Origin of the sequence: uncultured Fibrobacter sp., from assembly GCF_946062555.1 — a bacterium.
GTDB lineage: Bacteria > Fibrobacterota > Fibrobacteria > Fibrobacterales > Fibrobacteraceae > Fibrobacter.
Window position 1 is genome coordinate 1 of record NZ_CAMGVQ010000024.1, and the last position, 50,060, is coordinate 50,060.

Annotated in this window: 43 protein-coding genes and 1 pseudogene; 20 read left to right on the forward strand and 24 right to left on the reverse strand. The window is 52.3% G+C overall.

Annotation, left to right across the window (positions count from 1 at the left end):
- The coding region (locus tag Q0P86_RS08745; RefSeq protein ID WP_295038857.1) for an FISUMP domain-containing protein at positions 1–271 on the reverse strand (271 nt) is incomplete at its 3' end.
- 557 nt (positions 272–828) lie between these two features.
- Between Q0P86_RS08745 and Q0P86_RS08750 the strand changes: the two genes are divergently transcribed.
- The 15 genes from Q0P86_RS08750 to Q0P86_RS08820 all read left to right on the forward strand — a co-directional run bounded on the left by Q0P86_RS08750 (position 829) and on the right by Q0P86_RS08820 (position 16,421).
- Positions 829–1,416, forward strand: a complete 588-nt coding sequence (locus tag Q0P86_RS08750) for a hypothetical protein (RefSeq protein ID WP_291022856.1) — start codon at positions 829–831, stop codon at positions 1,414–1,416.
- Positions 1,417–1,436: 20 nt separating this feature from the next.
- Complete coding sequence (locus Q0P86_RS08755) at positions 1,437–1,877, forward strand: hypothetical protein (RefSeq protein ID WP_295038860.1); 441 nt, start codon at positions 1,437–1,439, stop codon at positions 1,875–1,877.
- A gap of 17 nt (positions 1,878–1,894) precedes the next feature.
- On the forward strand, positions 1,895–2,971 hold the full coding sequence (locus tag Q0P86_RS08760; RefSeq protein ID WP_294983104.1) for a TIGR04133 family radical SAM/SPASM protein: 1,077 nt from the start codon (positions 1,895–1,897) through the stop codon (positions 2,969–2,971).
- A 373-nt stretch (positions 2,972–3,344) separates the two neighbouring features.
- A complete protein-coding gene (locus tag Q0P86_RS08765) occupies positions 3,345–5,489 on the forward strand; it encodes a bifunctional (p)ppGpp synthetase/guanosine-3',5'-bis(diphosphate) 3'-pyrophosphohydrolase (protein ID WP_295038862.1) in 2,145 nt (714 codons plus the stop codon).
- Entirely contained in the window at positions 5,486–6,079 is a 594-nt protein-coding gene (locus tag Q0P86_RS08770; protein ID WP_295038864.1) for a hypothetical protein, read from the forward strand. Before Q0P86_RS08765 ends, Q0P86_RS08770 begins: the two co-directional genes overlap by 4 nt.
- A gap of 76 nt (positions 6,080–6,155) precedes the next feature.
- A complete protein-coding gene (locus Q0P86_RS08775) occupies positions 6,156–6,536 on the forward strand; it encodes an NADH-quinone oxidoreductase subunit A (protein WP_295038866.1) in 381 nt (126 codons plus the stop codon).
- Between the two features lie 4 nt (positions 6,537–6,540).
- Positions 6,541–7,800 (forward strand): NADH-quinone oxidoreductase subunit NuoB, encoded by a 1,260-nt coding sequence (nuoB, locus tag Q0P86_RS08780; RefSeq protein ID WP_295038868.1) that lies wholly within the window; start codon positions 6,541–6,543, stop codon positions 7,798–7,800.
- The gene (locus tag Q0P86_RS08785; RefSeq protein ID WP_290993336.1) at positions 7,797–8,939 is read left to right on the forward strand and encodes an NADH-quinone oxidoreductase subunit D; all 1,143 of its coding nucleotides are present in this window, start codon (positions 7,797–7,799) and stop codon (positions 8,937–8,939) included. Before nuoB ends, Q0P86_RS08785 begins: the two co-directional genes overlap by 4 nt.
- 3 nt (positions 8,940–8,942) lie before the next feature.
- A complete protein-coding gene (locus Q0P86_RS08790) occupies positions 8,943–10,064 on the forward strand; it encodes a complex I subunit 1 family protein (RefSeq protein WP_290993340.1) in 1,122 nt (373 codons plus the stop codon).
- Position 10,065: 1 nt separating this feature from the next.
- The gene (locus Q0P86_RS08795) at positions 10,066–10,539 is read left to right on the forward strand and encodes a 4Fe-4S binding protein (RefSeq protein ID WP_290993343.1); all 474 of its coding nucleotides are present in this window, start codon (positions 10,066–10,068) and stop codon (positions 10,537–10,539) included.
- Positions 10,539–11,120: an NADH-quinone oxidoreductase subunit J gene (locus tag Q0P86_RS08800; RefSeq protein WP_291024551.1), complete on the forward strand. Its 582-nt coding sequence runs from the start codon at positions 10,539–10,541 to the stop codon at positions 11,118–11,120. The genes Q0P86_RS08795 and Q0P86_RS08800 overlap by 1 nt, the downstream gene beginning before the upstream one ends.
- On the forward strand, positions 11,117–11,422 hold the full coding sequence (gene nuoK / locus Q0P86_RS08805) for an NADH-quinone oxidoreductase subunit NuoK (protein WP_290993347.1): 306 nt from the start codon (positions 11,117–11,119) through the stop codon (positions 11,420–11,422). The genes Q0P86_RS08800 and nuoK overlap by 4 nt, the downstream gene beginning before the upstream one ends.
- Positions 11,415–13,370 (forward strand): NADH-quinone oxidoreductase subunit L, encoded by a 1,956-nt coding sequence (gene nuoL / locus Q0P86_RS08810; protein ID WP_290993349.1) that lies wholly within the window; start codon positions 11,415–11,417, stop codon positions 13,368–13,370. The genes nuoK and nuoL overlap by 8 nt, the downstream gene beginning before the upstream one ends.
- A 15-nt stretch (positions 13,371–13,385) precedes the next feature.
- Positions 13,386–14,882, forward strand: coding sequence for a NuoM family protein (locus Q0P86_RS08815; RefSeq protein WP_290993351.1), 1,497 nt, complete (start codon positions 13,386–13,388; stop codon positions 14,880–14,882).
- A gap of 6 nt (positions 14,883–14,888) precedes the next feature.
- Complete coding sequence (locus Q0P86_RS08820) at positions 14,889–16,421, forward strand: NADH-quinone oxidoreductase subunit N (RefSeq protein WP_294986050.1); 1,533 nt, start codon at positions 14,889–14,891, stop codon at positions 16,419–16,421.
- A 155-nt stretch (positions 16,422–16,576) separates the two neighbouring features.
- Here the strand turns inward: Q0P86_RS08820 and Q0P86_RS08825 are convergent, their stop codons facing one another.
- Complete coding sequence (locus tag Q0P86_RS08825; protein WP_291024553.1) at positions 16,577–17,476, reverse strand: hypothetical protein; 900 nt, start codon at positions 17,474–17,476, stop codon at positions 16,577–16,579.
- A gap of 3 nt (positions 17,477–17,479) precedes the next feature.
- Positions 17,480–18,235 carry a hypothetical protein gene (locus tag Q0P86_RS08830; RefSeq protein WP_295038872.1) on the reverse strand — a complete coding sequence of 252 codons (756 nt, stop codon included), beginning with the start codon at positions 18,233–18,235 and terminating at the stop codon, positions 17,480–17,482.
- A 288-nt stretch (positions 18,236–18,523) separates the two neighbouring features.
- Here Q0P86_RS08830 and Q0P86_RS08835 point away from each other — a divergent pair, with 288 nt between their 5' ends.
- Positions 18,524–21,661 carry a GH116 family glycosyl hydrolase gene (locus Q0P86_RS08835; protein ID WP_295038874.1) on the forward strand — a complete coding sequence of 1,046 codons (3,138 nt, stop codon included), beginning with the start codon at positions 18,524–18,526 and terminating at the stop codon, positions 21,659–21,661.
- A 199-nt stretch (positions 21,662–21,860) separates the two neighbouring features.
- On the opposite strand, the pseudogene Q0P86_RS16895 reads toward Q0P86_RS08835, so the two are convergent.
- The 4 genes and pseudogenes from Q0P86_RS16895 to Q0P86_RS08850 form a co-directional block, all read right to left on the reverse strand.
- A pseudogene (locus Q0P86_RS16895) lies at positions 21,861–22,241 on the reverse strand (GNAT family N-acetyltransferase); the annotation flags it as partial.
- A 127-nt stretch (positions 22,242–22,368) separates the two neighbouring features.
- Positions 22,369–23,469: a hypothetical protein gene (locus tag Q0P86_RS08840; protein ID WP_295038876.1), complete on the reverse strand. Its 1,101-nt coding sequence runs from the start codon at positions 23,467–23,469 to the stop codon at positions 22,369–22,371.
- A complete protein-coding gene (locus Q0P86_RS08845) occupies positions 23,462–24,295 on the reverse strand; it encodes a TIGR02147 family protein (protein ID WP_290996520.1) in 834 nt (277 codons plus the stop codon). Before Q0P86_RS08845 ends, Q0P86_RS08840 begins: the two co-directional genes overlap by 8 nt.
- Positions 24,296–24,458: 163 nt before the next feature.
- Complete coding sequence (locus Q0P86_RS08850) at positions 24,459–24,992, reverse strand: hypothetical protein (protein ID WP_072978253.1); 534 nt, start codon at positions 24,990–24,992, stop codon at positions 24,459–24,461.
- Between the two features lie 32 nt (positions 24,993–25,024).
- On the opposite strand from Q0P86_RS08850, the gene Q0P86_RS08855 reads away from it, so the two are divergent.
- Positions 25,025–25,381 (forward strand): hypothetical protein, encoded by a 357-nt coding sequence (locus Q0P86_RS08855; protein WP_072978595.1) that lies wholly within the window; start codon positions 25,025–25,027, stop codon positions 25,379–25,381.
- A gap of 3 nt (positions 25,382–25,384) precedes the next feature.
- Here Q0P86_RS08855 and Q0P86_RS08860 read toward each other — a convergent pair whose 3' ends face one another.
- Both Q0P86_RS08860 and Q0P86_RS08865 read right to left on the reverse strand, forming a co-directional pair.
- Positions 25,385–26,152, reverse strand: a complete 768-nt coding sequence (locus tag Q0P86_RS08860) for a thioredoxin-like domain-containing protein (RefSeq protein ID WP_295038879.1) — start codon at positions 26,150–26,152, stop codon at positions 25,385–25,387.
- A gap of 11 nt (positions 26,153–26,163) precedes the next feature.
- Positions 26,164–27,351 (reverse strand): dihydroorotate oxidase, encoded by a 1,188-nt coding sequence (locus Q0P86_RS08865; RefSeq protein WP_290996523.1) that lies wholly within the window; start codon positions 27,349–27,351, stop codon positions 26,164–26,166.
- 134 nt (positions 27,352–27,485) lie between these two features.
- Here Q0P86_RS08865 and Q0P86_RS08870 point away from each other — a divergent pair, with 134 nt between their 5' ends.
- Together Q0P86_RS08870 and Q0P86_RS08875 are read left to right on the forward strand one after the other, a co-directional pair.
- Positions 27,486–28,871, forward strand: coding sequence for a M20/M25/M40 family metallo-hydrolase (locus tag Q0P86_RS08870; RefSeq protein ID WP_294111235.1), 1,386 nt, complete (start codon positions 27,486–27,488; stop codon positions 28,869–28,871).
- On the forward strand, positions 28,871–29,572 hold the full coding sequence (locus Q0P86_RS08875) for an NAD-dependent deacylase (RefSeq protein WP_295038881.1): 702 nt from the start codon (positions 28,871–28,873) through the stop codon (positions 29,570–29,572). The genes Q0P86_RS08870 and Q0P86_RS08875 overlap by 1 nt, the downstream gene beginning before the upstream one ends.
- 49 nt (positions 29,573–29,621) lie before the next feature.
- Here Q0P86_RS08875 and Q0P86_RS08880 read toward each other — a convergent pair whose 3' ends face one another.
- From Q0P86_RS08880 to Q0P86_RS08890, 3 genes are all read right to left on the reverse strand, one after another.
- Complete coding sequence (locus Q0P86_RS08880) at positions 29,622–30,650, reverse strand: ABC transporter ATP-binding protein (RefSeq protein WP_290996526.1); 1,029 nt, start codon at positions 30,648–30,650, stop codon at positions 29,622–29,624.
- Positions 30,647–31,498, reverse strand: coding sequence for a patatin family protein (locus Q0P86_RS08885; protein ID WP_295038883.1), 852 nt, complete (start codon positions 31,496–31,498; stop codon positions 30,647–30,649). Before Q0P86_RS08885 ends, Q0P86_RS08880 begins: the two co-directional genes overlap by 4 nt.
- 248 nt (positions 31,499–31,746) lie before the next feature.
- Positions 31,747–32,826: an ABC transporter permease gene (locus tag Q0P86_RS08890; protein ID WP_291025305.1), complete on the reverse strand. Its 1,080-nt coding sequence runs from the start codon at positions 32,824–32,826 to the stop codon at positions 31,747–31,749.
- Between the two features lie 202 nt (positions 32,827–33,028).
- Between Q0P86_RS08890 and Q0P86_RS08895 the strand changes: the two genes are divergently transcribed.
- A complete protein-coding gene (locus Q0P86_RS08895; protein WP_295038885.1) occupies positions 33,029–35,209 on the forward strand; it encodes a carbohydrate-binding domain-containing protein in 2,181 nt (726 codons plus the stop codon).
- 116 nt (positions 35,210–35,325) lie between these two features.
- Here Q0P86_RS08895 and Q0P86_RS08900 read toward each other — a convergent pair whose 3' ends face one another.
- The 12 genes from Q0P86_RS08900 to Q0P86_RS08955 form a co-directional block, all read right to left on the reverse strand.
- Positions 35,326–36,438, reverse strand: coding sequence for a type IV pilus twitching motility protein PilT (locus tag Q0P86_RS08900; RefSeq protein WP_291025308.1), 1,113 nt, complete (start codon positions 36,436–36,438; stop codon positions 35,326–35,328).
- Positions 36,438–39,113, reverse strand: a complete 2,676-nt coding sequence (locus Q0P86_RS08905) for a hypothetical protein (RefSeq protein WP_295038888.1) — start codon at positions 39,111–39,113, stop codon at positions 36,438–36,440. Before Q0P86_RS08905 ends, Q0P86_RS08900 begins: the two co-directional genes overlap by 1 nt.
- 9 nt (positions 39,114–39,122) lie before the next feature.
- Positions 39,123–39,368, reverse strand: a complete 246-nt coding sequence (locus Q0P86_RS08910) for a Trm112 family protein (protein WP_072978242.1) — start codon at positions 39,366–39,368, stop codon at positions 39,123–39,125.
- Positions 39,369–39,450: 82 nt separating this feature from the next.
- Positions 39,451–41,097 carry a glycosyltransferase family 2 protein gene (locus Q0P86_RS08915; RefSeq protein WP_295038890.1) on the reverse strand — a complete coding sequence of 549 codons (1,647 nt, stop codon included), beginning with the start codon at positions 41,095–41,097 and terminating at the stop codon, positions 39,451–39,453.
- A gap of 59 nt (positions 41,098–41,156) precedes the next feature.
- Complete coding sequence (locus tag Q0P86_RS08920) at positions 41,157–41,870, reverse strand: polyprenol monophosphomannose synthase (protein WP_290996536.1); 714 nt, start codon at positions 41,868–41,870, stop codon at positions 41,157–41,159.
- Positions 41,871–41,883: 13 nt separating this feature from the next.
- Positions 41,884–42,819, reverse strand: coding sequence for a glycosyltransferase family 2 protein (locus Q0P86_RS08925; RefSeq protein WP_295038892.1), 936 nt, complete (start codon positions 42,817–42,819; stop codon positions 41,884–41,886).
- A gap of 30 nt (positions 42,820–42,849) precedes the next feature.
- Positions 42,850–45,936, reverse strand: a complete 3,087-nt coding sequence (locus tag Q0P86_RS08930) for a DUF2723 domain-containing protein (protein WP_295038894.1) — start codon at positions 45,934–45,936, stop codon at positions 42,850–42,852.
- Position 45,937: 1 nt separating this feature from the next.
- Positions 45,938–46,372 carry a transcription antitermination factor NusB gene (gene nusB, locus Q0P86_RS08935; protein ID WP_290996539.1) on the reverse strand — a complete coding sequence of 145 codons (435 nt, stop codon included), beginning with the start codon at positions 46,370–46,372 and terminating at the stop codon, positions 45,938–45,940.
- A 93-nt stretch (positions 46,373–46,465) separates the two neighbouring features.
- Complete coding sequence (gene ribH, locus Q0P86_RS08940) at positions 46,466–46,927, reverse strand: 6,7-dimethyl-8-ribityllumazine synthase (RefSeq protein ID WP_366513367.1); 462 nt, start codon at positions 46,925–46,927, stop codon at positions 46,466–46,468.
- Between the two features lie 3 nt (positions 46,928–46,930).
- On the reverse strand, positions 46,931–48,172 hold the full coding sequence (locus Q0P86_RS08945; RefSeq protein WP_294111253.1) for a bifunctional 3,4-dihydroxy-2-butanone-4-phosphate synthase/GTP cyclohydrolase II: 1,242 nt from the start codon (positions 48,170–48,172) through the stop codon (positions 46,931–46,933).
- A complete protein-coding gene (locus Q0P86_RS08950) occupies positions 48,159–48,758 on the reverse strand; it encodes a riboflavin synthase (RefSeq protein WP_295038898.1) in 600 nt (199 codons plus the stop codon). Before Q0P86_RS08950 ends, Q0P86_RS08945 begins: the two co-directional genes overlap by 14 nt.
- Before the next feature lie 71 nt (positions 48,759–48,829).
- Entirely contained in the window at positions 48,830–49,756 is a 927-nt protein-coding gene (locus Q0P86_RS08955; RefSeq protein ID WP_295038900.1) for a hypothetical protein, read from the reverse strand.
- Positions 49,757–50,060 lie beyond the last annotated feature (304 nt).

The window sequence follows — 50,060 nt, forward strand, 5'->3', positions numbered from 1 at the left end:
GCTCTCTAGGTCTGGAATGGTGGCTCCCATTTTTCCGGACTGGCGGCTCCGCCGCTCCGGAATAATCATCTCCGCAGATGCTGTTGGCCGTTTCATAATCAAGGTTTTCGGCCATCCAAACTCGATTGCCAATTTTCACGGTCTTGTAAGTCTTGCCGTCGCGAGAGTCTTTGAGGGTATTCGAGGAAGCATCGAATTCGCTGCCGGCACCGTTTGAATTTTCGTTTGCAGCAGTCGAGGAACCGTCGCCGCAGCAGGCAACAAGAAACACAACAACAAATAATGCTGCAATAAACCCATATCCTTTCGTAATTCAGCCTTTTTCTCCAAAAAAAATACATGATTTTGGCATCTTGTACCTATAAATCTCTCGTCAGCAGCATTTTTATATGTACATTTCAGATAAATTACCTCATAATTTATTCTTTTTCGATGCCAACAGTACCTATAAAACAGCAATAATAAGCTTCTTTATATGTAAATAGAAGCTAAAAAAATTCCGCAACAGTACATACAAATTAAAAATACACCTATAAAACAAGCATCAATCCCATTTTTATAGGTACAAGCCTCCAAAATACCCCTTTAAAAAAGTCTAACATACATCGCCCATTCCACTTTATATATTTACACACAATACAAACGAAGGAGAACTTATGAAGTTCTATACAACAGACTTTATCACCGCTAAGGAATAGCAGGGTTTCACATCATAAATCACACAATTTTGTCCATCAGCAACAACTAGACTCCCTATAGTTGCTGAAGAGTCTTATTTTGTATATATTTATGTCTAAATGGAGGCCCAACAGGCCAAACGGAGGAAACATGTTCTACAAGCATTGGAAAAAATTTGCACTTGCGCTGACCGCCCTGTTCTGGGCTGGTTGCGATGATTCAGCATCTTCATCGGAAGTCGTTCTTTATGGCTGTCCCGACGATATTTGTGCGCCTGCACCCGAAAGCAGCAGCGACGCAAATGATGCACAGTCCAGTTCCAGCGACCCTTCGACGGTATTTTGCACCCCCATGGATTCCAGTGTATCGTATTTCCCCAACGATTACAGCGCAGACAAAGCCAAATTCTGGAAAGAGGAAGCGGCCAAGCACGATGCTGCAGCAAAGATTGACTCCATCAAGGCCACCTTGGCAGAAACGCCCATGTGTCTTGAACACCTGCGCATGGAACTCGAGCGTTTCGTGGCGCTTTACGGGGCCCCAACGGTTATACAAAATGCCGTAGAATCCTGCAGCGACGGTACCACCAGGCCCAGCGATGAATACGCCCAGTTCCTGAAGATGAAGGAAGAGTGGGTAGCAAACAAGCCCGCCCTGGACGAAGAACTCCAGAAGGTCTATGAAGACAAGATGAAGGAAATCCAGGAACGGATTAACAAGTGCTTGAATGGCGATTGATAATTGATGACTGATAATGGATGATGAGTAAAGTGTTCTATAAATTTTTAAAATTCATATTCTTGTCAAGCCTCACTCTTATTTGGGGCGGATGCGAAAACAAGGATGATGCCGTAGCAGGTTACGGATGTTTTTCAACTCATTGTTATAACGCAACAGCTGTCACAAAGAATGGCAAAGAATTCGACATTATCGAATGCGACAACGACATAAGATATCTTCGGCATCCAAAAATTTATTATGAGGATGCAGATATTCGTAGCGAAATTTCTCACAATAATCTGAATATACAAGCTCCGTATCTTGCAGATTCTGAATATGGAAACGGCTGCGGCATCGAGAACTGTAAATATATAGGGCCAGACATTTGCTATGAAGAAACCCTAACAGATTTGGCAACCGGAACCGAAAGAAAAGAAACAATCTGCCACCCCATCATCGACTGCCCGGAGAACCCCTAATCACACTCCACATTTTTATGCAACTTTCTCTTAAAAAGAAACTCGCTTTCGAAGCATACCGCCTTTACCGCCACAACGAAATCAAGGCGCATCCGCTCACGTACTTTTTCTGGGAATGCACGCTCCGCTGCAACCTGCACTGCCTGCATTGCGGTAGCGACTGCGTGAAAGACGCCATCCCCGACATGCCCCGCGAAGACTTCATGGGCGTGCTGGATAAACTCGCCCCGCACATCGACCCGAAGCACTTTATCGTAGTGATTACCGGCGGCGAACCCTTGATGCGCCAGGACCTTGAAGAATGCGGCATGGAAATCAAAAAACGCGGCTACCCCTGGGGAATGGTCAGCAACGGCCTTGCGATGACCCCCGAACGCTACACCAAGCTGCTGAACGCAGGGCTCCGCTCGCTCACCATCAGCCTCGACGGCTTGCAAGAGAGTCACAACCATTTCCGCGGCGACCCGCATAGCTTTGAGCGAGCGTTGCGCGCCATCGACATGGCCGCTCACACCGAAGGCCTCACCTTCGATGTGATGACCTGCGTGAACCGAGAGAACCTCAAGGAACTCCCGAAGATTCTCGATATGCTTTTAAAAATCGGCGTGAAACGCTGGAGAATCGCGACGGTGTTCCCGAAGGGCCGCGCGAAAGACAATCCGCTGTTCCAGCTCACGAACCAGGAATTCCGCCAGGTGTTCGACTTCATCCGCGAAGTGAAGATGCTGAACGTCATCAACGTGAACTACGGCTGCGAAGGGTTCCTCGGGAGCTACGAGAAGGACGCCCGCAACTACCCGTTCTTCTGCCGTGCCGGCGTGAACGTTTCTTCAGTGCTTTGCGACGGCAGCATCTCGGCATGCCCGAGCCTGCGCGGCGACTACATACAAGGCAACATCTACAAGGACGACCTCTGGGACGTATGGCAGAACCGCTACCAGGTGATGCGCGACCGCAGCTGGGCAAAAATTGGCGACTGCAAGACCTGCAAGTACTGGCGCTACTGCGAAGGCTCCAGCCTGCATCTCCGTGATGAAAAAACCAAAGAGCTTGCATACTGCCATGTAAAACGTCTTGAAGACGCCGGGGCATAAAACAACTCGTTTGCAGCTCGTGCGGTCATTATACAAAAAAAGCCGTGTGCCGCAAGTCGGACACGGCTTTTCCCGACAGGATTTCCTGCTGGGGCTAGGGCATGACCGCAGCATTGTTCTTAACCCCCAAACAATCCCCAACGGTCATCTATTTTCCAAACCACTCCCTAGCTATTGGGCGTTATGGCCTGTAAACAAAATAGGTTTTTAGCTTCCTATATCAAATATTTCGTAAAGACAAAGTGTTGTTCGCCATTACAACAGTTTATTCATTCGCAAAAGAAAGAGTCGATACTCAAAAAACCCTTATTTTTCGCTTATTTCGAAAATTTGCATACATCAATGCACCAATTTTTAGATATTATTTAGGGTGATGGATCAAACGAGCCTGACATCAAATCAAACGCACATTATCGATGTGCTTCTAAAGAAGAATCCTAACCTGGATCGTGGGATTCTAGAAAAAGCTGTTGCCTTTATTGCAGAGGCTCACGAGGGGCAGTACCGCAAGAGCGGAATGCCCTACACCGAGCATCCCTACGAAGTAGCCAAAATTCTTGCAGACCTAAAACAAGACCAGTCAACGGTTCTCGCAGGGCTACTCCACGACGTGGTTGAAGATACCAACCACTCCCTTGAAGAAATTGCCGAAAAATTCGGAAACGACACCGCCTTTATGGTCGATGCCGTTACCAAGATTACGGCCGCCCAGGAATCGAGCAAGACCGCCCAGAAAGCGGAAACCTACCGTAAGCTGATCATCGCCATGGCGAAAGACCCCCGGGTTATCATGATCAAGATCGCAGACCGCATCCACAACATGCGCACCATGCGATACATGAAGCCCGAAAAAAGGCAGATCATCGCACAGGAAACTCTCGACATCTACATTCCGCTCACCCACCGTTTCGGCCTCTACAAGCTGAAAAACGAGCTGGAAGACCTAAGTTTCAAATATGTCAATCCCGACGAATACCAGAAACTGGTAGACTTGCTCATCGAGAACAAGGAATCCCGCGAAAAGTATATCCAGTCGGTCATCGGCCCGTTGCAGATCAAGATGGCTCTCGAAGACTTCGACTGCACCATCCAGGGGCGCACCAAGAACATTTACAGCATCTACAACAAGATGCTTAGCCGCGGATGCCAGTTCGAGGACATTTTTGACATCTTCGCCATCCGCATTATTGTAGAGACGATTCCCGAATGCTACCTGGCCTTGGGCTACGTCCACAACCTGTGGACCCCGCTGCAGAGTCGCTTCAAGGACTACATCGCGACCCCGAAACCGAATCTTTACCAGAGCATCCACACCACCGTAATCGGCCCCGAAAACAAGATGGTCGAAGTCCAGATCCGTACCAAGGACATGGACCTGACCGCCGAAAAGGGATTCGCCGCCCACTGGGCCTACAAAATGGAAACCCAGCACGAGGGAGAAGAACTGGAATGGCTGAACCACATGGTAAAGCTCCAGTCCGAAATTTCGGACTCCAAGGAATACCTCGACTTCTTGAAGGTGGACTTGAAGCCCACCGGCATGACCGTGTTTACCCCCAAGGGCACCTCGATTGAACTCCCGCAGGGATCCATCGTTTTGGACTTCGCCTTTGCAGTCCATACCGAACTCGGCCTGCACTGCATCGGTGCCAAGATCAACGATGAGGTGGTGAACCTCGATACAGTCGTCGAACACGGCGCCACCATCCAGGTTCTCAAGAGCCCTAACCAGGAACCGAGCCCCGAATGGCTCGACATGGTGAAAACCGTAAAGGCCAAGCAGGAACTGCGCCGCTGGATGAAAAGCAGCATTATGAAACAGGCGCGCGACCTCGGCAAGGAAATCTGGGACCGCGAGCTCCGCCTACAAAAGATCGAAAAGGTCAAGCGTCCTTCCGAAGAAAGCATCTGCAAGTATTTTGGAACGCCCACGATCGACGACTTCTACGAAAGACTCGGCCAGGGCGAACTTCCGCTGGCGGACATCCAACGATTCTTAAACGATGGCGAAACCACGACCAAGGAATCGAACTCGCTTAGGTTCTTCCCCATGTTCAACAAGGACATAAAGGCCGACCGCAAAGATGAAATGCCCCTGCAAATTGGCCAGGAAACCAGCTTGGTGGTGCATTTTGCCAAATGCTGCAGTCCCGTGCCCGGCGACCCGATTGTCGGCGTATTGCGCCCGAAAATCGGTATCGAAGTCCACAATACGGACTGCCCGCAACTCAAGAACCTGCCCATGGAACAGCGCATCGCCGTCGAATGGAGCGAAGACATCAAGCATTCTTTCGAGGCGCACCTGACCATCGAGACCGAGAACCGCAAGAACATCACCTTCGACGTGCTGCAAGAACTCAAGCGCGCGAATGTGTTCCTCGAAAGGGTCACCTCGGCAAGCAAGCATTATTCAGGCCGCATTAGGCTCGTGTTCAAGGCTTTCCGCAAGGAACAGGTCGATTCCATTATCACCGCTATCAAGAACATAAACGGCGTAAAACAGGTGGTCAAATCATGATAAGTAAACTCCACCATAGCGACTATACCTTAAAGAACCGCGCCTTCAACTGTCGTATGCGCAACCGCTATTACGAAGAAGTCTATTACGCGTTTAGGGCAATTTTTCCGAACGAAATCTCAGACCACAAGGAACCGAATCCGGTGGCTGACACCATCTGGTTCCAGAGCCTGAGCAAGGAAATCAAGCGCTACGAAAGGCTGATCATGACCTGCCTCGAATATGCCCAGGCGGCAATCTTTTACGGCAAGAACGAAAACAAGGCAATGTATTCCAAGGACAAGCGTTGGGGTATATTGCAAGAAGAAATCTTCCTGGTCCATTTTTTGCAGGAGATGCTTTCGACCACACACTATGTTATCGCCCGTATTGACACCGACCAGATGCTGCAACAGTGGGCCGGCGAAATGCAGGACCTCAAAACCAAGCCTGTTGCCTCAGGCTATGTGAACGCCATTCAGGAAAAGCTGAACGAAATGAACGCAGCGACCTTGGATGAATTCAAAGATTTGCTTAAACACGTACTAGACCGATTCCAGATTGGCAATACGATCTTCGGAACCGTACAGGAGCTGCAGAATTTCTATTAGAAAAAAAAATTAGAGCTTAGAAGACAAATCATTTTTTCTAAGTTCTACCAACTGCGGCGAAGCCGCGAGAAATAATATGTCAGAATATATCATCCTATCCATTTTCCTTTTTCTGGGCGCGTTTATCGCGGCGGCGGCCACCATTACGGGGGTACTGCTCGGTTACCGCACCAAGAATACCAAGAACAAGATGGCGCCCTACGAATGCGGTATGGAAACCATCGGAAACGCCCGAATCCAGTTCAAGGTGGGTTACTACCTGTTTGCGCTGCTGTTCCTCGTTTTCGACATCGAAGCGCTGTTCCTGTTCCCCGTCATGGCGAACTTCAAGGAGATTATGGCTGGAGGCACGATTCTCACCCCTTCCATTGTCATTATCGACTTAGTCATTTTCATGGCAATTCTCGTTTCGGGACTTGCCTACGCCTGGAAGAAAGGAATCCTTAAGTGGGAATAACCCTATGGGAATTATAAACCTAGCTCCTAAGATTTTAGATCCGATACCCGGTGGAAAGTACCTCGTCAACGCGGTTGACTACGTTGTCAACTGGGCTCGTGCAAACTCCATTTGGCCGCTCACCTACGGCACCAGCTGCTGCGCCATCGAAATGATGAGTAGCTCCATGGCTCGCTACGATATCGCCCGATTTGGTTCCGAAGTGTTCCGAGCTTCGCCCCGCCAGGCGGACCTTTTCATTATCGCAGGAACCATTACCCGCCGTATGGCGCCCGCTCTCCAGATGCTCTGGGAACAGATGCCGGGTCCCAAGTACGTGCTCGCGATGGGCGCCTGCACCATCAGCGGTGGCCCCTTCATTTACGACAACTACGCTGTGGTGCGCGGGGCGCAGAACCTGATTCCGGTGGACGTATTCGTTCCCGGCTGCCCGCCTCGCCCAGAAGCTCTGTTCCACGGTCTACTCACGCTCCGCGAAAAGATTTTGAAAGAAACCTGCCGCGCCCCCTGGCACGAAGGCGAACCGAAGGACGTTTCGACCATGGACCGCTACCGCGAAGCCGCGAAGACCTGGGCCGCCCTTGAACGCATCAAGGACGAAGAAATGGCCGAAGCCCGCGCGAAGTTCAAGGAAGAAAATCCGGATTACAAGAGCAGCTTCAAGCCCGTGCGCGTGAAAAAGGAAGACTTCCCCGAAGTCGAGCGTGTCGCCTGCAAGCGCTTTGGTTTAAGCCAGCTCGACATTTACAAGAAACTCAAGGCGAAGTTCCCGGACATCACCGTGCATACACACAGCGAAGACCCCATCGAAGATGTGGTGGCCGCCATGCCCGCTGACCGTCCGCTCGAAGTGATGATCAGCGTCGAAGACTACTTGCCCGCCGTGGAATACGTAAAAAACGATCCCGAATTCAAGATGAATTACCTGATCGACGTCACGGCAATCGACTACGACGACCACTTTGACATGGTGACGCAGCTCCGCAGTATCGAAAAGGGCCACAAGGTCTTCTTCTGCGTGCAAATCAAGAAGAACTTCGACATTCCCGAAGAAGAACGCCCCACAGCGCTGCTCGGAAGCGTTCCGACCATCAGCCACCTGTACCCGGGTGCCGAAGTCAAGGAACGCGAAGTCTACGACATGTTCGGCATCAACTTTGAAGGGCACCCCGACCTGCGCCGCATTTTCCTGGACAAGGACTTTGTAGGTTACCCCTTGCGCAAGGACTTTACCCACCCGCAAATGATCAAGAGGCCCGTATGAGTATGACAAGACTCCCGCCGGGATTCAAGATTACCCGCGATACCAATACCGAAGAATTTTTCATCAACATGGGTCCGCAGCACCCGAGTACCCACGGTGCACTCCGCCTAGCCCTGCGTATGGACGGTGAAACGATTGTAGAAATCGTACCGCATTTCGGCTACATCCACCGTGGCATGGAAAAGCAGGCGGAATCCATGAGCTACCTGCAGTACATAGCGATGTCCGACCGCCAGGATTACCTGACGGCCATCCAGAACAACCTGGGGGTCGTGATTGCACTTGAAAAAGGCATGAACATAGGCGTTACCGAAAAGGCCGAATACATCCGCGTGATGCTTTCGGAGCTGGGACGTATCGCGAGCCACCTGGTGTTCTTCGGCTGCTTCGGCGGCGACTTGGGCGGCCAGACCTGCTTGCTGTTCGGTTTCAAGGAACGCGAAATGATCCACGACATCCTCGAAGAAGTCACCGGGTCGCGCCTCACCACCAACTTCTTTAGACCGGGTGGCAGCCGCTTTGACGTTCCCGAAAACTTTATTGACCGCGTGAAGGCGTTCCTCAAGCACCTCGAAGGCGCCATGAAGGACTACGAAAGGTTCCTTTCGAAGAACATCATCGTACTCGAACGAAGCAAGGGCATCGGCATCCTTTCCGCCGAAGACGCCATCGCTTACGGATGCTCCGGCCCAGTGCTCCGCGCAAGCGGCGTCGACTTCGACGTCCGCAAGGCGAACCCCTACAGCATTTACGACCAGCTGCAGTTCGACGTGCCCGTGACCTACACCGGCGACTGCTACGACCGTTATACGGTACGTATCGCCGAAATCCACGAGTCCATGCGCATTCTGTACCAGTGCATCGAAAAGTTCCCTAAAGAAGGACCGTGGAGAGCCAAGGAAAAGCCGGTACGACTTCCGGTCGGTCGCTACTACAGCGAAATTGAAACAGCAAAGGGACTGTACGCCACTTACGTGGTTGCAGCCACGATCGGCGAAAAGCCATACCGTATTCACACGCGAGGGCCCAGTTTTCCGCATATTGCCGCCCTCAACAAGATGGCGCAGGGTCACAAGATTTCGGACCTTGTGACCATTATGGCAACGCTTGACCCGGTGATTCCCGAAATTGACAGGTAATATATGTTTGTACCTTCCATTACACATCCTGTAGGCGACTTTATTCGCGAATGGGTTCCGAAGCTTACCGCTTATTTGCCGGACGCTTTGCACAACGCAACCCTCGACAGCATTGCCGCCTTCTTGATTAATGCGCTCCTCTGCATTATCGCAGTCTGCGCCGTGAATATCGGTTCTGCCCCGATCTTGATTTACATGGAACGTAAGGTTTGCGCCCACGTGCAATGCCGCTTAGGACCCATGCGCCTCGGCTGGCACGGCACCATCCAGACGATCGCCGACGTGATCAAGATGCTCTTCAAGGAAGTCTATTCCCCAAGCGGCGCCGACAAACTGATGTTCTATGTGGCTCCGCTAATTGTGCTGATTGCCCCGTTCATTATCGCAGCCCTGATTCCGTTCGACCACAACCTGATTGTCGCCGACATCGATATGGGCATTCCGATGATTATCGCAGTGAACGGTTTTGGCGTGCTGGGCATTTTGCTTGGCGGCTGGAGCAGCAACAACAAGTATTCCTTGCTTGGAGCTTTGCGTAGTGGCGCCCAGATGATCAGCTACGAAATTTCATTCGCGATGATTCTTTTGTTCGTCGTGATGATTTCGGGATCTACGAACCTGATGGATATCGCCCAGGCCCAGGACGGCACGGTTCTCGACTGGTTTATCTTCAAGATTCCGGTACTCGGCTTTATCGCCTTTATTCTCTTCTTTATTTCGAGTACCGCCGAAATGAACCGCGCTCCCTTCGACATCGCCGAAGCGGAACAGGAACTCACCGGCGGTTACCACACGGAATACAACGGCACCCCGTTTGCCATGTTCTACCTGGCCGAATACATCGCACTGGTGACGAACTCGGCACTCGCCGCCACCTGCTTCCTGGGTGGATTCCATGCGCCCTGCATCGGCGTTGCCGCTATCGATGGCATTCTGCAGATGGTGCCCGGAGTCGTGTGGCTCTTCGCGAAGATTTACTTTATGATTTGGTGCTACATGATGGTGCGCTGGACATTTGTGCGCCCGCGTGTGGACCAGCTTATGGACTTTGAATGGAAATTCCTTTTGCCGGTGAACCTGGTGCTCCTCGCCGCCGGCGCCGTGTGGATGATTTTTGTAGGATAATATGCAAGAAAGACTTTCAACACGCAAGTACATCAAGCGTTACCTGAAGCGCTGCATCACGGGCCCGTGGAGCCTGATTTGCGGTCTGTCCGTTTCGCTCAAGTATTTCTTTGACCCCAGACGCATCGTGACCGAGCAGTATCCTGAAAACAGGAAGACGCTCAAGATGCACGAACGTTACCGCGGCCGCCTCGAAATGATCGAAGACGCCGAAGGCAACAACCACTGCACCGCTTGCGGCATGTGCGAACGCGCCTGCCCGAACGCCTCGATCAACGTGCTTTCGACCAAGAACATCGCAGGCAAGAAGGTACTCGGTCGCTACGTCTATCACTTCGCGAGCTGCACCCAATGCGGGCTCTGCGTCGAAGCCTGCCCGTTTGGCGCTATCCGCATGAGCCAGGCATTCGAAGTCGCCACGACCGACCCGAATACGCTCGAAATGATTCTTAACAAAAAGGAGGGTCAAGGCTAATGATCCAGAATCTATTGGCAGGGCTTATCCCGCAGAACGTCGCCTTCCCGATGGGTGGAATGGATTTGGCGTTCTATCTGGTAGCCTTTATCATCCTTGGGACCGCCGTCTGCACGGTCGCCGTCAAGAACATCTTGCAAAGTGCCGTGTTCCTGATTTTCTCTTTCGTTGCAACAGCGATTCTTTACCTGCTCCTGCATGCGGAATTTACCGCACTCGCCCAGGTGATGGTCTATGTGGGCGGCGTCGTGATTTTCATGGTGTTCACGATTCTCTTGACAAGCCGCCTCGGCGAAGACGCGTTCTCGGTGAAGATTCCGAGAATCTTTGCCGCATTCGCGCTCTCGATTATCTTTGTGCTCGTGATGGTCGAGTGCCTGCTTCCCATCGAAGGACTTTCAAACGGCGTCGTTGCCGCACCCGAAGGTTACGCTTCGCTCAAGGCATTCGCTCTTAGACTGCTGGGCTACGGCGAAGACGGATTCGTGATTCCGTTCGAAGTCGTGAGTATCCTTCTCCTGATGACGCTGATTTGCGCCATCACCATCGCCCGCAAAGGCAAGGAGGAAGAAGAAAAATGACCCTGATGAATTGCCTTATTCTCGCATTCCTGCTTTTCGGCATTGGCGTGTGGGGCCTGATGCGCCGCCGTCACCTGATCGGTATGCTGATTTCGATTGAACTCATGCTGAATGCAGCGAACATCAACTTTATTTCTTTTGCCTACTTCGGCGCAAGCGACTCCACGGCGGGTGCACTCTTCAGCATCTTCGTGATTGCGGTAACCGCCTGCGAGATGGCCATTGCCCTTGCAATCATCGTGTCGATGTACCGCCGCTACAAGAGCCTGGACGTAGAACAGTTGAGGGACCTCCATGATTAACGACGTTTCCATCAGCTATCTCATTTTCTTGATGCCGCTTATCGTCTTTGCGGTCAACGGACTTTTCCTCGGACGTAAATCCGACAAGGCTGCCGCCGCATTCGCCGTTGCCGGAAACGGCATCGCCATGGTTTCCGCGCTGATTGTCGCGGTACACTACTTCAGTTCCACTTTCGCCCCGCAGAAAGCGGTCCTGTTCGACTTCCCGTTCCTGAGTTTTGCGGAAAATTTCGCCGCAAAGATTGGTCTGCTCATCGATCCGCTTTCGGTGATGATGCTCGTGGTGGTCACGGTGATTTCGTTCCTCGTGAACATTTACAGCATCGGTTACATGAGGGGTGACCGCAGCGCCGGCCGATTCTTCTCGATTCTTTCGCTGTTCAGCTTCAGCATGCTCGGCCTCGTGGCCGCCACCAACCTTTTCCAGATGTTCATCTTCTGGGAACTGGTGGGCGTTTCCAGTTACCTTCTCATCGGTTTCTGGTATCACAAGCCCTCGGCTGTGAGCGCATCAAAACAGGCCTTTATTCTTACCCGTTTTGCGGACAGTTTCTTCCTGCTCGGAATCGTGATCGTGAGCTACGTGGTGCAGAGTTTCGACTTCTTCGCCCTCAATGGCCTTACGCTCGCCGCCTTCAAGAAAGAAACGATAGACCTCGGCCTGATGGTGGTCAGCAAAGCAGACGCACTCATCCTCGGTTCCATCCTCATCTTTACGGGAGGCTGGGGCAAGTCCGCCATGTTCCCCATGCATATCTGGCTTCCGAACGCGATGGAAGGTCCGACTCCGGTGTCTTCGATCATCCATAGTGCCACCATGGTGGTCGCAGGCGTTTATCTGGTCGCAAGACTCTTCCCGTTCTTCGCCGTGTGCGGCAACTCGCTCACGCTGATTATGTGGGTCGGCGCCTTCACGATGGTCTTTGCAGCCGTTATCGCCTGCACGCAGAAGGACATCAAGCGCATTCTCGCCTACTCGACGCTTTCGCAGCTCGGCTACATGATGTTTGCTCTTGGCGCCTGCAAAACCGGCGATGCCGTCATTGCTACTGGCTGGACAGCCTCCACCTTCCACATCTTTACGCACGCCTTCTTCAAGTGCGCCTTGTTCCTCATCGCAGGTTCCCTGATTCACCAGGTGCATACGAACGATCTGGACGCCATGGGCGGACTCCGCAAGAAGATGCCGCTCACCTACTGGAGCAGCCTTATCTGCGTGCTCGCCATCGCAGGCATTCCGCCGTTCTCCGGATTCTTCTCCAAGGACGAAATCATTTTGGCAGCCTTCCAGGGGCATCATTATGTGGTTTTCGGCCTCGCGATTCTCACAAGCGGCCTCACCACCTTCTACATGTTCCGTCTGTTCTTCCTCGCGTTCCACGGCGCTCCGCGTTCCGAATCGGTGAAGCAAGGGCATGTGCACGAAGACTTCTTCATGACGCTCCCGATCGTGATTCTTGCCGTACCGGCCCTGTTGAGCGGCCTTCTGGGCAAGGGCATCTTCGAACACTACTTTGTGCCGGGTAGACTCCGCGTGCCGCAACTGGTGTTGCTCCCCCACGCCGAATGGATCCCGTACGTGGCTGTAGCCGTTGCCGCCGTCGCTCTTTTAATCGCCTGGTTCTTCTACGCAAGCCCGAAGGCAAAAGTGGAACGCGCCCTCGACGAATCCAACCGCAGCGCACTCTACAAGGTCGTTTACCACAAGTTCTACTTCGACGAGATGTACTACGCCGTGGTGCGTCAATTCGTGATTGGCGGCATCGCCCGCGTGGCCCGTTTCATCCAGGACTACATTATCGAAGGGATCCTCGCATTCTGCATCTGGTTCATCCACAAGTTGGGCGACCTCGTGCGTTACGCGCAGGGCGGCAACCTGAGTTTTTATCTGGGTACGCTGATCGTAGGCGTATTGCTGTGGCGTTTCTTGGGACAACTCCCCTTCTAGGCGAAAGGTTTAACTATGGATACTTTGCTTTTTAACCTTATCTGGATCCTCCCGCTGATTACGGTTTTGGCCTGCGCTCCGATTTCCGCTCAAAAGGAAACGCTCCTCAAGACCATCCACGCTACATCGGGAACGATTGGCCTTCTGCTTGTCGGTTATCTTACTTACAGGCTCTACACGCTTGGTGTGGACAGCGCAGCCAAGGAATCGGCCCCGCTCCTGTTGCACTACTACATGGACATCCCCTGGCTTCACATGTTCAACGCCCACTACATTGTCGGTGCGGACGGACTCAACATGTTCCTACTGTTCCTTACGGCGGTCATCGTCTGGGCGGGCATTCTCGTCAGCTGGAACATCAAGGGCAACCAGAAAGTTTTCTTCGCGCTCATTCAGCTCCTGGCAACAAGCGTCTACGGCGTGTTCATGAGCATGGACCTGGTGCTGTTCTTCGTGTTCTACGAAATGGAAGCGCTCTGCATGTACCTGATGATCGCGGGCTACGGCTCGGGCAGCAAGGACTACGGCGGTAAAAAGCTGACCTTGACCCTTGCATTCGGTTCCTCGATGATTTTGGCGACACTCTTCGGACTCTACTTCGAAAGCGGGATCTACAGTTTCAGCCTTGTCGAACTTTCCAAGGTGACGCTCCCGATGGATTTTCAGATGTGGGCGTTCCCGCTCATGTTCATGGGATTTGCCGTTTCGAGTTCCCTGTTTCCGTTCCACTTCTGGAGTCCGGACGGTCACTCCGCCGCTCCGACGGCAGTCTCGATGCTTGCCGCCGGCGTGATGATGAAGATGGGCGCTTACGGTTGTCTTCGCGTCGCAATGTTCCTGATGCCAGAAGCCGCCAAGATTTGGCTCCCGTACGTTGTCGCGCTCCTGATTTTCAACGTGGTTCTCGGCCCCTTCATTGCACTGCGCCACAAGGACCTCAAGTACATTACCGCTTACAGTTCCATTAGCCACTTGGGCCTGATTTTCCTCGGTCTCGCGGCGCTTACTCCGGTGGGACTTCGCGGAGCATCTCTCCAGATGATTTCGCACGGATTCCTGACGGGACTTTTCTTCGCGACCATCGGCATGATCTACGAGCGCACGCATACCCGTGACATCACCGAGATGGGTGGCATTATGCGCAAGCTCCCTTTCCTCGGCGTAGGTTTTGTTATCGCAGGCTTTGCAGGCCTTGGTCTGCCGGGTTTCAGCGGGTTCATCGCCGAAAGCAACATCTTTATCGGCGCATTCCAGCAGGATTCTACGCTTACGCGCATCGTGACCGTGCTTGCAATTCTCTCGATTACGACGACCGCCGTTTACATTCTGCAGACGGCCAACCGCATGCTGCACGGCAATATGCCAGCCAAGTACGAATCGCTTACCGACGCGACCTTCCGCGAGAAACTCGTGGTCGTGGTTCTGGTGCTCTGTCTCCTTTTGATAGGCGTGTTCCCCGGATGGATCGCCGACATGCTCGACCAAAGTATCGCACCTATGATGAGGTGGTAATTTAATATGTATATTCCCAATTTTATCATCCCCGACTTACTGCTTCTGCTTTTTCCGTTCATCGTGATCGGAAGCAGGCTCTTCTGCACCGACCGTTCCAAGGTGCCCTGGCGCATTGCGAACATCGGTTTCATCGCCATCTTTGTCCTGTTGAACTTCATTCCGCTTTCGGGCGGAGTGGGCCGGTTCTTCATCACTAACTGGCACATCGACGATTTCGGCGTTCTGATGCGCGAAGTACTGATGGTTTCGGCCATTCTCGGCATCTGGCTTGCGAAGGACTACTTTGAGCACGGCGGAGACGGCAAGCCCGCCATGCACCAGATTGCAGAATTTATCGGCACCGTGGCATTCGCCACCTTCGGCGGATTCACTGTCGTTTCGGCCTGCGATTTGCTCACGTTCTTCCTGGGCCTCGAAATAGCAACCATTCCGATGTACGCCCTTGCCGCATGGAACAAGCGCGACCAATACGGTTCAGAAGCAGCCACCAAGTATATCCTGATGGGCTCCGTCGCGACCGCCTTTGAGCTGTTCGGATTCAGCTACCTTTACGGTTTTTCAGGTTCTATCCACTTTGATTCCATCCAGCAGGCCGTTGCAAGCGGAAGTTCTCCATTGCTGTGGATTGCCGTGCTGTTCCTGTTTGCAGGAATCGGTTTCAAGCTGACCCTGTTCCCGTTCTATACTTGGGCACCCGACGTCTACGAAGGCGCTCCTACGCCCGTAACCGCCATTCTTTCGGTAACCTCCAAGGCGACCGCAATCGCATTCCTCGTCGTTCTGGTCTATGGGCCGCTCTCCCCCATCAAGGAACAGATTGCCCCGTTCATCGCCCTTCTTGCCGGCACAACCTTGTTCGTCGGAAACCTCGGAGCCCTCAAGCAGAGCAGGCTGCGCCGTTTCATGGCCTACAGCTCCATCGCACAAGCGGGCTACATCATGGTGGCGCTCCTCGGTGATGCCGTCATGGGAAAGACAGCCATTATCTATTACTTGTTCGTGTACGCCGTTTCGAACTACCTCGCGTTCTTCATCTTCGGCATCATCGGTCACCACCGCGAAGAAACATTCGATTCCCTGCGCGGACTTTCGAAGCAGAAACCGACACTTGCGATTGCACTTGCCGTCGCCATGTTCAGCCTCGCAGGTATCCCGCCGCTTGCAGGATTCTTCGGAAAGTTCCACCTGTTCTTCAGTGGCGCTTCGACAGGTCATTACGGCATCGTGGCATTCGCCGTGCTGAACAACGTGCTTGCGCTGTTCTACTACCTGCAGCTGATTAAGAGCGCTTGGATTGATCCTACAGACCGCTCGACTCTATCGCAGCAAGAACTTACGACATCGTCTCGCTCTCACCTACACCATCAGCTTACGCTTGAAGGCTCCGGCTCACAGGACACCGCCGAAATGCACCTGAATCCGTTGCGTATGACCAAGCGTCAGCGCGGCGTCATCATTCTCCTGACCGCAGCGGTAATTGTGCTTGGAGTGCTGCCGTTCCTGAGCGACAACATTTTCGCCGGTTTTACTTTCTAAAGACCGCTCGCGCCCAATTATATAAGTACGGCCCCAGAGCACTCGCTCTCACCACCGCCCCAGCTTAACGCCTGGGGCTTTGTGGTTCACGGCAAGACCGAATCGGCTAAATTCAATAAAATCCTTACTCTGAAGCCGATTCTCTCGCGAATCAACTATCCGTGAGTCAGCCTTATAAAGAAGCTAATGGAATTGCGCTCATGTTCTTCCTTGTCGTTACCGTCTTCAAAGACGGTGACATTGATATATGCAATGCCCACGCCGAGCGACCAGGTATCACTCACCCACCAATCCTTGCCCAATTCAAAGCGCGTATAGACACCGCCATTCGAAATGAGAGAAAAGGAATCATCCAGATGAGAGTCAAAACCCTCGAAGCCCCCGGAAGCACCGATATACAACCCATTCAAAATCGATTCCGGATCACGGAACGGATAAACGGAAAGGCCCAGGCCAAAGGATTCAAAAAAAGCTAAAGCGCCGTCCTTCTTCTTTTTGGTTCCATTGGGAATCGTATCAATTGATGTCAGGGTGCCAGAGCGGTCGTAACGATACGAAAGCTCCCTGTTCATTTTTTTATGAGAACCTTCCCCCTGGTAGATACCCGTCGAGAAGATGGAATACAATGCCACTAAATTTCCGATAGACTTTCCAAAGCGAAATTCGATAATCGGCGTGGCCCAACCGGAAAATTCCTCATGGAGTATCCTTTCACGTTCATACTTGCTTTGAGGAATAAAGTTTCCATCCAAGTCCGTATACCCCCCACTCGAACTGTTCTCCACATTTGATTCGTCTACGGATGTCGTCACATACGAGACACCCATGCCCATACTGAAAAAGAATCCGCGATGTTCATGGGGCGGGCGCACCTTCTTCACACGAGTCTTTTTCGCCGGAGCGACAGGTTCTGCCGCAAGAGCCGGGTTCGGATTTTGCGGAGCGCTCATCATCGGCATTTCCACCGCGGGACTTTCAACCGGTCCCATCTCGTCCTGAGCCCACGCAGCGACAGCCACCGCCATCGCCACGAATAGACTTTTACACATCTTCATAGTCTATCCTCGAGTGAGCCTGAACGAAAGTGAAATTACGTTATCTGTATCGTAGGACTTGACCGTGTTCCAGACCAAACCACTACGCGCATAACCGAGACCCACGCCGATAGACAGGTGATCGTTCACCCACCAGTCCTTTCCGAGTTCCACCTGAAAAGCCGCCCCCGCATTCGCCGATGCATTTTCAAGGCCGTCATTAATCATTGTCGCAAAGAGAGTATAACCGACGGATCCTCCGACAAAGAGGCCATTCATTATGGACTGTTTGTCCTGAATCGGGTAAATGGTCGTACCGAAACCAATATATGACCTGAAACTGTAAGCGTCCGAAGACTTATCCCTAACCCTTTTCTTTTCCAGTTCTTCCTCTATACAGATTTTATTTTCGCCACATTCCTTACGGTACTCTGAAAAACCTTCCTCTATCGTACCCGAGAAGAGACCCATATTAAAAACAGTATGGAACGCCAGCAAATTGGCGAGTGCCACACCGAACTTGAATTCAACCATCGGGAACGTGCCGCCGCTATACTCGAAGGTATTGATTTCGCGATTAACGACATTTGTGCGTCCACTGTAGTATTCGTCTTTTTCATTCTTGCTGTTTTCATACCAGTTGTAGGCAGCTCCGAAAGAAACGCTGTTATAGAAACCACGGTGTTCCATGGGCGCAGGCGAACTAAGCTTTGGAGCAGTTTGGGCACTAACGAGCGCAACCAAGGATAACAGCACGACGAAAAAAATTCTTTTGTTCATATTCCTAATCACTTGTTAAAAATTCAGCCCAAATATATAAAAATACAGCAAAGGGGGAAGTCTCCCCCTGCCTTCAGCCCCGGCTCCACTCAATCTCAAGTCAACATTCCCGCCGGGTCTTCCGTCACCCCTTCGAACGGGGCCTCAGGCGCCGGCCCCGTAACACCCCGCTTCGATTTACAAAAGCTTCATTTTGTAAACACTTTTCGCAAGGTTTCGCTATTCGTAAGCCCCCAGAATTTGTAACTTTATACTCGTAAAAATTTAACCCTATTCATGGAAATAACTATGAGCATCAAAGATTACCTCGCCGGCGCCAAACAGGCCGGTTCCGTCCAGAAGCTGATGACCCCGGGCCTCGCCGTGGAATTTATCCAGCCCTGGTATACCCCGCTTTCTACGACCCCTTCTACCACGGGTATTGCTGTCGGCGGTATCGGCTCGACATTCACCGCAACGCCTGCGGGCACCACTCCCGTGATGAACGTGATGCCGGGCGTACAGGTCCGCACCGAAAAGCCCGCTGACCTCCGCTTCAACAACTTCTTCTTCCGCGAATCCGTAATCGACGCGAAGGCCGCCCTCGAAATCGTCGACTTCGCAGGCTTTACGCAGATGCTCGCCAAGTACCCGCTGGTGGACGCGAAGGGCGAAGCACTCTTCAGCGCCGCTGAACTTGCGAACCAGAAGAAGGCCGAGGCCAAGCTCAACAAGGCCATCGCCGAGAAGGAGTTCTTCAAGAACAACCAGGCAGACTTTGAACGCTGGCACATCGAATGGAGCGACCGCACCGCCGCCCTCCTGAACAAGGCCGGTGCAGAACTCAACCGCAGCGCCGTCATCGACTTCTTCAACGGTGTCGTGGGCGAAAAGGCCGTGCGTCAGGGCTCCCTCACCGCCGCCTGGGCAAACGACACTGAATTCCTGGGCCAGGCCGGTTACGATGCCGCCAAGATGCAGTATGCCGCCCTCTACCCGGTGAGTGAAACCAAGTACGAAGGCAAGGGCGTGCAGATTACCAAAACCCAGTCCAGCTACGTGACCCCGGGTGACGAACGCCTCTCCAGCCTCCCGGTGAACGCGACCGTTTTCACCCTCGAAAATACCACCAAGGAAACCCGCGAAATTACGATCGTGCAGGTACAGGACTGCATCGCCGGTTACATGGCTAAGAAGGACCGCCAGGGCGTTCAGGATTCCAGCTTCGTGCTCGTGCCGTCCGCACGTTTCCCGAAGGGCGTGAAGTTCAGCAAGCAGGTCCAGGACGGTCGCGAAGTCCGCGGTCTCGAATTCTACAACGAAAAGCCGCTCGCCGAAAGCGACTTCAACGGCTGCATGGGCGTGTCCGTCGCCTGGAACAAGAAGGATAACCTGAACGTTTCCGTGAAGCCGATGTTCTACCAGGATGACGCCGCCTCTGTTTTGAAGGGCGCTCTCCGCAGCGGTCGCGTTTGCGAAGCCTGGGTCAAGAACGTTTACAGCGGCCGCGAGACGATGGCCGGTGCCGTCGCCGTGACTGCCGTCTTGAAGCCGAAGCAGAAGGTTTCTTTCCAGTTCAACCTGGTGCTGGACTTCCCGGAAATCAAGCTGAACAAGCTTACTTCCGCCAAGAAGTACACCGCATTCTTCCCCGAAGCATACGGCCGCGTGGGCGTCATCCTGGTCGAAGCCCTCGCCGCCGACAAGAACTTTGACGCACGCCTCAAGGCATTCGAAGCCCTCGTCCCGAAGAAGGCCGTGGCCAAGCTCTACAAGACTGCAGCCAAGCAGGCCGAATTCAAGAGCCTCGCTATCAACACCCTCAGCTTCCTCGCCGAAGCCACCGTGTGGGACAAGGACGACCGTTTCTTGGTTCGCGAATGTGCCGACTATCCGTTCTTCAACTCCCTGGACGTTTACTTCTACGGCAGCTTCAGCCTGATGGCCCTGATGCCGCGCCTCGACGGTGTGGTGATGAAGCGCTTCGGCGATGCTATTCTCGCCGTGAACGACAACCGTCGCCGCCACCACGAATACGTGAACCACCCGTTCGCCGACCTCCCGGACCCGAAGCTGGAAGGCCCGCGCGCCGTCCGTGGCGCCGTGATTCACGACCTCGGAAGCCCCTTCGATGCAGAACCCGATGCCTACGACTGGCACAACGTGAAGGAATGGAAGGATCTCGCTCCGAAGTATGTGCTGATGGTTCTCCGCCACTACGTGAAGACGCAGGATATCGAAAACCTGAAGGACTGCAAGGAAGCCGTCTACGCCGCCATGCAGTACCTGGAAAAGATGGTGAACGAAGGCGAAAACTTCCCGCTCACCCACGGTACCGACGACACGTTCGACAACCTCTCCAGCCACGGCATTTCCGTGTACTGCGGTAGCCTCTGGATTGCAGGTCTCCGCGCTGCGGCAAAGATTGCCGAAATCCTCGGCGACAAGGCACAGGCCGACACCTGGAACGCGAAGGCTGACTCCGCCAACAAGGAATTCGAGGTCGCCTTGTGGGACGAAGCCGAAGGCTACTACCACTTCTTCGTGACTCCGATGGAAGCGAAGGATGTGGTTGCAGACAAGCTCCCGCAACTGGCTGACGCCATCAAGGACACGCTCGTTATCGATGGTAACGATGTGAAGGCATCTCTCAAGACCATCAACGAATGGCTGAACTCCGGCGCAATCCCCAGCGATGTGGAACTTTCCAAGAACGAACTCCGCGGCCTCAAGAAGGCTTGGCTCACCGCCCAGTGCAAGGAAGCTTTCACTGCCAGCTGGAACGCAAAGATTGCCAACGACTGCGACGACGTATTCGCCGACACGATGCTCGCCGACACTTACCTCCGCCTGCTCGGCCTCAAGCCCATCAGCGACGAGAAGAAGGCCAAGGCCAACCTTCTCCGCGTTTTCAACACGAACTACAAGGCCAACAGCCCGCTCATCGGCGCCGCAAACCTTGTGCGTAAGGACGGCAGCCCGCTGGATGAATTCAACTTCCAGGCACACGACGTGTGGATTGGCATCCAGTACAGCATCATGTGCGCCATGATGCACCACGGCCTCGAAAAGCAGGCTGCCGACATGGGCGATTCCATGATCCGCAACCTCTACGAAGAAGCCCGCATCCCGTTTGCCGCACCGGAAGGATTCAACGGTTCTTGCCGCCTGCACCCGGAAGCGCTCGTGAAGGCATTCGGCCTGAGCGCCACCGCCGCCGACAAGATGCATAAGGAACTCCTGAAGAAGGGCGCCCTCCTTGCAGACTCCCGCATCAGCCCGAAGCTCCCCCGCAACCTACCCGCCTTCACCAAGGCATTCGGCAGCATCGCGAAGTCGAACAAGGTTGAAGCAAGCGCACTGTTCATGCTGCTCCACAGCACGGCACTCAAGTACACCGCCGGTAAGTACTTCCGTCCCGGCATGGTGTTCGCTCTGTTATACTAATGAGACAAGTTGTCATTCTGGAGCGTCCGCAAGGACGCGATAGAATAGTGAGCAAGGCGAATCCAGCAAAAATATGCTAGCATATTTTTATTGGTGAGCCGCAGCCACGGACGGCAAAGCCGTCAATCCAAAACTTAAAACAGGTGTCCCAAGCGGGGCACCTGTTTTTTTTAGCACAAATCTTTGGCATTATGCGTATTTACGATTTCAACTCCATTAAGTCGTAATACATAAGTCGCGTATGCGGGTCGCTGTCTTCAGCATTCATGAAATTGAATTCGTTCTTAACATAAAACGGAACAGCATCCAAATATGCATCAACCGTCAAGAATCGACATCCCGTCTTATTTTCAATGACAAACATAGACTTGATGTAATCTACTACAGCCGTACCAATTTGCCGACCTTTTGCCGTATTGTCAACCCCAAGTCGGCATAACTTGACTGCTGGATAACTTTTAAGACGTTTCGAATTCGGAAAGCCCTGTTCTTTACGAAAGCGGTTGAATTCTGTCTTATCCTTAAAATCAGTAATCGCGACCTTATCGTTTGCAAGGCTACAATAGGCATAAACCTTGCTTGCGTGAATTCGTAATTTATTTTTATTTGCAAAAGTTCAAGCTTTTTACAACCCCAAAATATCAAAAACAGGTGTCCCTGTGGGGCACCCGATTTGGGATAAATATAATCCAAAGCAATCTGCCGTTCTAATAGCCCCATTCAGGATCAACCTCATACATAATCACATCGATCCAGTACACGACATCCTTGAACATGACATACTTGGCAGCCGTATTTTCCGGCTCAAGCAGGAAATCAATTTTTTCCAAATTGCAGATGCACTTGGTCACGCCAGTTTGGTCATAATAGTCCAACATCAAGGTGTCACCGACCATCTTTTGAGAAACCTTCGCTTCTATTCCGCAATAGTCTATCACATTTTCCAAAGTCAGAACAGTTTTGCCGTTCAAATAAGTAATCTGCTTTGCTTCGGGAAGTTCAGAGGCTGCATTCTTTGCGACTGGCTTGGCGGCCAAGCCATCTTTCAGGCATTGACCTCTTTCATAGCCGTTCAGTTCCAGTGCCGTCAGGTCTGGCCCCAGACTAATCTCCTGCGACGAAGAACTTTGCTCGAGGCTAGATGAAGATTGCTCGCCCACGCCTTTTTCCTTCGCTAGCGGCAAAGTAGCCCAGACTTCAAACGAAACCCACGATACATTTTCAAAAGCGGGATCATTCTGCACCCTGAAAGACATCTCCGTCGGGCATATACAATCGAAAAATGAATCCACAAAGTCACCCGTAACATAGAGAGTATCGCCAGAGACTACGGCCTTGAGATTTTCATAATAAGACCCACAAGGCATCTCCGCTACATACCCCATGTCAACGAACGAAAATCCTTCTTCATCCGGTTCGTAAATAGTCGCTACCGGACGCAATGCATTAATGTCATCCGTTTCAGGCAATTCGACATATTCGTGATTACACACAAAGTGCGAATTCTTCACCAAAAGTGACGGTTCCTGCACGGCAGAAGATGACCCTGGAATCGGATTTATATCGTGACCGCCGACCGAGCTACTGCTCATGTTCTTCGGGATGTCATTCGACGAAGAACTCATTTCAGACGAACTGGATCCACCCACATCAGGATCAACCGACGAGGAACTCATTTCAGATGAGCTGCTCGCATCGGCAATGGAATTCGGGTCAATCGTTCCACCGGCAGTCGTACCGGCGTCACCACAGGCCATCAGCGACAGAAGTGCGATGCTCCCCGAGATAAAAGTAAATTTCTTAAGCATGATGTCCCCCTATGATTTTGTCCGTTACCGGGAAAAACTGGAAATTGATTCTGCAGACCTGATCTTGGTCGCTGTATTCGTTCGCAATCGCAAGTACCTTTCTGCAGCAGGCGTCCAGTTCTTTAGCAATCCGTTCGCTCGCCTCTTGATTTACGCTGAGCGTGACGCCTGTAAAATGGCGCTCGCTTGCGGAATAGCGATCTACGGCACGCGCCGCCATGTTCGCCATTTCTTTATGCATGGCACGAATAGCAATAGGAAGCGCTTCCTTGGAACCTATTACGATTTGTTCCGTCTGCGAATAGACCTTTTCGCCATCCTTTTTCAGGAAACCGGCCTTCACCAAGAAATTCAACACGTCGCGCACTTCCTCGGCAGACACATGTTCCTTGCACGTATCGGCCAAATCGCGGGGAGAGGCCCCCGGCATCATCGGGGCGAGTTCACGAAGCACTGGGTACTTCCAGGATTCATAATACTGGAACGCATCGCTATCGACCACGCGCACCTTGTGCTCCAACGCAATCCTCTGCATTTCGAGGAGGGCCGCCTTCTTGGCCTCATCCTTTTCGGCATTGCAGAACGTAACCATTTCGCGGAAGTAATCCGCGTCGTCGCCCACAAGACCCATCGCCTTCGCGACATCGCCCACCTTGACTTTGCTGAGCTTGCTTTGGCCCATGCACACAAGCTTCAAGAAGTTCGGCGAAGTAAATCCGGCACTTTTGCAGAATTCGCGCCACGAAAACGCACCCAGACGCTTGCGTTCGTCGTAGTAATCCTGCATAAAGAGGTGATAGTCTTTATATTCAAACACCGATTTCATACTAAGGAATATATCTAATTTGAGTCACCTAGTCAACACGCAAATTATACATAATTTAGAATTTTAATGCAAAATTGCAAATTTCGCACTTTATTTAAAAACATTTTTCATTAAATTATACAAATTGTATAATACAAGATTTTGGGTATCCTCAAAAGGCAAATCAGTCGTTCATTTCGACATGAAGGTGCTCCATCTCGCCCTTTTCCCAAAGCACCCTGAAGCGTTCGCCCAATCGATCCTGAATCATCTCGACAATTTCGCGACGCTTCGTCACAGGAACGTCGTTGATGCGGAAATCCATCGCCGCGTTCTTGTAATGCTTCGAATTCGGCTTATGGTACGGATAGTCGTTACCACTCGTAATCACGGGAACATAGTCATCGCCCATTACCTTATGGAAGCAATGGACAACCTCGATACCCGCCGTATCCATGGCTGGAAGCAGGCTTTCCAGATAAACGCCTTCTTTCTGGCGGGTTCGCTTGAGGAGCAACCGATGGACCTCACGCTGGTTAAAGGGCTTAAGGTTCAAATGGCGCATATATTCTTCGGCAGACCAGGTTTCCACAAACTGCTGCGGCTCGTACTTCGGAATCGGGCGGCTATTCGCCTGAATTAACTTGTAAACACCGAAAAGAGCGGACAGGGCAAGAATCGGGGCCAACAAATACAAATGTTTAACAAAAAATTGCATTTTCTCGCATTCAAAAATACTATTTTATGGACATGAAGAAAGCAATTCTTATTTCCGCAACACTTATTTCCTCAATGTTCCTTTTCGGCTGCGGCAACAATAGTGCCAACTATACCGGTTGCTGGAAAGGCGAAGCCAATATGATTTTTGAAGTCCTGACCGACAACAACCAGGACTACACCATCCGCAATGTGAACGGCGACCTGAGCGCCACCATCCAAGACGGCAAGCTTTGTGGAAAGAACTCGCTCGACATGCCTTACTGCATGAGCGTCAAGGGCGACTCCGCCTACTACGAATTCGGTGGCATCACCACCGGTTACGCACGCATCAGCAAGGAAGAATACGAAGATATCTTCGCCTCGCAGAAAAAAGCGGCCGTACAGTAGCTTCTACTCGATTACGTCCTTCAGGATTTGCTCTATCATGTACTCGCTGGGGGCACCGCTCCATACGCGTTTGATGTAGCCATCCTTATCCAACAGCATCAGTGTCGGAACAGCGTGGATGCCATAGCGCATCCACATTTCTTTTTTAGCATCGCGATAGAGCGGATACGGAGATGCGTGCTGGTGTGCGTAGAAATCGTTCAGGACATCCACGGACTCGTCGGCGATCCCAATAACCTCGAGCCCCTTGGAACTGTACTTATTATAAATGTTCGCAAGCACCGGGAGCGTCTTGCGGCAAGGGCCGCACCAGGTCGCCCAGAAATCGAGCAATGTCGCTTTCGGCTTTTCCTTGCGTTTTTCACCATTCTTGTAAAAGTTTTCGCCGAACTTGGCGATCTTACTGCCGATGGCGGATCCCGTCAAGTTGCTGATATCGTCGGGGCGTTCGGTCAGGGCAACCGTCAGAGTTTTCTTCTTGTCCTCGCGCGAAATTTCAATCTTGATTTTCTGCCCCGCCTTGTGCCCTGCGACAGCCGACTGGATTTGCGACATATCCGAGAGCGGGCTCCCCTGCACCCCGACAATCAAATCACCAGCCACCATACCCGCTGCAAAGCAGCCGGACTCCGGGTGAACACCGATTACGTTGAGAGCAAGATGGTTCTCGAAGGAAGTCTTCTTGAAAGTGACTCCGAGCCAGGGAACCGCATAGGAAAATCCCGTTGCAAGAAGCAAAGCGAAAAGAATATTACGAAATAACGGTTTCATTTTATGAGAAATCAAACGGACTTGGTCTGCTTCGGATTGTGGTCATCGTAATCTGTGAGCGTCGAGTACCCCGATTCCAGCAGGGCAGCTTCGAGTTCCTTGCGCATCGCATGTGCGGCCATCCAGCGGAAGGCAACCACCGAGTAACATTCTACAGCATCGACCCCAAGCTTGATGAGATCGAAAATCTTGAACCCATGGTCAATTCCACCACAGGCAATCACGCTGATTTCCGGATAATGCGTGCGGATGTAGGTCACGTTCCACATCATGTTCTCGTAAAGAGGACGGCCAGACATTCCTCCACAGTCTCCGTCGGCGCGGAGCGGTGTCAGGTCCTCGTACTTCGCCTCTACAGGAAGTTCGCTAATTTTCTTGGTCGGGTAAGTATTGCCCACCACAACGCCGTTTACGCCCGTACGCACGAGCATATCCATGATGTTCACCAAGTGGCGTTCAGAAAGGTCGGGGCTGATCTTGGCATACACGGCCTTACGGATAGCCTGAGCATTCCTGTACTTCATGATTTCGCCGAAGATTCGTTCGGTAAGCGACAAATCCATATCGACTCGGGCCTCGCCGGTATTGGGGCAGCTCACGTTGATTTCGATGTAGTCGCCGGCCTTGTAGGCAATCGCAAAACTTTCAAGCAGGTCCTTCAGTTTATCTTCGTCATTGGTAAGCCCCGGAGTTTCCGCCACGGACACCCCCACGCAAAGCCCGACCTTGTGCGCCTTGGTCAGCTGTTCATCGGTGCGGCGAGCGATGACTTCGACGCCCTCGTTATTGAGGCCCATGCTGTTGTGGATGGCACGGTCGTTTTCCAGAAAACCGATACGTGGACGGTGCGTATTGCCTTCGCGGAACTTGCGGGTAGCCGTACCTACGGTAATACCACCGAAACCCATATTCGCATAATCGCAAATTCGTTTCGCCGTCTTGTTCGCCCCTGCCGCCAAAATGATAGGGCAACCGAGATACAGGGAATTGCTGTGATCGGGAAAAGTGATGACGCGTTTGAGAGTCTTGCTCAGGTCAGGGCGGCCGCCCATAAACGGAATAAAGGGAGCTAATCGCGCGGCATGCTTCAACGAATCGTGACGAAATTCCGGATTGTTATGGAAAATACGGCGAATGAGCGCTAGGACACGGTCGCCAAAGTTCAGGTAATACTCGTGATTCACGCAGTTGAAAGACATGGGTAATCCTTTTTGCCAAAACTTACTCCTCAAAAATAGAAAATATCTATCACCAGTGACCAATTTTTACAAGGTTTACTATTTTATTGAGTAGAAAAGGATATGTCCGCTTTTATCATCTGTTGAGTTGAATTATGGAACAGAGTACTATTGATTCAGTCGTCGCCGCCATCCACCAGAAGATGCCTGTCTATATCAAGACCCTGAGTGACTTGGTCAGCATTCCCTCGATTAGTTTTGACAATTTTGACCAGAAATTCGTACTGGACTCCGCCGAAAAAGTCAAGGAACTTTTCTTGCAGGCAGGGCTCAGCAACGTGCAATTCCTGTTGCCCCCCAGCGGGCGCCCTTCCGTGTACGGAGAAAGCCTCACTAGCCCCGACAAGCCGACGGTTCTACTGTATGCGCACCATGACGTACAGCCGCCCATGCGCGAAACCCTCTGGAATACCAAGCCGTTCGAAGCCAACCTGCAAGGGGACCGCCTTTACGGCCGCGGCACCGCCGACGACAAGGCGGGAATCGTAACACACCTCGCCGCACTCGAACAAGTGCGAGCCCTGAAGAAAAATGACGGACCGAACCTCAAGTTTTTGATCGAAGGCGAAGAGGAATCCGGCAGCGCAGGCTTCGCCGAAATCCTTAAAAAGCACGCCGAACTTTTAAAGTGCGACGCCGTCATCGTGGCAGACCTAGGCAACTTCGCCAAGGGAACGCCCTCGATTACCACGACCCTCCGTGGTATGAGCGCCGTAAGCGTGGAACTCAAGGCCACCAAGGCTCCGCTCCATTCCGGAAGTTGGTCAGGCCCTATTCCTGACCCGGGCCAGGTGCTCTGCCACATGATTGCAAGCCTGAGTGACGGTAAGGGAAACATCCTCATTCCGAATTTCGAGGACACGCTCATTCCTCCGACCGAAGCGGAACTCGAAAGTTACAAGAGCCTCGGCATGACCGAGAAGATTTTCCGCAACGACGGTGGCGTTCTGGAAAGCGTTCAGCTGAAGGTTCCCGAAGACGAAATCCTCTTGTCGCTATGGCGCAGGCCATCGATCGTGGTAACCGCGATGGAAGTCGGCAGCCGCACTAACGCAGGAAACGTTCTACAGGACTCCGCCTACGCCCGCATCGGCATTCGACTCGCCCCTGGCATGGAAGCCGATATTGCGACTCAACAGCTGGTAGAATTCCTGCAGGCGCAAGTGCCCTACGGCCTTGAATGCAGCATCGTAACCGAAGACGGAGCCAACCCCTTCGTTACCGACACGACGCACCCGTTCTTCCAGAAGATGAGCAAATCAATGGCTCGCGCCTACAATGCCGAGACCAAGTTCATCGGCTGTGGCGCAAGCATCCCCGGTGCGGAACTTTTCCGCAACACCTTCGGCGAAATTCCTATCCTCTTGACCGGTCTCGAGGACCCCGAATGCAATGCCCACGGCGAAAACGAAAGCCTTTACCTGCCCGACTTTGAACACGGCATCGTGGCAGAAACCCTGTTCTTTGGAGAAATTTGCTAATGAGTACGAATAAGTTTCCTAGACTCGTTGTTCTGACCGGTGCCGGCATCAGTGCCGAATCAGGCCTTCGCACCTTCCGTGGCAACGACGGCATGTGGGAACATGAGAACATCGACGACGTGTGCACGCCCGAAGGCTACTACCGCGACAAGAAACGCGTGAAGGATTTCTACAACTTCCTGCGCAAGGGGCTCAAAGAACACGAACCGAACGCAGCGCATTTCGCTCTCGCCGAACTTGAAAAACGCCTTGGCGATGATTTTTTGCTCGTCACGCAGAACGTGGACAACCTGCATGAACGCGCCGGATCCAAGCGCATCCTGCATATGCACGGCGACCTGATGCGCCTGACCTGCGAACACAATCCCAAGCATGAATTCATGTTCGACGGCGAAGAAACTCTCGAAACCCGTTGTCCGTTCTGCGGTGCGATGACCCGTCCGGACATCGTGTTCTTCGGCGAACAGCCGCTTTACATGGAAGAAATCCAGGACGCCCTGCAGCACTGCAAGGAATTCGTCTACATCGGCACAAGCAGCGTCGTCTACCCCGCCGCCGGCTTCAAGAGTTTCGCCAAGAGCTTTGGCGCCAAGGTCACCTGCCTGAACCTTGAAGTTCCGACCAGCGATCCCTACACCGACGTTTTCGTACAAGGTAAAGCGACTGAAATCGTTCCCAAGTGGTGCGAAGAATTTGTGTAATGTGGAATGTAAAATATGGGATGAACAATGTCACATTGCTCATTTCACATTATAAAAAACAATTCGCTTCGTGATTCGCAGAATCCGGAGCTTTTTGTTTGGGCGGAACTTGTGCTGACTTACATTTTTCACGCATTTCAGCAGAAGCGTTCACGCATTTTTCGCAGCGGTCGGCAAAGCGACACCCCTTTGCAAAGTCGCGTGGATGCGGCACGGAGCCTGGAATAGACTTCATGGAACGCATGTCACTGTGATTTTCAGGAATAGCGGCCAAAAGCCCCTGCGTATACGGGTGCATCGGGTTATCAATCACATCGCGGACACGGCCGATTTCTACGATGCGGCCCGCATACATCACTGCCACACGATCCGCATACTGCGACACGATTCCCATATTATGCGTAATCAGAAGAACCGCCGTTCCGGTGCGGCTCGCCATATCCTTGAGAACGGCAAGGACCTGCGCCTGCACCGTCACGTCCAGGGCAGTCGTCGGCTCATCAGCAATAATCAGCTTGGGCTTGGACAGCAGTGCCATTACAATGCATACGCGCTGGAGCATTCCACCCGAAAGTTCGTGCGGATAAGAATTTAAGACTCGTTCGACATCCTTGAATCCCGCAAGAGCCAGTTGTTCGCAGATGACGGACAGAAATTCTCCCTTCGGACGCCTGCAAAACTTGAACACTTCCATCAGCTGTTTCCGAATGGTCACCACCGGATTCAGAGCCTGCATCGGTTCCTGGAAGATACATGAAATTTCCGAACCGCGAACTTTCTGCAAGTCCGCAATCGGTAACTTTGCAAGGTCAACGGGAGCGGCATTTTCATCTGCATTGTAAAGGACAGAGCCTTCCACAATTTTTGCACTCGGCTGCGGCAACAGACGCAATATGCTCATTGCCGTCACGCTCTTTCCGCAACCGGACTCGCCCACCAACGCAAAGAATTCTCCCGCCGCAATTTCGAAACAGACCTTGTCGGTCACCTGCAGCGGAGTCTTTCCATCGCGGGGCTTACCGTTCTTGTCGAAACCGAAAGCGACCGAGAGATCCTTTACTTGCAAGACAGAATTCATCGTCCCAGGAACTCCCTGATTTCATCCAATCGCGCTTCCGCAATCCGCCGGCCGATATCGTAGACTCGCTGCAGTTCGTTCACATTTCTTTCGATGCGGCTGATGTTGAGAGATTCCTCGGGGCAAAACACCAGTACATTCCCCGCCTTTTCCTGTTCGAATACATAGCGGGTCTCTTCATTGTACATTTCGTGGCGGTGTGCCGTCGCCTCAATAAACTTCGGGTACTTGCGATAGACCAGTCGAATCAATGGCATCAGGCTATTCGGCTTTTTCACATAATCACGCGGTTGGGTCAAGATGACCACATTACGGTCGTACCCCTGCGACTGCATGAATGCAAGCGGAATCGAATCGGCAATGCCGCCGTCCATATACTTGCCCCCGTCAATTTCTACGATTCTTGCGGCAAGCGGCATCGAGGCCGAAGCCAGCATCCAGGCGAGTTCCTTGTCGTTACCGTCGATAAACTTCGGGAAAAGGGCCTTGCCGGTTTCCATATCCGTGACGCCCATATAGAATTCCATCGGGTTCGCCTTGAGTGTTTCAAAGTCGAACGGATCCAGTTCCTGCGGAATCGTCTTGTAGCAAAATTCGGCATTGTAGATATCGCCGGTCATGATCCACGAACGGAAACTACAAAAACGCTTGTCCCCCGCAAAGCGCCGATTGTAGCGCAGGGCGCGTCCCGGCTGTCTGGACTTGAGATTGCATCCGAAGCAGGCCCCGGCGGAAATACCGACGGCACCGTCAAAGTCGATTCCCTTTTCCATAAAAGTATCGAGGATACCGCAGGTATACAACCCACGCATACCGCCACCTTCAAGAACAAGACCGTTTTTACTCATACTAGATCCTTCGACTTCAATACGTCCCTTCGGCAGGCTCAGGGAACTTACAAGGCTGGTGAGCTTGTCGAACCACACTCAGGAAGACAAACGCGAATTTAAACATACCTATCCCCGACTTCGGATCTTCACACGACTCCGCAATCGATCTACACTGACTTAAAATGTCTAAATCGATTGCTCCGCGCTCCCACGACTCGTCAATACGAGTCGTTCTCGCTTGGCATGGATCCTTCAGTCGATGGCTACTAAACATAGCGATCTCCCGACTTCGGATCCATTGCATCCCGCACGCCTTCTCCCACGAAGGTGGTCAAGAGGAGCGTGACAAACAGCGCGGCGACCGTGCTCACCGAAATCCATGGTGCATACAAATTGTTGAGCCCCTGGCTCATGAGTTCACCCCAGCTAGGAGTGGGCGGTTGCAGGCCGAAACCCAAGAAATCCAACGAGGTAAGGCTTCCGATACCGCCGATTAGCGTGAACGGGAAAAGCGTCACCACGGGGGTCATCGCATTCGGCAAAATTTCCTTGAAGAAAATGTGGCGGTGTCCCATGCCCAAAACTTTCGCGGACTGCACGTAGGTCATGCCACGGAGCTTCAGGAACTCCGCACGCATATAGTAACTGAGCGAAATCCAGTTGAATGCCGCCATAATCAGAATCAAGAGCCAGAAACTGCGCCCGTAGACGCTCCCAATCAAAATCACCACGTAGAGCATCGGAAGCGAGGACCAAATTTCGATAAAACGCTGCATACCCGTGTCCCAGAACTTACCGAGGTACCCCTGGATTCCGCCGATGACAATCCCGAGAAAAGTCCCGAGCACCGTCAAGAGCAGGCTGAAGCTAATACAGATACGAAAGCCATGAATCAGGCGGGAAAGAACATCGCGACCGTTGCTATCTGTCCCGAGCCAGTGCCTTGCACTCGGAGCAAAAGGCGGGGCACCGTCTTCGCTCAAGTCCGCCTTCAATGGGTCATGCGCAATCGGAGGCATCAGCGCCCAAAAATCAGGACAGCCCCCAGCACGCGTAAAGCCCTCGGCGGCATCTTCTTCGCACTCCCGGACCGTTGCAAAAAGTTTTGCATAATCCTGTTCCGTCCGGTATTCCCCACCAAAATCTTTTTCGCTGTAACGCACGAATGCCGGGAAATACGTCTTGCCCTCGTAACGCAACACGAGCGGTTCATCATTGACAGTCCATGGACTCGTGAGCGAAAGTAGATACGCCAATACAAGTACCACTAACGACCAGAACGCCCGCTTGTTCTTGCGGAAACGCTTCAGGCGATTCAAAGTCTCTTGGGTCAAACGGATTTTCATTTAGGCTAATAATAGAAAAAAATGAAGACAAATAAGAACATGTTCCTTTTTGGAGCCTTTTGTTCCGAACGGGATGATTCGTCCCAATTTTTATTCCTAATTTTTTCAGGAAGGGCATTTTTCATAGTGAAACGCCGTAGTCCGCAAAGTATCTTTAAAAAAAGAAACCAGCGGCTATACCGCGCAAAAAAAGGACGACAAAATGCTATCAAGGAATTGTTTGGGAATTTCTTCGCACCTTTCGCTAGGGCTCCTGGCCCTCCTCGCGGGATGCTCCAGCGACTCTTCTACCACCTCCGCCACTAACGACCTCAAATCGAGTATCGAAGGGGCAATCGATAATACCAACATCTGTCTCTATGACGGCTACTCCGCCATGCAGGGTGCCACGGGCGAAATCCTTTGCATGGACGCGGCAGGCAATCTTGCCTTCTGGATAAACTCTGACGGAAGCTACGGCTTTCCGGAAGCCGCCCAGGAATCCGTCACCGTTCCCGCCACGGATTCAAGCGCCAACGAACCTGACGTAGAGACACCCGCCTCCTCCGACAGTGTTTCTACAGGCAATGTCGAATCGAGCTCCTCCGAAACAAGCGACAATGAAACTCCTGCAAGCTGCACCGACAACAAGGCCCTCTATACCATCAACGGAGTTTCGTACTACCAGAGCGCCCAAGGCTACATCTACTACTTCGACGAATCCTGCAACCAGATCAAGGTGGAAACAGCAACTTCCAGCAGCTCCGCAACGCCGCCAATTGAAAGCAGCAACGATATGCAACCGACTGTAAGCAGTTCCTCTGTCACTCCGGATGTCAACAGTTCCTCCGCAACAACCGTGACAAGCAACGCCTCCACTTCTAACGGCAACACGCCCACCATCAAGTACGCAAGCGCAACCGCAACCCTTGAAAACGACAACGGATGCGTCAGTATCGATGGCGGAACAGTCACCATCACCTGCGCTGGCGATTATTACTTCAACGGCAACGGCAACGGACAAATTCAGGTGAACGCCGCAAGCACCGACAAGGTGGAACTCTACTTGAACAACCTAACGCTTTCCAACTCAAGCGATGCACCGCTCTACGTCCGCAACGCAGACAAGGTCATCATCAACCTCGAAAGCGGCACCACGAACACATTTACCGACGGTTCTAGCAGAACGACATCCTACGCCAAGGCCGACGGCAGCCTCGATACCACGGGAGCGGCAATCTACGCCAAGGATGACCTCACCATCAAGGGTAGCGGTACACTCAAGGTAACAGGAAACTACAATAACGGCATCCATTCCAGCAACGACCTGCGAGTCCGCGGCAATCCGACCATCAACGTGACCGCCAAGAACAACGGCCTCAAGGGCAAGGGACTTGTGGACATTGAAGGCGGCAACATCACTATCTCGGCGACAAACGGCGATGGTATCAAGAGTGACGAATGCACCGTGAACGGCTCCGATACCACCATCACCGAAGGCAAGGGAATCGTTGACATCAAGGGAGGCAACATTACCATCACCAATGTCGGCGACGACGGAATCCAGGCTTACAACTACATCTTTGTCCGCGACTCCATTTCTGCACCGACCATCAACATTACCTCTACCGGCAAGGGAATCGTCTCGGATAACAGGGTCTACATCAACGCTGGTAAGATCGACATTTCTTCTGGCGATGATGGCGTCCACTCCAATATGAACATCTACTTCAACGGAGGCTACACGACTATCGCCGCACCCAAGAACGACGGTGTACACGCCGACTCCACGCTCATGATCAACGATGGTACCATCTACGTGACCAATTCCTACGAAGGCCTCGAAGCCTGGTACATCAAGGCAAACGGAGGTGTCACCGATGTCTACGGAACCGATGACGCCTGGAATGCAGCCGGCGGCAACGACGGCTCGGGCAACACCAATCAAAGCGGCCAGCCCAACTGGGGATTCGGCCCCGGAGGCGGCATGGGTAGCAGCAGCGGATTCTTGACCATTACGGGCGGCGTACACCACGCAAAGACTGGCTCCGGTGACACCGACGGTATCGACAGTAACGGAGAACTCACGATTTCCGGCGGCGTCGTCATCGTAGAATGCCAGATCAGCGGCGGAATGGGCGGCTCCTTCGATTCCGACGGCTCTGCAAGCCTTACGAGCAAGACCGTTCTCGGTTTCAGCAGCGGATCTTCGGAAAAGGGCACCAATTACAGCGTTTCCTTCAGCACCAGCGGCTACTATGGAACTTCCAATGTGGCCTTCAAGCCCACCATTTCCGGCAGGTACATGGTGACCACCACGGGTCAGCCCTCACAGATTAGCAACGTCTCCAGCTACAGCAAGAGCGTCACGTTCCCGTCGGGCAGTACGGTCTACTACAACTAAAAATCCTACTCCAACCCAACCACATAAAAGTCCCCCGCGGATGCGGGGGACTTTTATCACTTATATTCAAGATGCTTCGACGCAAGGCCCTTCGGGACTCGCGTCTTCCGCCTAGGCTACATCCAGCTGCGTTCAGAAGTACCCGAAATACCGCGGATCTTAAGATCGAAGTCATCGGGGTTCGTAGCAGCGTTCATCGCCGTTTCGAGGGAAATCTTTTCATCTTCGTAAAGTTTCAGGAGCGCCTGGTCGAAGGTCTGGCTGCGGTACTGCATGTGACCCTCGGCAATAGCCTGTTCGATCAAGTCGTTCTTGTCCTTGTCTTCGATGTATTCCTTGATAGCGGCCGTATTCACCAGGATTTCGGCAGCAGGCACTCGCCCGTTACCATCCTTGGTCGGCAGCAAGCGGAGCGAAATAATGCCCGCCAGCACTTCGGAAAGCAGCAAGCGGATTTCGTCGTGCTGGTGCGGCGGATACATCGAAAGCACACGGTGAATCGTTTCCGTCGCGTTCGTGGTATGGATCGTCGCAAACACCATGTGGCCCGTATCGGCAGCGGTCAAGGCAATCTGCATCGTTTCCAGGTCACGAATTTCGCCCACCAGAAGCACATCCGGGTCCTGACGGAGCGCCGCACGCAAGGCGTTCGCATACGAAAGCGTATCCACGCCAATTTCACGCTGCGAAATAATGGCCTTGTCATCGCGGTAAAGGTATTCAATCGGGTCTTCGACCGTAATGATATTCACCGCTTCGTTCTGATTGATGTAATTGAGCATGGAGGCCAATGTCGTCGACTTACCCGAACCAGTAGTACCTGTAACCAGCACGAGACCGCGCTTGGTCAGAGACATGTCGCGAATCACATCGGGCAAATGCAGGTCTTCGAAAGCAGGAATCTTCGCCTTGATATGACGAATCACGACTGCAATCGTTCCACGCTGGCGGAACACGTTCACACGGAAACGACCCATGTCGCGGGCACCCACGGCAAAGTCACATTCCTTGTTCGCTTCAAAGCGCTGTTTCTGGTCGCGGTTCATGATATCATCCAAGAAGGAATCCATCATCATGGAATCGACTCGGATATCAAACGGACGCTGCAACGCACCGTTGATACGATAGACAGGAGGAACCCCTACGCGCAAATGCAAGTCAGACGCATTGCGGTTCACCATTTCACGAAGCAGCTTTTCAATACGAAGTTGCGGTTGCTGATCAGCCATTAGGCATTGCCTCCGAACTTGTCGTTATAGAGTTTTTCAATTTCGTCCTTGCGCTTTGCAATTTCCTCGTTTTCGGGTTCCTTCTGGGCGAGGTCCTTGTAAATTTCGAGAGCCTTGCCGTACTTGCCCTGATCAAAATAGATTTCGGCCAAGGTCGGTGTATTCAGGCTTTCGTCCAGGTCATAGGCTCCACGATCCAACGGAGCATCAGGATTGTTGATCAGTCCCGCAGAAATTTCGTCGTCTGAATCACCGGACATCAGAAAATCGACACCCTTGTTAGAAGGCTTGTCTTCTTCGGTCAAGGAATCATCATCCATATCGAACAGTCCCTTGAAAGCACCGGAAACCTCCGATTCAAGGGAATCCAAGTCTTTAGGAGCATCCGCCGGAGCAGCGGCAAAAGTGTCTTCGGCATGGGCAGCCTCGATGGTCGGCATCGTCAGGGATTCATCCAATGTCTCGGCGTCCTCCGCAACTTCATCCTTTCCGAACAAACTATCAAACGAATCGTCCAGGTCCTTGGAAATCGATTCTTCAGACAGATTGCCGAAAGATTCTTCGATAGCGGCACCAGTCGCTTCCTGGTCATTAGACACAGATTCAGGAACAGCTTCCGTCTTTGCAGCCGGAAGGTCCAAGTCATCGTCTTCGTTACCGAACATCGATGCAAAGGCGCCACCCATTTCCTTGGCAAGGTCCGTATCTTCAGACTTGACTTCGGGCATTTCAAGTTCAGTCTCGGCCTGGTCCACTTGTTCCGCAAGACTTACGGTTTCATCTTCCGTCGCCGGAGCTTCGGCGATGGTTTCAGGTTCGGATGCCTGCGGTTTTTCTTCGGGCAGGTCATCGTCGCTACCGAACAGAGAATCAAAAGCGTTGTCTACACTGAAGCTCGCATCAGATGCAGGTGCCGGAGCAATTTCTTCAGCAACGCTCGGACGTCCCTCTTCGACAGGAGCAGGTTCGTCAAGAGCAGGTACAGCCTCTTCGGTGAGCGGCGCCATTTCATCAGCCGTAAAGTTCAGGCCTTCATCTGCAGCCGGTTCTTCAGGAAGAGACAGTTCCTCTTCGACAGGATCGGGTTCATCAAAAACAGAAGCATTTCCTTCGATGGCAAGGGTTTCCTCGGCGAAAGCATCTTCTATGGCGGGAGTTTCTTCCACCGAAGCTCCATCAGGAGTCCAGTTACCCGTCAGGTTCATATCGGCATCGGCAGACTTCTCGAACAGGCCTCCTTCTTCAGACGGCAGTTCAAGGTCATCGGAAAGATCCGCAGCAACATCGGCGGAAGATTCGGCAGTCTGCGGCTTTTCTTCGGGCAATTCATCTTCGCCGAATATCGAATCGAAGGCGTTGTCGATCGTGGTCGGTTCATCGGCCTTGGGTTCATCTGCCGAACCTGCCGTCAGATTCATATCGGCGTCAGCGGACTTCTCAAAAAGGCCTCCGTCCTCGGACGGCAGTTCAAGGTCATCGGCAATGGGTTCTGCAGCGGATTCAGCGGCAATATCGGCGATCGGTTCAGAAGCCTGCGGCTTTTCTTCAGGGAGTTCATCTTCACCGAAGATATCACCGAACGCGTCGTCAATGCTCTGCGGCTTGTCTTCCGCGGGAGCCGATTCATCAGCCGGAGCGTCAATCGAAGCCTGCTGCGGCTTTTCTTCAGGGAGTTCGTCTTCGCCAAAAATGTCGCCGAACGCATCGTCGATGCTCTGTGGCTTGTCTTCCGCGGGAGCTTCGGGAGCTGCGGCACCGAAGATGCTCGCCGCATTCGCTTCGGCATTGTCATCAATGCTTGCAGGAATATCAGAAGAAGCCTCGGCGGCAGGAGCGGAAGCTTCTTCCGGTTCAAGGTCATCTTCAAGACCGAACATATCGGACAGGGCGGAACCAACATCGCTACTGGAGATATTCTCGTCTTCGCTCAATTCTTCAAGCGGCTTATCGGCAGCAGATTCGTTATTGATGGCATCCATCGCCGAATCCAGCGAAGCGGAGAGATCTTCCATCGCCGAGTCATCGGCATCGTCATTGCCCGGAAGCATGGAGGCGAGGGCTGCAAACGGATCGTCACCAGCAGGTTCAACCACATCGGTTGCAGAAACATCGGCTTCCTCCGCCTGCGGTTCGTTCAGCGTGAATTCATCGGCAGGAGCGGCACCGACGGATTCCGCAGGTTCTGTGGTAAATTCATCACTCAGGTCCACATTACCGTCATCGGGCATGCTGAAGTCGATATCGGAAATTTCACCGGCCATCGCGGCGGCAGCGGCGGCGCCCACCACGACATCGTATTCTTCTTTCCAGAAGGTGTTCAGCGGGTCCATATCGTGCAAGCGACGATAACAGACGTTGCGTTCCCCAATGTTTTCCAATTTATCGTAGGCATCACCCATAATCCGCTGGGCAGCCAAGTTAAAAGGATCAGCAACAAGGACCTTCTCGCATTCCTGGATACAGGCATCGTAGCTTTCCTTCTGGAACAGGATCTTGGAACGGACAAGCATTGCCGACACATCGTTCGGATAGAGCGTCAAGCCGCCATCGACCCTCTGCAGAGCCTGGTCCAAGTTGCCCGCCTCTCGTTCAAGGTCAGCAATCCATGCGAACGCCCTAGAGTTCACATTCTTCTTGCCAATCTTCTTTTTAAGGGAATCCAACGTCACCGCCATAATCACCTCTTAGAGCAAAATTGCTTCGTCCGCCAAAAGGACAGGTATTCCTTCGCGAACCGGATACACCCTGGAACCGTCTTCGGTGGCCAACGCCTCGGTCAGGGGTTCAGAAACTTTTTCACCGGCAACGTTCTTGGCAGAACCGGCAGAAATAGCATTATTCACCTTGGCAATGATTTCGTCAGATGCCAACTTGAGCTTTCCCCTGGTTTCGGGGCAGCAAAGAATATCCAAAAGATTTGTATCGAACATAAAACCTTAATAATCAAATACTTACACAAAAAATAACTCATTTTTGTGCAACGTGTAAAGTTTTTGTTGGAAATTGCCGTTTTTAGTGCAAATATTTCAGGTTTACAAGGGCAAAATTGCCCTCGGCCGCATTACCGATCAACAGGAACACGCGTAAACCGAGGCTATCGAGCCATTTGATGTCAAACGGTTCGCGGTATCCCGAGAAATTGGAGACCACCAGGAGCTCGCGACAGCCGGTCCGGTTGCAAATGGACTCCATCTCGGAAACATTCCCCAACAGGTGCTGACGGTTTTCTTCGGAAATCTTTTCGGGTTCCGAACTCACGCAACCAAGAATTTCGATGCCGGGAATCACGTTGTAACGGTCGAACCAGTTGTTTAGAGAATCTTCGCGGCCACCAAGCAAGATGGAGCGATGGCGTTTTTTCGCGAAAATGCGGTAGAAATAGTTTATCCAAAATGCGACACGACGCCAGGCAAGGAGAGCTAGCGGAATAAAGAGGCAGGAACAAACGACATAGACGCACCAGCCAATATTGGGATAAATTGTAGACCTGTCTCCTGGGTCATAAGAAAATTGTGCAAAGTAACGGAACGCCTCGTACCCCCCAACAACAAGAAGGTTCAGCGGCACAAGGTACCGCAAGAACTTTTCGCCCTTGAGGCTGGATTCTGTGTATTCCCCACGGAAAACAAGAAAGACCATATTAATAATGGCGACCAAGCCGACAAGCCACCAGTCTTCAAAAATAGTTATAATCCCTATGGATTTCTTAATGGAAGAAAAAATGTATCCATCGTTTCCCAAACCGGGCAAAAATACAAGAGCCCATACAGCTACCACGCCCAAGTCCAGAAACATCTTCCAGAACTTCGGGATAAGGCGCGAGAACATGCCCACGAAGGCCGCAAACATGATACCGAACGACACGAGGAAATTCGGAACAAAATAAAGGTCCTTGTGCTTACGCACAAAGATAAGCATCGCCTTGTAGAAATCCAGGTAGGAATCCCAGCGGCGGGTACGGCAGCTCTGGCCCTTGAAATGCAGAATATTCGTCGAAGGCGTGTAGTAGTTCTTGCAGCCGGCAACCTTCGCCCTGAAACACAGGTCCAAGTCCTCGCCGTACATGAAAAAGTCTTCGTCGAAACCGCCGAGTTTTTCGTACAGGTCGCGACGCATGCAGAAGAACGAGCCACTGATGGCATCCACCTCGGTCACTTCGTCCGGGTCGGCATACGTCATGTTGTAGCTTGCAAGGGTCTTGTTCTTCGGGAAGAGAGCGGCAAGACCAATCGTCTTAGAAACGGCAGAGACAATCGTCGGGAACGAACGTCGGCAAGCCCACTGGAGCGTGCCATCCTCGTTCAGAATGCGGCAGCCGACAGTACCCGATTCAGGGTGTTCTTCCATGAAGTCGAGCACCTTGGTAAAGGAATCGTGGGAAACGACCGTATCGGGATTGATAAAGAACAGGTAGGGCTTGGTTGCACGCTTTTCGGCGAGGTTGCATCCCTTTCCAAAGCCGAGGTTTTCCTTGGAATCAATCCATTCCACTTCGGGGAAGAACTGCCTGATTTCGGGCAGAATCGGCTCGACTGAGCCATTATCAAGCACAATAACCTGCGCATCGATCCCCTCGCATGCATCGCGAACGGACTTCAGGCATGCGGGAATGAAATCGCAAGAATTATAGGCAACAATGATAATGGAACAAGAGTACATAATAATTCAGAATTCGGAGTTCAGATTTCAGAGTTCGGAATAAAAAAATTCCAAATTCATCACGCAAGTCCTAGGCGAAGTTTAAGGACCAGGAAAAACGCTTCGGAGATAATGCCGCCGCTCATCTTGGAAGTACCGCGGGTACGGTCGGTAAATACGATGGGGATTTCCTTGACGCGGAGGCCCTTTTTCCAAATCTTGAAGGTCGTCTCGATCTGGAAGCAGTAACCATCACTTTTCATTTTGTCGAGGTTCAAAGCCTGCAGGGCTTCGCGACGGAAGCACTTGAAGCCGCCCGTAGCATCGCTAATCGGGAGCCCCGTCACAATACGAGTGTACACGTTTGCTCCATAGCTTAAAATCAAACGACGCAAATCCCAGTTCACCACGCTAATGCGGTGATTCTGGTAGCGGCTGCCGAGCACAAGGTCGGCTTCTTCGGCTGTTTCCAGAAAGCGGTTCAAGTCGGTCGGCGCATGGCTAAAGTCGGCATCCATTTCGAACACACGTTCGTAGTCGCGTTCAAGAGCCCACTTGAAGCCCGTCACGTAAGCGGAGCCGAGGCCCATCTTGCCCTTACGGCGCAACAGGTGAATCCGCGGATTCTTTGCCGCCTCCGTTTCCACCATATCGCCCGTACCGTCGGGGCTACCGTCGTCTACCACGAGAATTTCGAGGCATTCGTTCTGCTTTAAAATGGCCTCCATAATGAGCAGGATATTTTCCTTCTCGTTATAGGTAGGCACAATGACCAAACTTTTGGGATACGCCATAAACAATCTTCTCCTAACCTAAATCTACAATTTCTCGAATGGATTCGGCCACAGGATAGCTCTGTTTTTTGCTTCCGTTCATCATTTCGCCCAAAAGGCCAAGCGACATGAACTGCACGCCCATCACCAGCGAGAATCCGCCCGCCAAAAGGAGCGGTCGCACATGGAGTGCACCCGTCTGAAGCCATTCATAGCCAAAGTAGCCCGAAACGCCAAAACCGATGAGCATAAAGATCAGGCCAAGGAGCCCAAAGAAATGGAGCGGCTTGGAGGCAAAGCTCCGCATAAACATCAACGACACCAGGTCAAGGAATCCGGACACCAGGCGGGACACGCCATACTTGGAAACACCGTGAACACGCGCACGGTGCGCCACGGGCATTTCGGTAATGCGGAAGCCCTGCCACTTGGCCATCACCGGGATAAAACGGTGGTAATCGCCATACAGGTGGATAAAGCGCACCACGGAACTGCGATAAGCCTTGATGCCGCAGTTAAAATCGTGCAGACGCTGGCCGCAGACGATAGAAACCGTCAAGTTGAACAACTTGGAAGGCCAAGTCTTGTGCCACGGATCCAGGCGACGAATTTTCCATCCGGAAACCAGGTCGTAGCCGCTTTCCAGAATCTTGATCATCTTCGGAATTTCAAGCGGATCGTCCTGCAAGTCACCGTCCAGAGTCGCCACGTACTTGCCGCGCGCCTTGGAGAAACCGAAAGCGAGTCCGGCAGCCTTTCCGCAGTTGAACTGGAAGCGAAAAGCGCGGATAAAGGAATACTCCTTCGACAAGTTCTCAATCACGTCCCAAGTATTATCGCGGCTACCGTCATCGATAATGATCACTTCGAACTCGAAAGCCGTCGGCTTGATCGCATCGACGATTTCCTTAAGGAGTTCGGGAAGATTTTCACTTTCTTCCTTGACCGGAATGACAAGACTCAAATCCATGAAATTACCTTAACTTATTTTCAAGCTCGATTATTCTGCGGCTGCAACCACCGCAGGTTCCTTTGCAGAATCCTTCTCGGCGGAATCCGTAGCAGGTTCAGCCGGAGCTTCGACCTTGAGCGGTTCGTCGGACATCATCTCGATCTGGCGACCACTCATGAGGAGGCGTGCGCGACCGCCTTCTTCGTAGGCAGGCACGTTTTCGAGACCGCGGTTCAGCACTTCCTGAGCCTTGGCCTTCTGGCCAGCAGCTTCGTAGACAAATGCGGCAGCCCAGTAATTACGCCATTCGGAGGGGAACTGCTTCATGCCCAATTCAAGGTACTTGGAAGCCAAGGCGGCAAGGCTATCCACCTGGGCCTTCTTTTCGGCCGTAAACGGATGGCTGTTGCGGAGGTTCGAAATCTTGTCGCGGGTATCGAACGAAATCTGCAGGTAAAGCGACACGTAACCCGAAAGGAGACGTTCCGTTTCGCTGTTGATATAAGCGGTACCGTCGCCAAGTCCACGGAACTTGAACACAGAATCTATCAAATTTGCCGTGTAGGCGGCATCAAAAGCATTACGCTTCGGGTTCAGGTCACCCTTCACGAAGTTGTAGACCATGCCTTCTTGCACCATGTACTTTTCAAGACCCATGAAGTTGGACGTACCGACGGTCGTCGAAATTTCAATCGGCTTGTCCATATTCTGGAGAGCAAGGTCAATCACCAGCTTATGCTGCGTGAGCATCATGCCGCTACGGGTACGGTTAGCCCATTCGGTAAAGGCATCCCACACCTGGTAATGCACCTTGAACTGCATGAGCTTAGCGGAATCGGCCGCAGAAAGCTGCTGGCCTTCCATAGCATCGATACGGTTCTTGAGCTGCGGCATCAGGCGCTGGGCATTTTTCACCCAAGTAGACACCTGATGGTTCGGGTTAGAAGCAGAGCTATTGTCGAGCACCATATCGCGGTCGATAGCGGCCTTGTCGTAGCTGAGCTTCAGAATCGGCTCGTTGTCGAGCATCTGCTTGATGTACCAGTCGGTATTGCCGAGCGAGAGGTTCACCACGCGAACATCCTTACGCACACCAGCCACTTCCTGGGCAAACCAAAGCGGGAAGGTATCGTTGTCACCGTTCGTAAAGAGGATGGCGTTCGGACGGCAGCTATTGAGCAGATTGAAAGCGTAATCCCAAGGAACCCAGAGGCCGGAACGGTCATGTTCCTTGTAGTTCGAAATGCAGGGCACCAGGAAGGACACTGCCACCAAGGCGGCGGCCACCGGATTTGCAAAGGCGGCAAAGGAGGATGTCGCCACCAGGAACACGAGGATACCGGCACCGATACCGTAAATCATGCTCATAAAAATGAAGGCGGGCGTGTAGAAATAGTCACGTTCGCGGACTTCCAAATGAACGGCATCGGGGAACGGAGCACGGGCACCCACCTGAGCAAAACCGTTCTCGATTTTCTGCCAGTTCTGCCAGACGGCAGAATTGGAGTAATCGTCGATTTCACGCTGCAGGGTTGCAAGCTGAGCATCGTTTGCACCACGAGCCTTGAGCGTTTCCATACGGATCTTGGCATGCTCGATATTCTGACGCATGTCGATGAGATCGTTCGGATCCGGAAGAGCCGTAATGCCCATGCCACGGCTGTTCAAGTCCTGAACGTTGCGGCTCATTACGGAAACCCAGTAATCGCGTTCGCGCTGCTCCATACGGGTGCCGTCGGCAAAGTTGATGTAGAACAGCAAGCCGAGGGAGCAAAGGGCGTAAAGCACAGAAACGAACACACCCATGTTGCGGTTACGCTTCCAGACGAACACGCAAACCATGATCAAAAGGCCATTAAAGATCAGGAACATGAGGAACTGCGGAAGTGTCGCATCGCCCATGAAACTCATCTGTGTGGGGAACTTGATTCCGAAACGTTCCACCGGCTGGTTATCTGCAGCATCGAAGGTATAGATGCCGTTGGCATAGTTCACGTCGCCAACCTTGTAAGGCAGGTACTGCGCCATCTGGTATCCACCGTAACCCATATGCGGGAACGAGAGGAACTGGTGGCTCACGCGGGCACGACGGTAGAAGGCACGGCTAATCATGCTTTCGGAGCCATACTGCTTACGTTCGATGAAGTTATTGAAGGCGACCCAGTTTTCGTCCTTGAACAGGTTACCGAGCTGCAGGTTCCCCTGCTCGTCGCGGATGTTGATTTCAGGATCGTTTTCGTCGATAATCGGGTTCAGTTCCGAACGGATCGGAATGTAAAGGTGCGTGCTATAGCCAATGAGGGCAAAGAAGGCAAATGCCAGGGACAGACGCATGCTGCGCTGCACGCCCTTGCTCTTGAACGGCTTCGCAAGGCAAAGGATCGAAAGGGCTATCAGGCAGACGAACGAAATTTCGATAAAAGCGGACACCATGTAAATGACGGAGCAAAGAAGCGTACCCGTAATCCAGATAGGAATGCGTTCCACAATCTTCTTGGGTTCCGCCACGAGCAGGAGTGCAAACACGGCTGGCACCGTAAGCATGGTGTAAAGATGAGCGCCCACGCCGAGGAACGCGATATAACAAATGAAAATCAGGATGCGGTCGCTGTACTCTTCGTTACGCTTGTTGTACCAGACGAGGCCAAGGTAAGAAACGAGCATCAATATAAGCATGGCGATGCCGTAGACTTCGGCTTCGACGGCGTTGAACCAGAAGGTGTCGGAAAAAGTCAGTAGGAAACCGGCCACGAGAGCGGCGGAGCCAAGCACAGCCGTGCGGACCTTACCGGTAATCTTTTCGGCAAGGGCATCGGTCTTAAGGACCGTCGCCAACAGTTCCCAGGCAAAGAGAGCCGTCACGTAGACGGTCGCCGCAGAACTCACCACCGAGATGTAGTTCACGCGCTTTGCAATTTCACCCACGAACGGGAGCAGCACGATGACTGCGCGGGCAAGGAACACAAAGAAGGGCGTTCCAGGAGGATGCGGAATGCCAAGCGTATTGGCGCAAGCGACAAATTCGCCACAGTCCCAGAAGCTGACCGTGGGGGCCATCGTGAGTACATACACAACCAGAGCCACGAGAGCAGCAATGCCTGCGAAGATATGTTTCATCCATTTTTCCTTGAGCATCTTACTTTTCCTTGGGTTCGGTGACAACCATGCCACGGTTACGCATAAAGCCGGTCAAAAGGCCATTGACAAAGGAATCCGAATTGTCGGTGCTGTACTTGGCGGCAATCTGGACCGCTTCGGTAATGGCGACCTTCATCGGAATTTCGGGAACATAGGAAAGTTCCACCATCGCAATGCGGAGAATAATACGGTCGAGGCTCGCCATACGCTCGATGTCCCAATGGGCGGCAGCAGTCTTGATATTGTCATCAAGTTCTTCGCGATGGGCCTGCACCAGGTCCACCAGCTTCATTCCATACTTTTTCTGTTCAGCATGGAGGGGTTGAGATTCCAAAATTCCAGGGAGAGCCTCTCCCGCAGTCTGTCCCGTAATTTCCATCGCATACAACAGCTGCATGGCAAATACACGGGCGGGTCTGTAAGATATTTTCATATAGATAGTCGATAGTTGGTAGATCTTAGAGCTTAGAGAAAAGAGAATGTTCTAAGTTCTAAGTTCTAAGTTCTAAGTTCTAAGCTCTAAGCTCTAAATTTCTTTATACAAATTTGCCATTTCGACGGCGGTGGATGCCCAGCTTGCGCCGAGGTTGCCGGCCTTGAGGCCTGCACGGTTCATGGCCTGGTCCACGGTGTCGGTGGTGAGGATTCCAAGAATCACGGGGAGCTTGCCTTCGGCGGCAATGTTTGCAATACCGCCGGTAGAAGCATTCACCACCACGTCGTAGTGGCTGGTCTCGCCGCGGATCACCGCACCGAGCGCCATCACGGCACTGTACTTACCGCTATCAGCGAGACGACGGCACACGCCCGGAAGTTCGAATGCACCCGGTACATGCGCAACGGTGATATCCTTGTCTGCTACACCGAGAAGTTCAAGCTGACGCACAGCCCCTTCCAGGAGCTTGTCGGTCACGACCTCGTTAAAGCGGGCAACGGCGATTGCCACCTTGAGGCCACAACCATTGAGGGAATTCTTGATTTCGTTCACCATTTACGTTTCCTCTTTCAAATTCTCTTGGGGTGCAGCGCCGTCGATATGCAGCTGGTGACCCATCTTTTTCTGCTTCGTGAGCAGGTAGAACAAGTTTTCCTTGTTCGGCTTAATTTCGATCGGCACGCGTTCCACAATCTTAAGGCCATAAGCCGTAATGCCCGAAATCTTGCTCGGGTTATTCGTCAAGAGACGCATTTCCTTGACGCCGAGGTCTGCCAAAATCTGGGCGCCCGTACCGTACTGACGCAGGTCCGACTTGAACCCAAGGTGCAGGTTCGCTTCGACCGTGTCCAAGCCCTTTTCTTGCAACTCGTAAGCGCGGAGCTTGTTGCAGAGCCCGATTCCACGGCCTTCCTGGCCGCGCATGTAAAGGAACACGCCACCGTGCTCGCCGATGAACTTCATGGCGGCGGCAAGCTGTTCGCCGCAGTCGCAGCGAAGACTGCCAAAAATATCGCCCGTAAGGCATTCGCTATGCACGCGCACATAAACAGGCTTGCTGAAGTCGGGGTTACCCGCGACCCAGGCCACATGTTCCACACCGTCGGTCTTGCTCTTGTAGGCGTAGGCGGTAAAGTCGCCGTACTTGGTCGACACATGCGGAGCGGCGACGCGTTGCACGAGCTTTTCGTTTTTAAGGCGGTAGTCGATCAGGTCGCGAATCGAGATAATCTTGATGCCGAATTTTTTTGCGACTTCCTGAAGCTGCGGCATGCGGGCCATGGTACCGTCTTCGTTCATGATTTCGATCAGGGCGGCCGCCGGGCGCAGGCCTGCCAACCTAGCCAAGTCCACCGCCGCTTCGGTATGGCCTGCGCGACGGAGTACACCCTCTTCCTGGGCGTACAGGGGCGAAATATGCCCCGGCCGCCCAAAGTCGCTGGGCTTGGAATTCGGGTCCGAAAGGGCGAGAATCGTCGCCGCACGGTCGTGAGCGGATACACCCGTGGTGCAGCCTTCAATTTTATCGACCATGATGGTGAACGGAGTCCCAAGAATCGAAGTATTCTCGGCGGTCTGCCGCGTGAGGTTCAGTTCATGGCAGCGCTTGATCGGGAGCGGTGCGCAAAGCACGCCACGACCTTCGTGAAGCATGAAGTTCACCTTTTCGGGCGTAATCTTTTCGGCGGCGATGACAAAGTCGCCTTCATTTTCGCGGTCTTCGTCGTCGACCACAATCAAAAACTTGCCGTTCTTAAAATCTTCGATGGCCTCTTCAATCGTATTAAGCAAGGTCACGTTCCTTCAGATAATTTTCAATATACTTGCCGAGCATGTCGACTTCCACATTCACGATGGTTCCCGGAACCCAGTTGCGCAGGTTCGTGCGGGCCAAGGTTTCCGGAATAATACACACGCGAATGGAATCTTCGAATTTTTCAGCGACCGTCAGGCTGATTCCGTTGAGCGAAATCGAACCGCGGCGAATCACGTAGCGACGCAGGTCTGCCGGAAGTTTCAAATCCACTTCCACACCCGTTTCACGCGGAGTCACCTTGATGACTTCGGTAATGCAGTCCACATGGCCCATCACAAAGTGACCGCCCATAAAGCTATCAGCACGGCACGGAAGTTCCAGATTCACCAACTTGCCGACAGCGGCCTGCTTAAAGCCCGTGTTTTCCACCGTCTGGTGCATCAGGCAGAAAGTAGCTTCGTCATCGGTGCAAGATTCAATGGAAAGACAAACACCGTCGTTCGCGACACTGTCGCCCAACTTACAATTCTTAAAAAAGCCCGGTGACTTAAGGCGCATAGAAAGCGCATCGCCTCGAGTTTCAATCGAAACGATTTCACCGGTAGATTGAATAATTCCCGTAAACATACGGGGCAAATGTAGAAATTTAGATGAGAGACGAGAGACGAGAGACGAGAGAAAGTAGGCTGTAGGAAGCACTAAAACTTAATCGGATACAGCAAGTACCAGTGGAATTCGGGATAAACTTGCACGGTGGGGGCAGGCAACTTGAAGTAATTCAGGTACTTCACGATGGTGCGCGCCATACGACTCTGCGGGCGGAAAGCTTCCAGGTCGTAATCGAGCGCGATATAGACTTCACGATGCGGGTGCGGATCGTCCGTAAACACACCCTCGTCGATGCTGAGGCCAGCCGCCAGGGCAAGCCAGCTCGGATAATACGCACGGGCGGCCTTCGGCAACAGGCGATAAACCTTGAACGAAGCCCAGAAGGTCTGATTGCAGTAATCGTCCGTGAACACGCCCGTATCACTTTGTCTGTAATACGCCTTGGAATTGATCCAGTAACTCCACTTGAGATCTACGTACTTGAACACGGGAACGTAGCGCTCTGCCATAGGCAGAAAGCCTCCCAAGGTACCCGACAGCACGTCGAAAACACTAAAACCCCACTTGGGCGCAAAACCGTCCTTCACGTCTATCGCCACATGCGTCGCAAAAGCAGAAAGTCCAGCAAAAAGGTAAGAGTTGAACTCGGAAATTCCCGCCCAACGGTAAGCCTCGTAGAAGGTCTCGCCCATCATGACACCCGAAGCGAAATGTCCGAACTTATCCAGGTTCAGTGCGTAGTCAAAGTCATTCTCGAAATGGAAATCGTTCCCCTGTTCGTCCCACCATCCCTTGTGGAAAACGAGCCAATAGGCTGCACCATAGGCAATCAAAACCGTCGAGGCCACGCCCACGCCCTTGGCAATCGAAAGTTCGGTCGTATCACCGGGGTCTTCGCTGCGGTAATCCCACGTAGAATCGCGCCAGGTCGGCGGATCGTAAGGGGCGGCCAGCAAGGAAACGCTTGCAAACAGGAGCGCCACCAGCGCAATCGATAGGGAACGAAAAAATTTCACGGGGACAAAGATAGAAAAAAACAGGCAGACTAATTAATTTGCGGACTAAATTGAGGGCTTTTTAATTACTTGAGTCATTCAACACATCAAGACTCTCTATCATCAGTCTACATTATAAAGTATCTTCATTTTTTTTACAATTTCAGGAAATTCAAGCTCATTCACTACAAATAATTGAAATCCTTTTTTGAAAACAAATCGAACAATTCCATTTTTATCTGTTTCCTTTTTATATGGGATGGTTTCATCAAAGGCGGATTTTCGTCGCTAACGCGACTTAGGTTTGTAGTTTAACTTGCGTATA

What these genes read in the sequence shown, in the direction of transcription:
- Q0P86_RS08880 (WP_290996526.1), bottom strand. Translation starts at nt 30,650, where the DNA reads ATGAATTCTGTCTTGCAAGTAAAGGATCTCTCGGTCGCTTTCGGTTTC.
- nuoL (WP_290993349.1), top strand. Translation starts at nt 11,415, where the DNA reads ATGATTAACGACGTTTCCATCAGCTATCTCATTTTCTTGATGCCGCTT.
- Q0P86_RS08790 (WP_290993340.1), top strand. Translation starts at nt 8,943, where the DNA reads ATGTTTGTACCTTCCATTACACATCCTGTAGGCGACTTTATTCGCGAA.
- Q0P86_RS08900 (WP_291025308.1), bottom strand. Translation starts at nt 36,438, where the DNA reads ATGGCTGATCAGCAACCGCAACTTCGTATTGAAAAGCTGCTTCGTGAA.
- Q0P86_RS08840 (WP_295038876.1), bottom strand. Translation starts at nt 23,469, where the DNA reads ATGCTTAAGAAATTTACTTTTATCTCGGGGAGCATCGCACTTCTGTCG.
- Q0P86_RS08750 (WP_291022856.1), top strand. Translation starts at nt 829, where the DNA reads ATGTTCTACAAGCATTGGAAAAAATTTGCACTTGCGCTGACCGCCCTG.
- Q0P86_RS08800 (WP_291024551.1), top strand. Translation starts at nt 10,539, where the DNA reads ATGATCCAGAATCTATTGGCAGGGCTTATCCCGCAGAACGTCGCCTTC.
- nuoB (WP_295038868.1), top strand. Translation starts at nt 6,541, where the DNA reads ATGGGAATTATAAACCTAGCTCCTAAGATTTTAGATCCGATACCCGGT.
- Q0P86_RS08920 (WP_290996536.1), bottom strand. Translation starts at nt 41,870, where the DNA reads ATGGCGTATCCCAAAAGTTTGGTCATTGTGCCTACCTATAACGAGAAG.
- Q0P86_RS08850 (WP_072978253.1), bottom strand. Translation starts at nt 24,992, where the DNA reads ATGCAATTTTTTGTTAAACATTTGTATTTGTTGGCCCCGATTCTTGCC.
- Q0P86_RS08870 (WP_294111235.1), top strand. Translation starts at nt 27,486, where the DNA reads ATGGAACAGAGTACTATTGATTCAGTCGTCGCCGCCATCCACCAGAAG.
- Q0P86_RS08890 (WP_291025305.1), bottom strand. Translation starts at nt 32,826, where the DNA reads ATGAAAATCCGTTTGACCCAAGAGACTTTGAATCGCCTGAAGCGTTTC.
- Q0P86_RS08860 (WP_295038879.1), bottom strand. Translation starts at nt 26,152, where the DNA reads ATGAAACCGTTATTTCGTAATATTCTTTTCGCTTTGCTTCTTGCAACG.
- Q0P86_RS08845 (WP_290996520.1), bottom strand. Translation starts at nt 24,295, where the DNA reads ATGAAATCGGTGTTTGAATATAAAGACTATCACCTCTTTATGCAGGAT.
- Q0P86_RS08905 (WP_295038888.1), bottom strand. Translation starts at nt 39,113, where the DNA reads ATGGCGGTGACGTTGGATTCCCTTAAAAAGAAGATTGGCAAGAAGAAT.
- nuoK (WP_290993347.1), top strand. Translation starts at nt 11,117, where the DNA reads ATGACCCTGATGAATTGCCTTATTCTCGCATTCCTGCTTTTCGGCATT.
- Q0P86_RS08915 (WP_295038890.1), bottom strand. Translation starts at nt 41,097, where the DNA reads ATGTACTCTTGTTCCATTATCATTGTTGCCTATAATTCTTGCGATTTC.
- Q0P86_RS08835 (WP_295038874.1), top strand. Translation starts at nt 18,524, where the DNA reads ATGAGCATCAAAGATTACCTCGCCGGCGCCAAACAGGCCGGTTCCGTC.
- Q0P86_RS08910 (WP_072978242.1), bottom strand. Translation starts at nt 39,368, where the DNA reads ATGTTCGATACAAATCTTTTGGATATTCTTTGCTGCCCCGAAACCAGG.
- Q0P86_RS08895 (WP_295038885.1), top strand. Translation starts at nt 33,029, where the DNA reads ATGCTATCAAGGAATTGTTTGGGAATTTCTTCGCACCTTTCGCTAGGG.
- Q0P86_RS08855 (WP_072978595.1), top strand. Translation starts at nt 25,025, where the DNA reads ATGAAGAAAGCAATTCTTATTTCCGCAACACTTATTTCCTCAATGTTC.
- Q0P86_RS08930 (WP_295038894.1), bottom strand. Translation starts at nt 45,936, where the DNA reads ATGCTCAAGGAAAAATGGATGAAACATATCTTCGCAGGCATTGCTGCT.
- Q0P86_RS08885 (WP_295038883.1), bottom strand. Translation starts at nt 31,498, where the DNA reads ATGAGTAAAAACGGTCTTGTTCTTGAAGGTGGCGGTATGCGTGGGTTG.
- Q0P86_RS08865 (WP_290996523.1), bottom strand. Translation starts at nt 27,351, where the DNA reads ATGTCTTTCAACTGCGTGAATCACGAGTATTACCTGAACTTTGGCGAC.
- Q0P86_RS08795 (WP_290993343.1), top strand. Translation starts at nt 10,066, where the DNA reads ATGCAAGAAAGACTTTCAACACGCAAGTACATCAAGCGTTACCTGAAG.
- Q0P86_RS08825 (WP_291024553.1), bottom strand. Translation starts at nt 17,476, where the DNA reads ATGAAGATGTGTAAAAGTCTATTCGTGGCGATGGCGGTGGCTGTCGCT.
- nusB (WP_290996539.1), bottom strand. Translation starts at nt 46,372, where the DNA reads ATGAAAATATCTTACAGACCCGCCCGTGTATTTGCCATGCAGCTGTTG.
- Q0P86_RS08775 (WP_295038866.1), top strand. Translation starts at nt 6,156, where the DNA reads ATGTCAGAATATATCATCCTATCCATTTTCCTTTTTCTGGGCGCGTTT.
- Q0P86_RS08770 (WP_295038864.1), top strand. Translation starts at nt 5,486, where the DNA reads ATGATAAGTAAACTCCACCATAGCGACTATACCTTAAAGAACCGCGCC.
- Q0P86_RS08830 (WP_295038872.1), bottom strand. Translation starts at nt 18,235, where the DNA reads ATGAACAAAAGAATTTTTTTCGTCGTGCTGTTATCCTTGGTTGCGCTC.
- Q0P86_RS08760 (WP_294983104.1), top strand. Translation starts at nt 1,895, where the DNA reads ATGCAACTTTCTCTTAAAAAGAAACTCGCTTTCGAAGCATACCGCCTT.
- Q0P86_RS08785 (WP_290993336.1), top strand. Translation starts at nt 7,797, where the DNA reads ATGAGTATGACAAGACTCCCGCCGGGATTCAAGATTACCCGCGATACC.
- Q0P86_RS08755 (WP_295038860.1), top strand. Translation starts at nt 1,437, where the DNA reads ATGATGAGTAAAGTGTTCTATAAATTTTTAAAATTCATATTCTTGTCA.
- Q0P86_RS08925 (WP_295038892.1), bottom strand. Translation starts at nt 42,819, where the DNA reads ATGGATTTGAGTCTTGTCATTCCGGTCAAGGAAGAAAGTGAAAATCTT.
- Q0P86_RS08820 (WP_294986050.1), top strand. Translation starts at nt 14,889, where the DNA reads ATGTATATTCCCAATTTTATCATCCCCGACTTACTGCTTCTGCTTTTT.
- Q0P86_RS08765 (WP_295038862.1), top strand. Translation starts at nt 3,345, where the DNA reads ATGGATCAAACGAGCCTGACATCAAATCAAACGCACATTATCGATGTG.
- Q0P86_RS08875 (WP_295038881.1), top strand. Translation starts at nt 28,871, where the DNA reads ATGAGTACGAATAAGTTTCCTAGACTCGTTGTTCTGACCGGTGCCGGC.
- Q0P86_RS08950 (WP_295038898.1), bottom strand. Translation starts at nt 48,758, where the DNA reads ATGTTTACGGGAATTATTCAATCTACCGGTGAAATCGTTTCGATTGAA.
- Q0P86_RS08815 (WP_290993351.1), top strand. Translation starts at nt 13,386, where the DNA reads ATGGATACTTTGCTTTTTAACCTTATCTGGATCCTCCCGCTGATTACG.